Annotated in this window: 47 protein-coding genes, 2 tRNA genes and 4 pseudogenes; 27 read left to right on the top strand and 26 right to left on the bottom strand. The window is 69.7% G+C overall.

The features are described from left to right. The first annotated feature begins 192 nt into the window (after positions 1-192). On the top strand, positions 193-1,284 hold the full coding sequence (aroC, locus tag IQ220_RS14780) for a chorismate synthase (protein WP_193916155.1): 1,092 nt from the start codon (positions 193-195) through the stop codon (positions 1,282-1,284). A 6-nt stretch (positions 1,285-1,290) separates the two neighbouring features. On the opposite strand, the gene IQ220_RS14775 is transcribed toward aroC, so the two are convergent. The 4 genes from IQ220_RS14775 to psbO all read right to left on the bottom strand — a co-directional run bounded on the left by IQ220_RS14775 (position 1,291) and on the right by psbO (position 5,980). Next, entirely contained in the window at positions 1,291-1,917 is a 627-nt protein-coding gene (locus tag IQ220_RS14775; protein ID WP_228009287.1) for a bifunctional 4-hydroxy-2-oxoglutarate aldolase/2-dehydro-3-deoxy-phosphogluconate aldolase, read from the bottom strand. A 24-nt stretch (positions 1,918-1,941) separates the two neighbouring features. After that, positions 1,942-3,786, bottom strand: coding sequence for an ATP-dependent zinc metalloprotease FtsH3 (gene ftsH3 / locus IQ220_RS14770; RefSeq protein WP_186697345.1), 1,845 nt, complete (start codon positions 3,784-3,786; stop codon positions 1,942-1,944). A 71-nt stretch (positions 3,787-3,857) separates the two neighbouring features. Then, entirely contained in the window at positions 3,858-5,018 is a 1,161-nt protein-coding gene (sat, locus tag IQ220_RS14765; RefSeq protein WP_193916140.1) for a sulfate adenylyltransferase, read from the bottom strand. 140 nt (positions 5,019-5,158) lie between these two features. Beyond that, the gene (gene psbO, locus IQ220_RS14760; protein ID WP_186697347.1) at positions 5,159-5,980 is read right to left on the bottom strand and encodes a photosystem II manganese-stabilizing polypeptide; all 822 of its coding nucleotides are present in this window, start codon (positions 5,978-5,980) and stop codon (positions 5,159-5,161) included. Between the two features lie 102 nt (positions 5,981-6,082). Between psbO and IQ220_RS14755 the strand changes: the two genes are divergently transcribed. Beyond that, on the top strand, positions 6,083-6,454 hold the full coding sequence (locus IQ220_RS14755; protein ID WP_228009286.1) for a hypothetical protein: 372 nt from the start codon (positions 6,083-6,085) through the stop codon (positions 6,452-6,454). 20 nt (positions 6,455-6,474) lie between these two features. On the opposite strand, the gene coaBC is transcribed toward IQ220_RS14755, so the two are convergent. Together coaBC and IQ220_RS14745 are read right to left on the bottom strand one after the other, a co-directional pair. Continuing rightward, on the bottom strand, positions 6,475-7,752 hold the full coding sequence (gene coaBC, locus IQ220_RS14750; protein WP_193916137.1) for a bifunctional phosphopantothenoylcysteine decarboxylase/phosphopantothenate--cysteine ligase CoaBC: 1,278 nt from the start codon (positions 7,750-7,752) through the stop codon (positions 6,475-6,477). Then, on the bottom strand, positions 7,742-7,960 hold the full coding sequence (locus IQ220_RS14745; protein ID WP_186697349.1) for a DUF2555 domain-containing protein: 219 nt from the start codon (positions 7,958-7,960) through the stop codon (positions 7,742-7,744). Before IQ220_RS14745 ends, coaBC begins: the two co-directional genes overlap by 11 nt. Before the next feature lie 77 nt (positions 7,961-8,037). Here IQ220_RS14745 and IQ220_RS14740 point away from each other — a divergent pair. From IQ220_RS14740 to IQ220_RS14725, 3 genes are all read left to right on the top strand, one after another. Beyond that, positions 8,038-8,110, top strand: a tRNA-Ala gene (locus tag IQ220_RS14740). 298 nt (positions 8,111-8,408) lie between these two features. Next, positions 8,409-8,606 carry a hypothetical protein gene (locus tag IQ220_RS14730; protein ID WP_186697351.1) on the top strand — a complete coding sequence of 66 codons (198 nt, stop codon included), beginning with the start codon at positions 8,409-8,411 and terminating at the stop codon, positions 8,604-8,606. Between the two features lie 294 nt (positions 8,607-8,900). Next, the gene (locus IQ220_RS14725; protein WP_186697352.1) at positions 8,901-9,269 is read left to right on the top strand and encodes a DUF565 domain-containing protein; all 369 of its coding nucleotides are present in this window, start codon (positions 8,901-8,903) and stop codon (positions 9,267-9,269) included. Here the strand turns inward: IQ220_RS14725 and IQ220_RS14720 are convergent. Further along, positions 9,256-10,296, bottom strand: a complete 1,041-nt coding sequence (locus tag IQ220_RS14720; protein WP_186697353.1) for an aspartate carbamoyltransferase catalytic subunit — start codon at positions 10,294-10,296, stop codon at positions 9,256-9,258. The two genes, IQ220_RS14725 and IQ220_RS14720, sit on opposite strands and share 14 nt — an antisense overlap. 26 nt (positions 10,297-10,322) lie before the next feature. After that, a complete protein-coding gene (locus IQ220_RS14715) occupies positions 10,323-10,946 on the bottom strand; it encodes a DNA-3-methyladenine glycosylase (protein WP_193916134.1) in 624 nt (207 codons plus the stop codon). On the opposite strand from IQ220_RS14715, the gene IQ220_RS14710 reads away from it, so the two are divergent. Then, positions 10,945-11,082, top strand: coding sequence for a hypothetical protein (locus tag IQ220_RS14710; protein ID WP_186697355.1), 138 nt, complete (start codon positions 10,945-10,947; stop codon positions 11,080-11,082). The two genes, IQ220_RS14715 and IQ220_RS14710, sit on opposite strands and share 2 nt — an antisense overlap. Before the next feature lie 26 nt (positions 11,083-11,108). Here IQ220_RS14710 and IQ220_RS14705 read toward each other — a convergent pair whose 3' ends face one another. Then, positions 11,109-11,399, bottom strand: coding sequence for a DUF6679 family protein (locus IQ220_RS14705; RefSeq protein WP_186697356.1), 291 nt, complete (start codon positions 11,397-11,399; stop codon positions 11,109-11,111). Between the two features lie 99 nt (positions 11,400-11,498). On the opposite strand from IQ220_RS14705, the gene IQ220_RS14700 reads away from it, so the two are divergent. From IQ220_RS14700 to IQ220_RS14690, 3 genes are read left to right on the top strand one after another with little or no spacing between them, the layout of a single operon-like run. Then, complete coding sequence (locus IQ220_RS14700) at positions 11,499-12,302, top strand: creatininase family protein (RefSeq protein WP_370566511.1); 804 nt, start codon at positions 11,499-11,501, stop codon at positions 12,300-12,302. Positions 12,303-12,340: 38 nt separating this feature from the next. Continuing rightward, positions 12,341-12,634 carry an Asp-tRNA(Asn)/Glu-tRNA(Gln) amidotransferase subunit GatC gene (gene gatC, locus IQ220_RS14695; RefSeq protein WP_193815336.1) on the top strand — a complete coding sequence of 98 codons (294 nt, stop codon included), beginning with the start codon at positions 12,341-12,343 and terminating at the stop codon, positions 12,632-12,634. 27 nt (positions 12,635-12,661) lie between these two features. Beyond that, positions 12,662-13,651: a hypothetical protein gene (locus IQ220_RS14690; RefSeq protein ID WP_193916131.1), complete on the top strand. Its 990-nt coding sequence runs from the start codon at positions 12,662-12,664 to the stop codon at positions 13,649-13,651. 40 nt (positions 13,652-13,691) lie between these two features. On the opposite strand, the gene crtR is transcribed toward IQ220_RS14690, so the two are convergent. Together crtR and IQ220_RS14680 are read right to left on the bottom strand one after the other, a co-directional pair. Further along, positions 13,692-14,714 carry a beta-carotene hydroxylase gene (crtR, locus tag IQ220_RS14685; RefSeq protein WP_228009285.1) on the bottom strand — a complete coding sequence of 341 codons (1,023 nt, stop codon included), beginning with the start codon at positions 14,712-14,714 and terminating at the stop codon, positions 13,692-13,694. A gap of 56 nt (positions 14,715-14,770) precedes the next feature. After that, positions 14,771-14,853: transfer RNA gene (locus tag IQ220_RS14680), tRNA-Leu, on the bottom strand. Positions 14,854-14,949: 96 nt separating this feature from the next. On the opposite strand from IQ220_RS14680, the gene IQ220_RS14675 reads away from it, so the two are divergent. Continuing rightward, positions 14,950-15,840: a Ycf66 family protein gene (locus tag IQ220_RS14675; protein WP_193916128.1), complete on the top strand. Its 891-nt coding sequence runs from the start codon at positions 14,950-14,952 to the stop codon at positions 15,838-15,840. A gap of 90 nt (positions 15,841-15,930) precedes the next feature. Next, positions 15,931-18,851, top strand: a pseudogene (ileS, locus tag IQ220_RS14670) (isoleucine--tRNA ligase). A 22-nt stretch (positions 18,852-18,873) separates the two neighbouring features. On the opposite strand, the gene IQ220_RS14665 reads toward ileS, so the two are convergent. Both IQ220_RS14665 and IQ220_RS14660 read right to left on the bottom strand, forming a co-directional pair. Beyond that, entirely contained in the window at positions 18,874-19,167 is a 294-nt protein-coding gene (locus tag IQ220_RS14665) for a hypothetical protein (protein ID WP_186697361.1), read from the bottom strand. Further along, the gene (locus tag IQ220_RS14660) at positions 19,157-19,774 is read right to left on the bottom strand and encodes a DUF3177 family protein (protein ID WP_186697362.1); all 618 of its coding nucleotides are present in this window, start codon (positions 19,772-19,774) and stop codon (positions 19,157-19,159) included. Before IQ220_RS14660 ends, IQ220_RS14665 begins: the two co-directional genes overlap by 11 nt. Before the next feature lie 58 nt (positions 19,775-19,832). On the opposite strand from IQ220_RS14660, the pseudogene IQ220_RS14655 reads away from it, so the two are divergent. From IQ220_RS14655 to IQ220_RS14640, 4 genes and pseudogenes are all read left to right on the top strand, one after another. Beyond that, positions 19,833-21,135, top strand: a pseudogene (locus IQ220_RS14655) (FIST N-terminal domain-containing protein). A 2-nt stretch (positions 21,136-21,137) separates the two neighbouring features. Next, entirely contained in the window at positions 21,138-21,830 is a 693-nt protein-coding gene (trmB, locus tag IQ220_RS14650; RefSeq protein WP_193916161.1) for a tRNA (guanosine(46)-N7)-methyltransferase TrmB, read from the top strand. A gap of 26 nt (positions 21,831-21,856) precedes the next feature. Next, positions 21,857-23,175, top strand: a pseudogene (locus tag IQ220_RS14645) (IctB family putative bicarbonate transporter). A gap of 19 nt (positions 23,176-23,194) precedes the next feature. Next, positions 23,195-24,211, top strand: a complete 1,017-nt coding sequence (locus IQ220_RS14640; protein ID WP_228009282.1) for a BadF/BadG/BcrA/BcrD ATPase family protein — start codon at positions 23,195-23,197, stop codon at positions 24,209-24,211. A gap of 34 nt (positions 24,212-24,245) precedes the next feature. Here the strand turns inward: IQ220_RS14640 and IQ220_RS14635 are convergent, their stop codons facing one another. Then, the gene (locus IQ220_RS14635) at positions 24,246-24,920 is read right to left on the bottom strand and encodes a pentapeptide repeat-containing protein (protein ID WP_193916122.1); all 675 of its coding nucleotides are present in this window, start codon (positions 24,918-24,920) and stop codon (positions 24,246-24,248) included. Then, a complete protein-coding gene (locus tag IQ220_RS16635; RefSeq protein WP_370566510.1) occupies positions 24,920-25,420 on the bottom strand; it encodes an ArsR/SmtB family transcription factor in 501 nt (166 codons plus the stop codon). Before IQ220_RS16635 ends, IQ220_RS14635 begins: the two co-directional genes overlap by 1 nt. A gap of 9 nt (positions 25,421-25,429) precedes the next feature. Here IQ220_RS16635 and acsF point away from each other — a divergent pair, with 9 nt between their 5' ends. The 4 genes from acsF (at position 25,430) to IQ220_RS15950 (ending at position 28,669) form a co-directional block, all read left to right on the top strand. Continuing rightward, positions 25,430-26,461 carry a magnesium-protoporphyrin IX monomethyl ester (oxidative) cyclase gene (gene acsF / locus IQ220_RS14625; RefSeq protein ID WP_193916119.1) on the top strand — a complete coding sequence of 344 codons (1,032 nt, stop codon included), beginning with the start codon at positions 25,430-25,432 and terminating at the stop codon, positions 26,459-26,461. A 111-nt stretch (positions 26,462-26,572) separates the two neighbouring features. After that, entirely contained in the window at positions 26,573-27,277 is a 705-nt protein-coding gene (locus IQ220_RS14620; protein WP_193916116.1) for a biliverdin-producing heme oxygenase, read from the top strand. Between the two features lie 34 nt (positions 27,278-27,311). After that, positions 27,312-28,442, top strand: coding sequence for an oxygen-independent coproporphyrinogen III oxidase (hemN, locus tag IQ220_RS14615; protein WP_228009281.1), 1,131 nt, complete (start codon positions 27,312-27,314; stop codon positions 28,440-28,442). Then, on the top strand, positions 28,355-28,669 hold the full coding sequence (locus IQ220_RS15950; protein ID WP_228009280.1) for a hypothetical protein: 315 nt from the start codon (positions 28,355-28,357) through the stop codon (positions 28,667-28,669). The genes hemN and IQ220_RS15950 overlap by 88 nt, the downstream gene beginning before the upstream one ends. Before the next feature lie 33 nt (positions 28,670-28,702). On the opposite strand, the gene glmM is transcribed toward IQ220_RS15950, so the two are convergent. Further along, entirely contained in the window at positions 28,703-30,091 is a 1,389-nt protein-coding gene (glmM, locus tag IQ220_RS14610; RefSeq protein ID WP_193916114.1) for a phosphoglucosamine mutase, read from the bottom strand. Between the two features lie 56 nt (positions 30,092-30,147). Then, positions 30,148-30,402: a hypothetical protein gene (locus IQ220_RS14605; RefSeq protein ID WP_370566509.1), complete on the bottom strand. Its 255-nt coding sequence runs from the start codon at positions 30,400-30,402 to the stop codon at positions 30,148-30,150. A 14-nt stretch (positions 30,403-30,416) separates the two neighbouring features. Here IQ220_RS14605 and IQ220_RS16170 point away from each other — a divergent pair, with 14 nt between their 5' ends. Together IQ220_RS16170 and IQ220_RS16165 are read left to right on the top strand one after the other, a co-directional pair. Then, positions 30,417-32,186, top strand: coding sequence for a lytic transglycosylase domain-containing protein (locus tag IQ220_RS16170; RefSeq protein ID WP_255511000.1), 1,770 nt, complete (start codon positions 30,417-30,419; stop codon positions 32,184-32,186). After that, positions 32,183-32,476: a transglycosylase SLT domain-containing protein gene (locus tag IQ220_RS16165; RefSeq protein WP_370566512.1), complete on the top strand. Its 294-nt coding sequence runs from the start codon at positions 32,183-32,185 to the stop codon at positions 32,474-32,476. Before IQ220_RS16170 ends, IQ220_RS16165 begins: the two co-directional genes overlap by 4 nt. A gap of 7 nt (positions 32,477-32,483) precedes the next feature. Here the strand turns inward: IQ220_RS16165 and IQ220_RS14595 are convergent, their stop codons facing one another. Together IQ220_RS14595 and IQ220_RS14590 are read right to left on the bottom strand one after the other, a co-directional pair. Further along, positions 32,484-32,924: a hypothetical protein gene (locus tag IQ220_RS14595; protein WP_228007524.1), complete on the bottom strand. Its 441-nt coding sequence runs from the start codon at positions 32,922-32,924 to the stop codon at positions 32,484-32,486. A 65-nt stretch (positions 32,925-32,989) separates the two neighbouring features. Then, entirely contained in the window at positions 32,990-33,403 is a 414-nt protein-coding gene (locus tag IQ220_RS14590) for an NIL domain-containing protein (RefSeq protein WP_186700803.1), read from the bottom strand. A 70-nt stretch (positions 33,404-33,473) separates the two neighbouring features. Between IQ220_RS14590 and IQ220_RS14585 the strand changes: the two genes are divergently transcribed. Together IQ220_RS14585 and thyX are read left to right on the top strand one after the other, a co-directional pair. After that, positions 33,474-34,046: a thioredoxin domain-containing protein gene (locus IQ220_RS14585; protein ID WP_186697374.1), complete on the top strand. Its 573-nt coding sequence runs from the start codon at positions 33,474-33,476 to the stop codon at positions 34,044-34,046. Positions 34,047-34,084: 38 nt separating this feature from the next. Then, positions 34,085-34,810, top strand: a complete 726-nt coding sequence (gene thyX / locus IQ220_RS14580) for an FAD-dependent thymidylate synthase (RefSeq protein WP_193916158.1) — start codon at positions 34,085-34,087, stop codon at positions 34,808-34,810. Between the two features lie 33 nt (positions 34,811-34,843). On the opposite strand, the pseudogene dcd reads toward thyX, so the two are convergent. Together dcd and IQ220_RS14570 are read right to left on the bottom strand one after the other, a co-directional pair. Continuing rightward, positions 34,844-35,422 (bottom strand): annotated as a pseudogene (gene dcd / locus IQ220_RS14575) (dCTP deaminase); the annotation flags it as partial. 11 nt (positions 35,423-35,433) lie between these two features. Further along, entirely contained in the window at positions 35,434-36,081 is a 648-nt protein-coding gene (locus tag IQ220_RS14570; protein WP_193916111.1) for a cob(I)yrinic acid a,c-diamide adenosyltransferase, read from the bottom strand. A gap of 189 nt (positions 36,082-36,270) precedes the next feature. On the opposite strand from IQ220_RS14570, the gene ntcA reads away from it, so the two are divergent. From ntcA to IQ220_RS14555, 3 genes are read left to right on the top strand one after another with little or no spacing between them, the layout of a single operon-like run. Continuing rightward, the gene (ntcA, locus tag IQ220_RS14565; RefSeq protein WP_193916108.1) at positions 36,271-37,011 is read left to right on the top strand and encodes a global nitrogen regulator NtcA; all 741 of its coding nucleotides are present in this window, start codon (positions 36,271-36,273) and stop codon (positions 37,009-37,011) included. 56 nt (positions 37,012-37,067) lie between these two features. Continuing rightward, positions 37,068-38,306, top strand: coding sequence for a DUF3084 domain-containing protein (locus IQ220_RS14560; RefSeq protein ID WP_186697378.1), 1,239 nt, complete (start codon positions 37,068-37,070; stop codon positions 38,304-38,306). Beyond that, positions 38,303-38,749 (top strand): resolvase, encoded by a 447-nt coding sequence (locus tag IQ220_RS14555; RefSeq protein WP_225875679.1) that lies wholly within the window; start codon positions 38,303-38,305, stop codon positions 38,747-38,749. Before IQ220_RS14560 ends, IQ220_RS14555 begins: the two co-directional genes overlap by 4 nt. On the opposite strand, the gene IQ220_RS14550 is transcribed toward IQ220_RS14555, so the two are convergent. Genes IQ220_RS14550 through psbH form a run of 4 tightly spaced genes read right to left on the bottom strand, consistent with a single transcriptional unit; the run spans position 38,746 to position 40,256 of the window. Further along, entirely contained in the window at positions 38,746-39,003 is a 258-nt protein-coding gene (locus IQ220_RS14550) for a DUF3146 family protein (RefSeq protein ID WP_186697379.1), read from the bottom strand. The genes IQ220_RS14555 and IQ220_RS14550 overlap by 4 nt on opposite strands. 4 nt (positions 39,004-39,007) lie before the next feature. Further along, a complete protein-coding gene (pth, locus tag IQ220_RS14545) occupies positions 39,008-39,643 on the bottom strand; it encodes an aminoacyl-tRNA hydrolase (RefSeq protein ID WP_186697380.1) in 636 nt (211 codons plus the stop codon). 52 nt (positions 39,644-39,695) lie between these two features. Then, positions 39,696-40,031: a TatA/E family twin arginine-targeting protein translocase gene (locus IQ220_RS14540; protein WP_193916104.1), complete on the bottom strand. Its 336-nt coding sequence runs from the start codon at positions 40,029-40,031 to the stop codon at positions 39,696-39,698. A gap of 24 nt (positions 40,032-40,055) precedes the next feature. After that, the gene (psbH, locus tag IQ220_RS14535; RefSeq protein WP_186697382.1) at positions 40,056-40,256 is read right to left on the bottom strand and encodes a photosystem II reaction center phosphoprotein PsbH; all 201 of its coding nucleotides are present in this window, start codon (positions 40,254-40,256) and stop codon (positions 40,056-40,058) included. Positions 40,257-40,393: 137 nt separating this feature from the next. Between psbH and psbN the strand changes: the two genes are divergently transcribed. Further along, positions 40,394-40,543: a photosystem II reaction center protein PsbN gene (psbN, locus tag IQ220_RS14530; protein ID WP_186697383.1), complete on the top strand. Its 150-nt coding sequence runs from the start codon at positions 40,394-40,396 to the stop codon at positions 40,541-40,543. 21 nt (positions 40,544-40,564) lie between these two features. On the opposite strand, the gene IQ220_RS14525 is transcribed toward psbN, so the two are convergent. Continuing rightward, positions 40,565-41,666, bottom strand: a 1,102-nt coding sequence (locus IQ220_RS14525; RefSeq protein ID WP_304524007.1) for a glycoside hydrolase family 38 C-terminal domain-containing protein, incomplete at its 5' end; no start/stop codon positions are given.

Here is a 41,666-nt window from a genome sequence, read left to right as displayed (position 1 = left end):
CTGAAGCCACCCCCGTGGCTCTGACCGCCCCGGCGATCGGCTGAGGCTTCAGCCCTCTTCAGCTCCAGACCTGACGGAATCCCCCCAGCCCCCCTCTCAGCAGGGGGGCTTTTTGATGGTTTCACCTCTCAACCACCGTGCCAAGCGGCCGCCAAGGCCCAGCCCCTACGCTCGCAGCACTGTGTGGCAGCCATGGGCAGCAGCTTCGGCCAGCTCTTTCGCATCAGCAGCTTCGGCGAATCCCACGGCGGTGGCGTGGGGGTGATCGTGGATGGCTGCCCGCCGCGGCTGGCGCTCGCCGTGGAGGACATCCAGCGGGATCTCGATCGGCGCAAACCGGGCCAGAGCAAGATCACCACCCCCCGCAAGGAAGACGACCGCGTCGAGATTCTCAGCGGCCTGCTGGACGGCCAGACCCTCGGCACGCCCATCGCCATGGTGGTGCGCAACAAGGACCAGCGCCCCGGGGATTACAAGGAGATGGCGGTGGCCTTCCGCCCCTCGCACGCCGACGCCACCTACCAGGCCAAGTACGGCATCCAGGCCCGCAGCGGCGGCGGCCGCGCCTCAGCCCGGGAAACCATCGCTCGCGTGGCGGCCGGCGCCATCGCCAAACAACTGCTGGCCAGGGCTTGCGGCACTGAAGTGCTGGCCTGGGTGAAGCGGATCCACACCATTGAGGCGCATGAGATCGACCCGGCCAGCGTGAGCCTCGAGGATGTGGAGGCGACCATCGTGCGCTGCCCCGACCCCGAAGCCGCCGAGCAGATGGTGGAGCGGATCGAGGCGATCGGCCGGGAGGGCGATTCCTGCGGTGGTGTGATCGAGTGCGTGGTGCGGCGGCCGCCGGTGGGGCTGGGCATGCCCGTGTTCGACAAGCTGGAGGCGGATCTGGCCAAGGCGGTGATGTCGCTGCCGGCCACCAAGGGCTTCGAAATCGGCTCCGGCTTCGCCGGCACCCTGCTGATGGGCAGCGAGCACAACGACGCCTTCCTGCCCACGGACGACGGCAGCCTGCACACCGCCACCAACAATTCAGGCGGCATCCAGGGTGGCATCAGCAACGGCGAAATGATCGTGATCCGGGTGGCCTTCAAGCCCACCGCCACGATCCGCAAGCAGCAACAGACCATCGATGCCAGCGGTGCCGCCACCACCCTGGCCGCCAAGGGGCGCCACGACCCCTGCGTGCTGCCGAGGGCCGTACCGATGGTGGAGGCGATGGTGGCCCTGGTGCTGGCCGACCATCTGCTGCGCCAGCAGGGGCAGTGCAGCCTGTGGTGAAGGGGCTCAGCGGGAGCGCAGCTCGCTGATCAGGGCCTTCAGCTCGGCCATGGCGCCGCTCCGGTCGAGGCTGCCACCCAGGGCCACGGCATCGACGCCAGCCTGCAGCCAGGGCCGCACGTCGTGGGGGGCCAGACCGCCGGCCGCGATGCAGAACGGCAGGGCTCCCAGGGGCCGGCGCAGGCGGCTCCAGTAGTGGGAGCCCAAGCTGGCAGCCGGGAACAGCTTCACGGCCGGGCAGCCCAGCTGCCTGGCCTGCATCACCTCGGTGGGCGTGAACACACCCGGCACGAGGGCCAGGTCCAGGCGGCAGGCCTCGTGCCAGAGCTCCGGAATCAGCACGGGTGACACCCCGTAGCCCAGACCCGCAGCAGCCGTGGCCCGAATCGCCTCCGGGCTGCAGAGCGACGCCGCCCCCAGCCGCAAGCGCGGATGGGCCTGCTGGAGCGCCCGGCACTGGATGGCCCAGTCGGGATGGGGCTGCCAGCTGATCTCCACGTGGACCAACCCCATGGCATCCAGGGCTGCCAGGGCCGGCTCGAGCTGGCGGGGCTGCTCAGCACGAAGCACCACCAGCAGGGGCTGGCGGCGCAGCGCATCGAGAAACGGTGGGAAGGAGGCGATCGCGATCAACCGGCCTGGTCAACCAAAGGGGGCTCAGACGTACTCAGCCACCCGCACATCGCTCTGCAGCAGCAGCTCCTGGAGCTGCTCAGCATCCACGGTTTCCTTCTCCACCAGAAGTTCAGCCAGCTGATCGAGCACGGCCCGGTTGTTGCTGAGCACCTCGGTGGCCCGGCGGTAGGCGTCTTCCACCAGCTGGCTCACCTCCTCATCGATGGTGGCCGCGGTGTCTTCGGAGAAGTCGCGCTCGGCGGCGATGTCGCGGCCGAGGAACATGCCGCCCTGGCTACGGCCCAGGGCCACCGGACCGATGCGCTCACTCATGCCGAAGCGGGTGACCATCTGGCGCGCCACCCGGGCCACCTGCTGCAGGTCGTTGGAGGCGCCGGTGGTGACTTCATCGTCGCCGTAGACCAGTTCCTCGGCCACGCGACCGCCCAGGGCCACGGCCATCTGGTTCTGCAGATAGGCCCTGGAATAGAGCCCCGATTCCATGCGCTCCTCACTGGGGGTGAAGAAGGTGAGGCCACCGGCCTGACCGCGAGGAATGATCGAGATCTTCTGCACGGGGTCGTAATCGGGCATCAGGGCCCCCACCAGGGCATGGCCTGACTCGTGATACGCCACCAGCCGCTTGCGCTTCTCGCTCATCACCCGGTCTTTCTTCTCCGGACCGGCCATCACCCGCTCGATCGCATCGTTGACCTCATCCATCGCCACCTCGGTGAGCTGGCGTCGGGCCGCGAGAATGGCGGCCTCATTCAGCAGGTTGGCCAGATCGGCACCGGTGAAGCCAGGGGTACGGCGGGCCACTTTGTCGAGGTCCACATCCTTCGCCAGGGTCTTGCCGCGGGCGTGCACCTCCAGGATCTGGAGGCGACCGCTGTAATCGGGCCGGTCCACCACCACCTGGCGGTCGAAGCGCCCTGGGCGCAGCAGCGCGGCATCCAGCACGTCGGGGCGGTTGGTGGCCGCCACGATGATGATCCCGGTGTTGCCCTCGAAGCCATCCATCTCGGTGAGCAGCTGGTTGAGGGTCTGCTCCCGCTCGTCGTTGCCGCCGCCGAGGCCAGCGCCCCGCTGACGGCCCACAGCGTCGATCTCATCGATGAAGACGATGCAGGGAGCGCTCTTCTTGGCCTGCTCAAACAGATCCCGCACCCGGCTGGCACCGACGCCCACAAACATCTCCACGAATTCCGAACCGGAGATCGAGAAGAAGGGCACCCCGGCCTCGCCGGCCACGGCCTTGGCCAGGAGCGTCTTGCCGGTGCCGGGGGGGCCCACCAGCAACACGCCCTTGGGGATCTTGGCGCCGACGGCGGTGAAGCGATCAGGATTCTTGAGGAAGTCCACCACTTCGGTGAGCTCCAGCTTGGCGCCCTCGATGCCGGCCACATCGCCGAAGGTCACCTGGGTCTGGGGCTCCATCTGCACCCGTGCCTTGCTCTTGCCGAAGCTCATGGCCGGGTTGCCTCCACCCCCCTGGGCGCGCCGCAGCAGGAAGAACAGCCCCCCCAGCAGCAGCAGCGGGAAGATGAGGCTGCCGGCGGCCTGCTGCCAGGCGGCCGGCTCGCGGCTCGGCTGCACCGCGATGTCCACGTTGTGGTCCGTGAGCAGCTTCAGCAGGTCCTTGTCGGGGGCCAGGTTGACCACGGCGCGGCGGCCATCGTTCTCCACCACCTGGGCGGTGCCGCGGTCGGGGGCGATCAGCACCCGGGACACTTCGTTGTCCTGAACGGCTTCGACGAAGTCGCTGTAGCGCAAGGTGCGCGGCGCGTTGGCCGGGTCGGGTCGGTCGAGGAAGGCGGTGCCCACGGCAATCACCACGACCACCAGGAGCACGTACAGCCCCGCGTTGCGCCAGCGTTTGTTCAAGGCCTCGCCTCAGCTGAGAGATTTAGTAACGGAATGTTAACCGGCGGTGAGCCGCCTGTTGCGCCGGCGCCTCAGGCCGCAGCCCGCAGCACCTCCACCACACTACGGAAGGCGAACCATTCCGGGATCTCCTCGCCGCCCCTCAGCATCTGACGGAACTGGGTGCCGCTCAGCTTGCGGATGTGCAGCCCCCGGGCCTCGGCGTGCTCCGCTGTCACATAGCCCTCCTCCTCGGTGTACACGAGGTTGAGGGAGGGCACCGTCTCCATGCCCAGTTCGGAGGCGTTGTCACGGGCGAAGTCCTGGGCCTGGTAGGGGCCGTAGAAATCGCTGCCGCTGAGGCTCGACTTACAGCCGGCCATGTCCCGGCCGATGATGAAGTGGGTGCAGCCGTAATTCTTGCGGATGATCATGTGCTGCAGGGCCTCGCGGGGGCCCGCCATGTGCATCGAGTAGGGCAGGTAGGCCCAGCGGATGCGGGGGTTGTTCACCTCAGCGGCGAGGCGCTCATAGGTCTGGAAGCGCACGGCACCGGCGATGTCGTCGTCCTGGGTGGGGCCGCAGGTGGGGTGCACGAGCACCGCCGCCTGCTCGCTCACATTGCTGGCCTCCAGGGCCCGGGTGAACAGTTCGTAGTGGGCGCGGTGGATGGGGTTGCGGCACTGGAAGGCCACCACGCTCTGACCCTCCGGCAGGGTGGCACGCACCTCGGCCGGGGTCTTGCAGGGGAACACCCGCTGGGGCAACGCCAGCCCCTGCAGCCGGCCACCGAGGTAGAAGCGGCCGCGCTCGCCGCTGATCATGCGCACGGCAGGGTGCTCGATCGAGGTGGTGCCGTAACAGCCCTGGGCTTCGCGGGCCTTGTCGGGTTCCCACTTGCTCCCCACCGTGAGCACGGCCAGGTCCTGGCCCTTGTAGGTGAGCAGCAGCCGCTCGCCGACGGCCACGCTCTGCTCATCGGTGTCGAAAACGATCGGCAGACCGAACAGCAGGCCGCTGGTGGTGCGATGACCGGCCACCACCGCGTCGTAGTCCTCCTGGTGCATGAAGCCCCGCAGGGGCGAGAAGCCGCCCACCACCAGCAGCTCCACGTCGCAGGCGTTGCGATCGCTGCACTCGAGCACCCGATCCACCCCGGCCCGCACGGCCTCCTGCTCCCCCCCGGGCACCATCAGATCCACCAGGGTGCCTCCGTGGGGCGCGATCAGGCCAGCCAGGGTGGAGGAGGTCATCGGAACGACGGCGTTGATGGGCACAGATTCTCCCAGATGGGCCCAGGCCCGGGGTTGTGGCCGCCGGTCTGCACAAAAAAAGGGGCCCGCAGGCCCCCAGTCGCGTGGATTGGAGCGAGCCCGGGCGCGGGCAGGCCGGATCAGGCCTGCTCCAGACGGCCGTAGACCTCACCGGTGATCTTCACGTCAAGGGGATCCTTGGAGCCCATGTCGGTGTCGGAGGGCTGCAGGGCGGTGAACACACCGGCGAACTCACCGGTGCTGGCATCCACCCGGGTGATCGCCAGCTCCATCGAGCCGGCGCCGTCCACGTAGCTCTTGATGTTCTCGCGCTCCAGGCCATCACCGTCGGCGCCGAGGCCCACCAGGCCCTGGGTGTAGTCCACGCCGGTGGTGAGCCCGCGCGACTTGGGATCCAGGAAGTTGGAGGTGCGGTAGCTGGGCACCCGGTAGGTGCCGGTGAAGTCCGTGCTGGTGCTGATGGCGGCGCCGTCGGCCGTGGCCTTGAGCTGCTTGCTGGAGAACACGAAGGGCACCTCCTCACCGCCGGGCAGCAACACGGTGACGATCTGGAAATCGAGACCGCCCTGCTCCTTGAAGTTGAGGGAGTCACCGCTGACGGTCAGGTCGCCATAGACCTGATCCAGGCTGGTGGTGAAGCGGGTGAGGATCTTGCCGGCGACGAACTGGGCCTCCTGGCGCTTGTTGGCGGGTTCGCCCTTCACGAACACCTCGGCGGGGTGCATGCAGATCTCCCTGAGCTGGTAGGCGGTGCCGGAATCCAGGGGGATCGAACCGCGGGCCGATTCGGGCAGGGAGGGGCAGTCGTTGGCCAGGCCGGTGTTGTGGATGTCTTCGTAGGTGAGATTGGCGCGATCCACGGCCTTGGCCCCACCGCTGCAAGCGGTCACCAGGGTCAGACACAGCGCCAGCGCGAGGGCCAGCAGAGGACGAAAACGCATGGGGAGAACGCCGCAGAGAGTGGGCAGTAACTGGGCCGGGGCGGATCCTACCGGTGCAAAACCCTGATTCCCCGTACGATGTCGCGGCTCTCAACAACCTGTATGCGAGAGCCGAAGGTTCCGATCACCACACCACAGACCACGACCCCGCCAGCCCAGCAGCCATCCACGCTCACGGACGGGCGCCAGCAGCGGCTCGACAGCCTGCTCAGCCAGACCGCCAGCCTGGCCGAGGAGCTCCGAGGCGATCCGCAGCAGCTGCTCGACCTGCTGCGCCAGCTTGAGATGCTGCATCGCAGCATTCAGGACGGGGCCTTCCGGAGCAGCCTCCCCGCCGACCGCAACCAGCTGTTCAACCTGCTGCGCCGCATGGAACAGAGCGGCGGTTGGCCCTACATCCCCCGGCTGCAGCTGCGCACATTCATCGATCTGCTGCAGGTCGACGCCGCAGAAGAAGAGTCCCTGGCCGCCTGAACTGCCCCGTTGGGCCCGGCTCAGGCGGCCAGGGCCGAGAGCAGGTGGTGGGCCACGGCCAGCTTGCGGGCCGTTGGCAACACGCCCACCTGATCGCCTGGGCCAAGCAACCAGCCACTGGTGCTGTGCCCGCCGAAGCCCGCCTGGGGCTGATCGATGGGGTTGGCGAACAGAAGATCGCAGCCCTTGCGCGCGAACTTGACCCGGGCCTGGGGGAGCACATCGCCCGTCTGGGCCGCGAAGCCGAGAATGCGCTGCCCCCGCGGCCTGCCGTGCACCAGTTCGGCCAGCAGATCCGGCACCGGCTCCCAACCGCTGGCGAGGGCCTGCTCCAGGGCCTGCTTGTCCAGCTTGGTGTCCAGGGGCTGGCTGCGGCGATGGTCGGCCACGGCCGCCACCATCGCCACGGCCTGAACCCCCGGCTGACGGGCCAGCAAGGCCTGGCGCATCTCAGCCGCCGTGAGCACCGCCTCAGCGTTGAGCCCCTCGAGCCAGCCGGCCGGCAGCGCCAGCGGACCATGCACCAGCTCCACCCGTGCCCCCCGCAGCCGGGCCGCCTGGGCCAGCAGCACGCCCATGCGGCCCGTGCTCGGATTGGTGAGGCAGCGAGCCGGATCCAGGGGCTCGCGGGTGGGGCCGGCACTCACCAGCAGGCCACGGCCCTGCCAGTCGCGCTTCGGACCCCAGAGGGCGAGGGATTCCAGCGCCAGAAGCAGCAGCTCGGGGTCGGCCATGCGGCCCTGGCCCTGGCGGTCGCAGGCCAGCAGTCCGGACTCAGGCCCCAGGGGCAGCACGGTGGGGAAGCTCTGCAGGGCCTGCCAGTTGGCCCGTACCCCGGGCGAGGCCCACATGGAGGTGTTCATGGCGGCGGCCGCCAGCACCGGCGCCTCGCAGGCCAGCAGGGTGCTGGCCAGCAGGGTGTCGCCAAGGCCATGCACCCAGCGGGCCAGGGTGGTGGCGCTGAGGGGAGCCAGCAGCACCAGCTCCGCCCACTCCGCCAGCTCCACATGCAGGGGACGGGGCGCCCGGTGGCTCCACTGGTCGGCCTCCAGGCAGCAGGGCTGGCGGCTGAGACAGGCCAGGGATGCTGCGCTCACCAGGCGCTCGGCGCTGGGCGTGAGCACACAGCGCACCTCGGCCCCCCGCTGCACCAGGGCGCTCACCAGCAGCGGCAGCTTCACCGCCGCGATGCTGCCGCTGATGCCCACCAGGATGCGCCGCCCGCAGAGGGGATCGGCAGGCGGCGTTGAGGAGGGGGCGAGGTGGGGCTGGAGCAGGCCCTGCCCCTCAGTCCTCATCAAAGGGCTCCTGGTCCACCAGGTGCACGTAGGGGCGCGCCAGCTCGGGCCGGTGGATCGCCAGGGCCCGCATCAGGTGCCAGTCCGAGAGGCCGTCGAAGGGGGTGGGGTAATCGTCTTCGTCCAGGCGCTGGGCCAGCACGGCGGTCATGGCCTCGTCAAAGGCGGCAAGCCGCTCCGGAGTGATCGACTCAGACAAGGAGGCCATGGCGAGGGGGAGATGGCGATGGGGAGATGGCGGAGCGGCTGGCAGGCGGAAGGGCTGGGGCGATAATGGCCCCCTGAGGGGAATTAGCTCAGCTGGTAGAGCGCTGCGATCGCACCGCAGAGGTCAGGGGTTCGAGTCCCCTATTCTCCATTCTGAGGCCGGTGCAGCGATCCGGCTTGACCGCAGGCCGTACTGACGATGCCAGCTCCCACGACCTGGACCGCTGAGGCCGAGGCCGCCCTGAAGGAAGTGCCCTTTTTGTGCGGCCTGCCGTGCGCAGGCGCGTTGAGGCCATGGCCGCTGAAGCTGGCCTTGAGCAGGTGGATGGGGCCTTCTACGCCGAGGCCCGGGCCCGGTTCGGCCAGAAGTGATCCCGGCGCTGATCCGGGCCCTGATCGATACGCAACCGGCGATGTTGTAAAAGAGACGTGACAGTTTCTGCCCATCCATGTCGCAGTCGAAGCGCGAACAGGTGGTGAGCCACCTGCGCTACATCCGCCAGGAGCTCCGCGAGATGCATCAGGGCGTGATGGAGGATGGTCTCCTGCCGGAAGCCGGTGAAGTGCGCGGAGTGATGGCCCAGATGGAGGCGCTGCTGGAGTTGCTGGAGGGCAAGTCATCCCGCAAGAAGGAAAGCGACAGCTGAGTCCCGCTCTGCGCCGCCCCAACCCTGGCGTCAAGGGTGTCAATGGACGCTCCGTCAAACGACCCAGGCCCCTTGATCAGGCCAGCATCAATCGCTTTGCTGACGGGGTCCCCATCACCCCGCCCGGGCCCCAGGCCACGGGCTTTTTTATTGGAATCCCCTATCAGTAGCGTCAAGGGGCTGTCAAGGCTCCAGAGATGGTGTAGACCATGGAAGGCAGGACCGGGCCGGGTGATGGGGATCGCCAGCTCAACCGTCCTGCCTCCCCCTTGCTGCTGAGTCTCCGACCCATCCGTGGCCAACCTCCAGCAGCGGCCCGCTCAGCAGCCCCGCTTCCAGCAGACCCGCTTCCAGCTGAGCATCGCCCAGGCCAGCGGTCGCCTGCAGCGCTGGGCCACCAATCCATGGCGCCGGCTGTCGTTGCAGCTGATCGTGCTGCTGATGAGCTTTTCGATCGGCGGCGTGGTGGCTTCGATCAGCGGTCAGCTCTCCCAGATCGACCCCGTTGGCGCGGTGATCTGCGTGTTGGTGATCGAGCTGGCGATCCGGGCCCGGGGGCCCCTGCTCCGCCAGGCCGATCAGCGCCTCGGACTCCAGCTGCTGGACATGGGGCGCGTCGGCCTGCTCTACGGACTGCTGCTCGACGGCTTCAAGCTGTTGTGAGACCAGGCGCGGCCATGGCCTCCGTGGCCAGCAGATAGAGCAGCGCCATCCGCACAGGGATGCCGTTGCGCACCTGTTCCTCCACCGCACACACGGCGGGGTCATCCAGCAGAGCCGAGGCCATCTCCACGCCGCGGTTCACCGGCCCCGGATGGAGCACGGGCACGGCACGGCCGCAGCGCCTGAGACGCTCGTGGCTGAGGCCATAGGCCCGGTGGTAGGAGTCCAGGCTGGTGAGCAGGTGGCTGCGCATGCGCTCCTTCTGCAGTCGCAGGGTCATCACGGCGTCGGCGCCGTCGAGGGCGGCGTCGAGGTCGCGCAGCACCGTGACGCCGCCCCGCTCCTGCACCGGATCGCTGGCCTGGCCGGGCGGTGGAGCCGCCACGAAGGCCGCAAAGCTCTCCGGCAGCAGGGTGGCCGGCCCGCACAGCACCACCTCGGCGCCACAGGCGGTGAGGGCCCAGAGGTTGGAGCGGGCCACCCGGGAATGGAGCACATCCCCCACGATCACGATGCGCCGGCCCCGCAGGCTCTCGGGCGTGGGGGCGAGGGGATTGAAGTGGCGCGCCAGGGTGAAGAGGTCGAGCAGGGCCTGGCTGGGGTGGCTGTGCAGGCCATCGCCGGCATTGAGCACCGCGACCCGCTCACCGGCTTGATCGAGGTCTTCCGCCAGCCGCTGCGGGATGCCAGCGCAGTGATGCCGCACCACCAGCACGTCGGCCCCCATGGCCACGTAGGTGCGGGCCGTGTCCAGCAGGCTCTCCCCCTTGGCCAGGGAGCTCGATGACGGCGAGAAGCTCTGCACATCGGCCGAGAGGCGTCTTGCCGCCAGCTCGAAGCTGCTGCGGGTGCGGGTGCTGGGCTCGAAGAACAGGCTGGTCATCAGACGCCCCTGCAGCGCCGGCAGCTTGCGGGCGCCGCTGACCGGCATGGCGCGGAAGCGTTGGGCCAACTCCAGAACCATGGCCAGATCGTCCAGCGAGAAGGCCGCCAGATCAATGACATGGCGATGAGCCCAGCTGCCCAATCCCGGGAGGCGCAAACACCCTCAACCTAGAGGCCTGCCCCCGGGCGCACCAGGCGGTCGCCGCGGGCCCGGCGGCTGACACAGGGGCTGGAGCGCAGGTACCAGCGCCAGGGCAGCTCCTGGGCCTGACTGATGCCGACGCGCGTGGTCTGGGTGAGCTTGCCATCCATCCCAGGCGGCAGCAGGCGCGGTGCCAGCCAGAGGCCCGAGTCAGGCCGCGCCGGCAAGCCGTCATGGCGGCGATCGATGCCGAAGCGCCTGGCCAGCAGTCCTGGGCCGGCCGCCACCCGGGCCGGCTCATCGGGGATCTGCACCGCCCGCAGCAGCACTCCGCTGGCCTCATCGAGGCAGCCGGTCACCAGATTCACGCAGTGATGGATGCCGTAGGTGAGATACACGTAAAACCGGCCGGGCTCCCCGAACAGCGTCTCGTTCTGGGGCGAGCGGCGGCGGGACCCATGGCAGGCCGGCTCCTGCTGGGCATAGGCCTCCGTTTCCACGATCAGGCCGCGCAGCTGCTCGCCCGTCTGCAGCCGCCGGATCAGCCAGCAGCCCACCAATTCCGGGGCCACCTGCTCGGCGGGCCTGCCAAAGAAGGTGGCAGGGAGCACACTGGTGGCAAGCTCAGCCCACTCTTCCCGCTTCGCCATGGACTCCTCCGGTTTCACGCTGGCCACCGTGCTGCTGCTCACCAGTGGCCTGTTCTGCCTCTCCACCCTGTTCTTCGGCACCAAGGGCGGCTACTACGACACCGATGCCTACGACGGCAACGGCACCGCCCACTGATCAGCCGAACGGCTCAGCCGCTGCGATCAGCTGCTGAGCCGTTCGGCCTCCGGGCAGTCTTCAGCGGTGGGCAGGTCATCCATGCCACTGCGGCTCACATACGACAGGCGTGTGCTCACGGCTCCGATCGAGTCCAGACGCACGCTCTCCTCCCAGCTGTGGGTCTCGTCGTCCTCCTCGGCGTCGTAGTGGAGGGTGACCAGATCGCCTTCGATTTCGGTGATCAGGGCCTCCTCGATCCAGCGCTGCTGATCGCGCAGGAACACCCACACGGGCCGTTGTTCAGCACAGAACTGGGAGAGCTTGCGGTGCAGCATGGGCTTGGCGGCGCAGCGCTTCTCAACTCTAGGCAGAGGAGGCCGGAGTCCCGCTGTTCACCATGACCCCGCCAGGATGAAGCCAGCTCTGTTCTGCCTGTGACCTCGCCCGCCGCCGCCGCCTCCAAGGCCGGCTCCACCAGTGTTGAGGCGATCCGCCTGCAACTGCGCAGTTGGCCGGAGGTGGAGACCTACCTGGAGCGCTGCCGCGGCGTGATCGTGCCGCTGGGCTCCACCGAGCAGCACGGCCCCACGGGCGCGATCGGCACCGATGCCCTCACAGCTGAAGCGGTGGCCCTGGAGGTGGGCCGCCGCACGGGCGTGCTGGTGACGCCCGCTCAGGCCTTCGGCATGGCGGAACACCATCTGGGCTTCGCCGGCACGGTGAGCCTCCAGCCCAGCACCCTGATCGCCGTGCTGCACGACATCGTGCTCTCGCTGGCGGGCCATGGCTTCGAGCGGATCTTCGTGGTCAATGGCCACGGCGGCAACATCGCCACCGGCAAGGCCGCCTTCGCCCAGGCCTACGCCACGGCGGCAGGCCGGGGGCTGCCGGGGGCGGAGCGGCTGCGCTGCCGCATGGCCAACTGGTTCATGGCGGCCCCGGTGTTCCAGAAGGCACGGGAGCTGTATGGCGATCGGGAGGGCCATCACGCCACCCCCAGTGAGATCGCCCTGACCCTGCACCTCGAGCCCAGCCTGGAGAGCAAGCAGCGCCCCCTGCCGGAGGCGGCTCCCGCCGGGCCGATCCACGGCCCCGCCGACTTCCGGCGCCGCCACCCCGACGGCCGCATGGGCTCCGACCCATTCCTGGCCAGCCCAGAGCATGGACAGGAGTTCCTGGAACTGGCCGCCACCGCCCTCAGCGCCGATCTGGAGCGCTTCCTGGCAACCGACAGCTAGTTTCAGAGCTCAGCACCCCTGCCGGATCGGAGCGCCGCATGAGCCAGATCACCACCGATGACGTGCGCAAGGTGGCCCAGCTGGCCCGGCTGGCCCTGCCGGAAGAGAAGATCACCACCTACACCGCCCAGCTCGAGCGCATCCTCGAGTACGTGGCCCACCTGGAAGCTGTGGACACCGAAGGGGTTCCTGCCACCACCCGGGCCGTGGAAGTGGTGAATGTCACCCGTGAGGATGCGGTGTCGCCCACGCCTGTGCGGGAGGAGCTGCTGGATCTGGCGCCGCAGCGGGAGGGCGATTTCTTCCGGGTGCCCCAGATCCTGGCGGGCTGATCGAGAGGGGAGGCGACCCTTGGAGCCATGATCAGCACCATACCGGCGGAGGAGCTCGCCATCGCCACGGACTTTGTCGTGGCTCACCGGGCAGCCTTCCCCCCTGAGAAGGTGATCGAGACCTATCGCTGCCACGGCCTCGGGCTTGTGCAGGAGCCAGACTCCCCCGAGCTTGTGGCCATGATCAGGGCCGCTCTTGACGCTCAGATTCCCTATTCCGTGGTGAGAATCGGCGATGGGGAAGCCAATCTGCTCACCTACCTGCGCTATTCAGGCACTCCCCAGCTGGATCGCCTGATCGCCAGAGCCATCATCGAGGGCCAGGCTGATCGCTTCAACGCCAATGATCTCTGGCTCCTCTGTCTCAGGGAGTTGATGCAGCTCTCCATTGCCAGCGCCGACGTTGTGGGTGTGAGAGGTTTCTGGTGGGGCCGCTCTGCACCACAAGCGCAGCGAAGCTCAAGCCAGATCGAGCGCGTCGTTGTTGCACGGCAGATCAACGCCGATCCTCGCGGCACGTTGGGCGTCAGCAGGGCCGCCGACGCGATGCTGAAGCTGGCAGCCAGCTCTGACCTGAAGGGGAAGACGATCGCCTCAGCCCACCTCTATCTCGCCATCCTGGAGGGGCTGGACGTACTGATCTCCGCAGCCCAGAGGGTGCTGTTGATCACCAACCGTATTGAGCTGGTCGTACGACTACAGCAGCGCTGGCCGGAGAAGCATCTTGAGCTGATCGAAGTGGGGCGTTCCGCTTCCACACCATCGGGCAAAAGACCTCTCAAGAGCCCGAAGTTTCTTGACCAGGTTCATAGCCAGTTACCCCAGGAGCTTGGCGGTGCGCTCTGCCTGGTCGGCGCCGGACCATGGTCTGAGATCTACTGCACGTTCATCAAACAGAACGGCGGTGTCGGCATCGACCTGGGCAGCGGGTTCGACCTGATGGACCGCGTGATCAGCCGCCCCATCCACCGGGCCCTAGGGCTGGATCAAGACAATCGCTTTGCGATCCATCCTTAGCGGCTGATAAGACACCTTCAGTTATCCCAAGGGACCAGAGTCAACGCACGGGCGAAACAGCTGTGCGGTGCAGCACCTCAAGCACGCGACGCCGGGCATGGCGGGTGGGCATCAGGGCGGCGAGGGGGCGCAGCTTGCTGCGGCGCTTGCGGTGGCTGCGCACCCCCAGCAGGATGTCGTAGAGGAAGTTGAGAGCGTCTGCACGGGTTTCAAACAAGCCCAGGCGCTGCGGGGATCCCTTCGCATCCAGGATGTGCTTGGTGGCGTGGTATGCGGGCTCGTATTCAAACCAGGGGATGGAGGGCCAGAGATGATGGATCAGGTGATAGTTCTGGCCCATGATCAGCCAGTTCATCAGCCTGCCGGGGTACACCCGGGCGTTGTGCCAGCGGTTACGCGACTGGAAGGGCCTGTGGGGCAGGTAGTCAAAGAACAGCCCCAGGGTGACACCCACCATCAGCGCCGGCGCGAACCAGCAGTTGAAGATGAACGGCATGAATCCAAATTTGGCGCCCGCCAATACAATCGAGAAGAAGACGGCACGAGCAATTCCCCACTCCAGCAATTCATAGCGTCGCCACAGGCGGCGGCGAAAGAAGAACAACTCGTGGTAGAAGAATCGCGGCGCAATCAGCCACAGAGGCCCGAAGGTGCTCACGATGTGATCGGGATCGTGCTTCGGGTCGTTCACATGGGCGTGGTGCTGCAGATGCACCCGGGTGAACACCGGGAAGCTGAAGCCCAGCAGCAGGGCCGCCCCATGGCCCATCACGGCATTCCAGAAGCGGCTGGGGTGGGCCGCGTTATGGCAGGCGTCGTGGATCACGGTGCCCTCTAGGTGCAGGGCCAGAAAGCCGGTGATCAGCAGCACGCCAAGGGGCCACTGCCCCACGAACCAGCCCCAGATCGTCAGCCCCGCCAGGGCAAAGCCACCCAGGAAGAGTCCCACCGTGGGATTCCAGGCGGCCGGAGCATCGAGGTACTGCCGGGGAACGGAGCTGGACGGTGACCGACCGAGCGTGCCCACAGCCAGGTGGCGCTCTGCGGCGGGAGCCTGGGTCATGGGCTGGGACGGGCCGCGAAGCAATTCAGATGGCCTGCAACTTAAGAAAAGGTTGATGCCCACCGGGGGACTTGAACCCCCACGACCAAAGCCACTGGAACCTAAACCCAGCGCGTCTACCAAATTCCGCCAGGTGGGCTGGTAGAGGAACTGTAAGCAGGGCCGCGATCCCGGATCCCAACCGCAGGCCCCCGCCAAGGGGTCGGCTCAGAATGGGGACTCTTGCCCCGAAGCCATGCTTGCGACCCTGGGGGGAGCCCTGGCCCTGATGCTCGGGCTCACCGTGCTGCTGCTACCCGTGCTGGCCTCAGAGCTGAGCCGTCCCAGGGACTCGCTCTGGGGCGGCGTGGTGCTCCTGCTGGGCCTGGTGCTGGTGACCAGCGCCGAGCGGCTGAGGGGAGCGCCCATGCTGGCCGTGCTCTGCGGTGGACTGCTGGTGGGCCGGCTGGGCCTGGAGGTGGGACAAGCCCGCTGGCGCCAGCTGACGCCTGAGGAGCAGCAGCGCTTGTGGTCAACGGAACGCTGGCAGAAGAGCCTGGCGGAACTGGGCGCCAGCCTGGCCCGGCTGCTGGAGCTGGCCGGCGGCCTGGGGGCTGGAGTGCTGGGGTGGATGCGCCAGATGCGGCAGCCTCGCCAGACCACCAAGCGTTGGGTACGGCTTGAGACCGGCCCCAGCCAGCCTGACCAGGCCGCTGAGCCCCCTCAGGAGCAGCCAGAGGGCGTGGATCAGGTGAGCGAGGTTCCTGCGGCGAACCTGGCGGCTGAGAGGCCTGAGCGGGCTGACGCGGCAGCCGTCGAAGGCGCCACTGAAGCGGTCGGGGGCACGCAGCAAGCCGAGGCGGCGCCGAGCGAAGAGGAGGCCGAGAAGGCAGAAACGAGCGGGCCTGGGGCTGCCTGCACGCCAGAGGTGGTTCAAGACGCTGAAGATTCGGCGCCAGCCGCCGCCGCCGAGGCCTCAGATCCCCCGGCCGACGTGGTGGTGGTCGACGGCCTCGATGGTGTCGAGGACTTGCTGCAGGAGCTGGAAGGCCCCCCGGACGCGGCCCCAGCCGAATCCCCAGAAGACCCTCAGACCAGCCCGCGCCCCCCCGCAGACCCTCCGCTCGCTCCAGGCGAAACGGGATAATCCCCCTTTGTTGCCCGAGGCGCCGTGACCGCCAGCTCCGCGCCTGCCTCCTACAAGGACACGCTCAACCTGCTGCAGACGGCGTTTGCGATGCGGGCCAACGCCAAGCAGCGCGAGCCGGAGATCCAGGCCTTCTGGGCCGAAACCCAGCTCTACGAGCGCCTCAGCCGCAACAACCCCGGTGAGACCTTCACCCTCCACGACGGCCCCCCCTACGCCAACGGGGCCCTGCATGTGGGCCACGCCCTCAACAAGATCCTCAAGGACATCATCAACAAGACAGCCCTGCTGCAGGGCCGTCGGGCGCGCTTCATCCCCGGCTGGGACTGCCATGGCTGCCGATCGAGCTGAAGGTGCTGCAGGCGCTCAGCAGCGCCGAGCGGGCCGCCCTGACGCCGCTGAGCCTGCGGCAGAAGGCCCACGCCTATGCCCTCGAACAGGTGGAGGGTCAGAAGCGCGGCTTCCAGCGCTGGGGCATCTGGGCCGACTGGCAGCAGCCCTACCTCACCCTGCAGAAGAGCTATGAGGCGGCCCAGATCCGGGTGTTCGGCCAGATGGTGCTGGCCGGCCACATCTACCGGGGCCTGAAGCCGGTGCACTGGAGCCCCAGCTCCCGCACCGCCCTGGCCGAAGCCGAACTGGACTACCCCGAGGGCCACACCTCGCCAAGCGCCTATGTGGCCTTTCCGGTGGTGGAACTGCCGCCCTCCCTGGCGGCACACCTGAGCGAGGCGGGGCTTGCCGCCGGGGCCGCCACCGCCCCCGGCGGCCTGGCGGTGGCGATCTGGACCACCACCCCCTGGACCCTGCCGGCCAACCTGGCGGTGTCCGTGAATGGCCGGCTCGACTACACGGTGTGCGCGGTGAGCCAGCCGGCCGGGGAGGCGAGCGGGCCTGCTGCGGGGGCCAGCCATCTGGTGGTGGCCAGCGCCCTGCGGGAGCAGCTGGAGACCAGCCTCGGCCTGGGCCTGGCGCCCCTGCTGCAGCTCAAGGGGGCCGAGCTGGAGGGTGTGCGCTACCGCCATCCCCTGCTGGAGCGCACCAGCCCCGTGCTGCTCGGCGGCGACTACATCACCACCGAGGCCGGCACCGGCCTGGTGCACACGGCCCCCGGCCATGGCGTGGACGACTTCAACACCGGCCGCAAATACGGCCTGCCGGTGCTCTGTCCGGTGGACGAGGCCGGCACCCTCACGGCCGAGGCGGGGCCGTTCGCGGGCACCAACGTGCTCAAGGACGCCAACCCCGCCATCCTGGCGGCCCTGGAGCAGAGCGGCCTGCTGCTCAAGCAGGAGCGCTACGCGCACCGCTACCCCTACGACTGGCGCACCAAGAAACCCACCATCTTCCGGGCCACTGAACAGTGGTTCGCCTCCGTGGAGGGGTTCCGCAGCCAGGCCCTTGAGGCGATCGCCGCAGTGGAGTGGCTGCCCGCCAGCGGCCGCAACCGGATCGAGGCGATGGTGGGTGAGCGGGGCGACTGGTGCATCTCGCGCCAGCGCACCTGGGGGGTGCCGATTCCGGTGTTCTTCCACCGCCAGCGGGGCGACGTGCTGCTCAACGCCGACACCCTTGCCCACATCGAGGCCCTGATCGCCGAGCACGGCGCCGACGCATGGTGGCAGCGCGATGAAGCCGAGCTGCTGCCACCCGCCTATGCCGCCGAAGCGGCCGAGTGGCGCAAGGGCACCGACACCATGGACGTGTGGTTCGATTCCGGCTCCTCCTGGGCCGGCGTGCTGGGCGGCCTGGACGGCAGCCAGGCGAGGGCCCCGGAGCTCACCTATCCCGCCGATCTCTACCTGGAAGGCAGCGACCAGCACCGGGGCTGGTTCCAGAGCAGCCTGCTCACCTCCGTGGCGGTGAACGGCACAGCCCCCTACCGGCGGGTGCTCACCCACGGCTTCACCCTCGATGAGAAGGGCCGCAAGATGAGCAAATCCCTGGGCAACGTGGTGGATCCCACCGTGCTGGTGGAGGGCGGCAGGAATGAAAAGCAGGAGCCGGCCTATGGCGCCGATGTGCTGCGCCTGTGGGTGAGCTCGGTGGATTACTCCGCCGACGTGCCGCTGGGCCCAGGCATCGTCAAGCAACTCGCCGACGTGTACCGCAAAGTGCGCAACACGGCCCGCTATCTGCTGGGCAACCTGCACGATTTCGACCCGCGGCCCGCCACGGCCGGAGGTGACGCGGTGGCCTACGACGCGCTGCCCCTGCTGGATCGCTGGATGCTGCAGCGCACGGCCTCACTGATCGATGCGGTGACCGCCGATTTCGAGCGCTTCGAGTTCTATCGCTTCTTCCAGGCCCTGCAGAACTTCTGCGTGGTGGATCTCTCGAACGTGTACCTCGACATCGCCAAGGACCGGCTCTACGTGAGCGCGGCAGGCTCGTTCCGGCGCCGCAGTTGCCAGACGGTGCTGAGCCTGGTGGTGGAGCGGCTGGCCGGCCTGATCGCCCCGGTGCTGTGCCACATGGCTGAAGACATCTGGCAGAACCTGCCCTATGCCGTGGCGGAGGCCTCGGTGTTCGAGCGGGGCTGGCCCACGGCGCCGGCCAGCTGGCGCCAGCCGGCCCTGGAGGAGCCCATGGACCAGATCCTGGCCCTGCGTGCCCTGGTCAACCGCCAGCTGGAGAGCTGCCGCAAGCAGGGCGGCAAGGGGCCCGAGTCCAAGGGAGGCGCTGACGGCCTGGGGGCCTCGCTGGAGGCTCAGGTGCACCTGGAACTCGGCAGCGACGCCGCCCCCCTGCGCCAGGCCCTGGCCTGGCTGGAGGCGAGCCCCTGCCCCGAGGTGGACAACCTGGCCGACTGGCTGCTGGTGTCCTCCCTGCAGCGCGGCGGCAGCCCCTTCGACACCGTTCTGGCCGCGGACCAGGAGCAGGGCATCAGCGTGGCGATTGCCCGCGCCGAAGGCCAGAAGTGCGAGCGCTGCTGGCACTACACCCAGGACATCGGCCAGTACAGCGCCCACCCAAGCCTCTGCGGCCGCTGTGTGACCGCCCTGAGCTGAGCGGGCCCAGGGCCGGCGCGTCTCAGAGCCAGGCCTGGGGCTCCAGAAAGGTGCTGGCGGGCAGCGGCCCGGCCAGCACCACTTCTGAGCCTGGGGTCAGAGGACCCTGGAGCAGCTCAGCCGACTCCAGGCTGGCGGCGGCCGGCAGCACGGGCTGGTCGGGATCGAAGGCCGTGGGGTGGGTGGTGCTGCAGGAGAAACCCCGGAAGATCAGCAGCTCCAGCGGGTCGGCCTCCAGGCTGCCCCGCAGGCGCAGCACCCGATCCGGCCGGGCGCGGCTGAGCTCTTCCAGGCGGGCCAGCAGCTCAGAAGTCACCGGCCACCCTCCCCTGGCGCGGCAGGCGCACCAGCAGCCACTGCAGCAGGCCCACGGCGTAGCCCACCAGAGCCAGATAGCCCACGAAAGCGGCCACGGCAGGCGTCCACTGCCCCCCGAACACGAAGCCGAACACGGCGGCCCCATGGCGATGCAGCTCCTGGGGGGCCTGCAGCCAGGCCAGGCAGCGGGCGTCTCCCAGCCGCTCGGGGGCCATGCAGCCCAGGGCCGTGGCACTGAACAGGGCACTGAGCGGCGCCCAGAAGGTGATCGACCAGCGCCAGATGCGCAGGGTCAGGGGCAGGGGCCGCCAGGGGGGCAGGTCGGCGAGCTCCTCATTCAGATCCACCCACAGCCAGAGGCTCACCACCAGCAGCAAAGGGCCGATCAGCGCCAGCAGCAGCCCGGCGGGGCGGCGGTCGGTGAGCAGCAGCACCGCGATCAGCAGCAGGCTCGAAACCTTCCAATAGATCCCCAGCAGCCGCAGCAGCGCCCGCTCCCGCCGCAGGGCGGCCCAGAGCAGCAGCACCAGCGGCAGTCCCACGGTGAACAACACCGCCAAACGGACGTCCAGCCACACCAGGGAGCGGTACAGCGAATCCGGCACAGGCATGGTTCGGTAAGGCGCCATTATCCGCATGTGCTGCTGGCGATAGGGTCCGCCCATGGCTGCGTTCTCACTGCCCCGTTGGTTGATCCCGCGTCAGGGGCCCGGCCCCAACGCCCCGTGGTGCCGCACAGCCCTGTCCAGAGAGGCCTCCCTGGACGGCAGTCTTCAGGAGATCAGCCAGCAGCTGCGCGGGGTCGGCGCTGCCGACCTGGCCCTGGTGTTCGTGTCCTCCAGCTACGCCAGCGATCTGCCCCGCCTGCTGCCCCTGCTGCAACAGCGCTTCAGGGCCAGCCACTGGCTCGGCTGCCTCGGCGGCGGCGTGGTGGGCACCCCGGCCGACGGACTCAGCTGCGAGCTGGAGCAGGAGCCCGGCATCAGCCTGATGCTGCTGGGGCTGCCGGGGGCGACGCTGCAGCCCTTCGCGATCCAGGGCGACGCCCTGCCCGATCTCGACGGGCCAGCCGAGCCCTGGCTGGCCTTGCTGGGTGATCCCGATCCCCGGGCCGCCCACTCGATGCTGCTGCTGATCGACCCGGCTTTCCCCGCCATCAACGACCTGATCAGTGGCCTCGACTACGCCTGTCCCGCTGCCGTGAAGGTGGGTGGGATCGCCGGCCAGCACAGCGCCCGCCACGGCTCGCTCCTGCTCGGTGATCAGGTGCTCAGCGGCGTGGTGGGCTGTCTGATCGGCGGCGCCTGGGGGATCGATCCAGTGGTGGCCCAGGTTGCCGGCCGATCGGCCCGGTCTTCGAGGTGGAGCAGGCCGAGCGCAACGTGGTGCTGGAGGTGAGCCAGAACAGCCGCCGCAACAGCCCGGTGGCCGCCCTGCAGGACATCCTGATCGGCCTCTCAGCCCAGGAACGGGACCTGGTGAAGCACTCCCTCTTCCTCGGCGTGGGCCGCAACAGCTTCAGCCTCGAGAGCAGTGAGACCAACGAGCCCACGGCCTTCCTGGTGCGCAATCTGATCGGGGTGGATCCCCGCAACGGCGCCGTGGCGGTGGCGGAGCGGATGCGGGTGGGCCAGCAGGTGCAGTTCCAGCTCAGGGATGCCACCGCCTCACGCCAGGAACTGCGCCAGCTGCTGGCCAGCCAGCGAGACCGCCAGGCTCAGCCGCTGGCCACCCTGCTGTTCGCCTGCCTGGGCAGGGGCCAGGGGCTCTATGGCGAGGCCGATGGCGATGTGACGCTGTGCCGCGAGCCTTCGGCACCCTGCCGGTGGCCGGAGCCTTCTGCAACGGCGAGATCGGCCCGATCGCCGGCGGCACCCATCTGCACGGCTACACCGCCAGCTGGGGGTTCCTGGTGCCCCGTGCCGACAGCGCAGCGCCCAGCGCCCGCGTGGAGGCGGGCGGCTGATGGTGCGTCAGCACGTCAACCCCCTCAGCAGCTACCACCAGGCTCCCCGGCCGCTGCCACCGCCAGCTGAGCTGTTTGAGCAGCCCAGCTGGCCGATCCATCTCGACATCGGCTGTGCCCGTGGCCGCTTTCTGCTGGCCATGGCCGAGGCCGAACCCCAGCGCAACTACCTGGGCCTGGAGATCCGCCTGCCGCTGGTGGAGGCCGCCGAGGCCGAGCGCGAGGCCCTTCAGCTGGCTCAGGCGCGGATCCTCTACGCCAACGCCAACGTGAGCCTGGGGCCCTGGCTGGCCCAGCTGCAGCCGGGGCAACTGGAGCGCGTCTCGATCCAGTTCCCCGACCCCTGGTTCAAGCACCGGCACCACAAGCGACGGGTGCTGCAACCCGCCCTGCTGAACGCCCTGGCTGGTGCGCTGCTGCCGGGCCGGGAGCTGTTCATCCAGAGCGATGTGGAGGCGGTCGTGCTGCCGATGGTGGCGCTGATTGAGGCGAGCGGCTGCTTCACACGTCCCGCTGCCGACCCGCGGCCCTGGCGCCCCACCAACCCGCTGCCGGTGCCCACCGAACGGGAACGCTTCGTGCTGGACCGGGGCCTGCCGGTCTACCGGGTGCTCTACCGGCGCAATGACCAGCCAGTGCCGCCGCTGCTGGAGCGCCAACCGGGCGAGATGGCCACGGCAGCCCCCCACCCATAATCCGGCCAGACACCTCGATCGCCGCCGTGGCTGATTCCATCCGGCCCGCCTCTCCCCCGCTGCTGCTGCGCTGGCAGGGGCTGCTGGGGCAGGGCGGTGGCCCGCTGGCCCAGCGCCTGGTGCCGATCGCCGGTCTCACGCTCTGCGCCCTGCTGGCGGGGCTCCCCTTCCTCACAAGGGCGGGGATGTCGCTGCTGATCCTGGCCTGTGGCCTGCTGTGGCTGCTGCTGGCCCTGCGCCGGCCGCCGGAGGGGATCGGCGCCCTGCATGGCTGGATCCTGGCCATCCTGGCGGTAGCCCTGCTGGCCACGGGGTTCTCACCGGTGCCGGTGGAGGCCACCAAGGGGCTGCTCAAGCTGGTGAGCTATCTGGCGTCTACGCCCTGATGCAGGAGCTGCTGGTGCAGGCGCCTGCCTGGTGGGACCGCCTGGTGGCAGCCCTGCTGGGCGGCCAGCTGCTGGCCTCGGTGATCGGGCTGCGCCAGCTCTACGCCGACACCAGCGCCCTGGCTCGCTGGGCCGATCCCAACTCCGTGAGTGAAGGCACGGTGCGCATCTACAGCACCCTGGGCAACCCCAACCTGCTGGGCGGCTACCTGCTGCCGATCCTGCCCCTGGCCGTGGCGGCCCTGCTGCGCTGGCAGGGCTGGCCCTCCAGGCTGTTCGCCCTCAGCGCCCTGGGCCTGGGCACGGCAGCCCTGGTGCTCACCTACAGCCGCGGCGCCTGGATGGCCCTGGTGGTGCAGGCGGCGGTGGTGCTGCTGCTGTTGGCCCTGGGGCTCACCCGCAGCTGGCCGCTGCTGTGGCGGCGGCTGGTTCCGCTGTTGCTGCTGCTGCTGGCCACGGCCCTGCTGGTGGTGCTGGTGACCCAGGTGGAGCCCCTGCGGGTGCGGGTGATGAGCCTGGTGGCGGGTCGCGAGGACAGCTCCAACAACTTCCGCATCAACGTGTGGCTGGCCGCCCTGGACATGATTCAGGCCCGGCCCTGGCTGGGGATCGGCCCTGGCAACGAGGCCTTCAACCGCATCTACCCGCTGTTCCAGCAGCCCAAGTTCAACGCCCTGAGCGCCTACTCGATCCCCCTGGAGCTGGCCGTGGAAGCGGGCATTCCAGGCCTGCTGGCGGGAGTGGGCCTGGTGCTCACGAGCCTGCGGGAGGGGCTGCGCAGCTGGAACGCGGCCGGCAACGACGCCCTGCCCGCCCTCGCCGCCCTGGCCGTGATCGCAGGCCTGGCGGTGCAGGGACTCACCGACACGATCTTCTTCCGGCCGGAGGTGCAGCTCAGCGCCTGGTTCAGCGTGGCCACCCTGGCTGCCGCCAGCCAGCGGCGCCGCCTGCAGGGCTGAAGCGATGGCAGAGGCGGCGATGGCACCCCCAGCCCTGATCGCCGGCTTCGACGCCGGCCAGACCCACACCACCTGTCGGCTGGCCCAGCGCAACCCCGGCGGCAGCTGGACCTGTCTCGCCCAGGGCGAGGGCCCCGGCGTTCGCCACCTCGCTGCGCCTGGCGGTCCCGAGGCCTTCTGCCAGGCCCTGCGCACCAGTCTGGCTCTGGCCCTGGCGGCCTCCGGCCTCAGCGACGGGGCCCCAGTGCCCGCAGGAGCGCGCCAGCAGCACCTGCCGGGCCACCATCCCCTGCTGGCGGCGGTGGGCATCGGCGCCAGCGGCATCGAAGTGGGCAGCGGCATCCAGGCCGAGGGCACCCGGCTGGCCGCCGAGGCCCTGCAGCTGCCCCACGGTCGCCTGCTGGTGACCGGCGATGAGCGCGCCGCCCTGCGCGGCGCCATGGGGACCGCCCCGGAGGGGCTGGTGCTGATCAGCGGCACCGGCACGATCGCCGTGGGCCGCAACCGTGAGGGCCGCGAGCACCGCTGTGCCGGCTGGGGCTGGCTGCTGGATGGGATGGGCTCGGCCATGGACATCGGCCGCGATGGGCTGGGCGTGTCCCTGGAGATGGCCGATGGCCGCCGGCCCGGCAGCGATCTGAGGCGGCGGCTGTGGGACGAGCTGGGCCTTGATCCGGATCAGCCCCACAGTCCCCAGGCCATCAAGGCCCTGGTGGTGACGCCGGAATTCGGCCCGGCGGGGTTCGCGCGGCTGGCCCCGGTGGTGGTGGCCTGCGCCGAAGACGGCGATGCCGCCGCCCGGGCCATCGTGCGCCGCCATGCCGGGGCCCTGGCGGCGATGGCGGCCACCATCACCCGGGAGCTGAACCTGGAGCAGCCCAGGATCTGGCCCATGGGTGGAGCCCTGGAGCACCTCAGAGGCCTGCGCCGGCAGCTGGAGCAGGCCCTGGAAAGCCAACTGCCCCAGGCCAGTCTCGCCACGCCCGCTGGCGACGCCTGCGCCGGAGCCCTGGCCCTCGCGGCTGAACAGCTCTGAGCGCGACGGCGCACGTCCAGCAGCCGGCAGCGGCCTAGGCCGTGAGATGGCACGGCAGCAGGGCACCATCGAGCTGAGCGCCATCCAGCTGGGCCCCCGCCAGGTCTGTGTCCCGCAGGTCACAGCCACGCAGGTCCGCCTGGCGCAGGTCGGCGCCGGCCAGGCTGGCGCCATAAAGGCTGCAGCCCCGCAGGTTGGCGGCATGCAGGTTGGCCCCCTGCAGCAGTCCAAAGCAGAGGTCGGCGCCGTGGAAATCGGCCTGGCCCAGGTCGGTGAGCTGGTCGAGACCGGAGCGGAAATCGGCCTCCACCAGCCGGGCCTGGGCCCAGCAGCTGCCGGCGGCCACCACCCCGCGCAGGCAGCAGCGGTGCAACTGGGCCGCCGAGAAATCGGCGGCCTGGAGCCGGGAGCCGGAGAGGTCGGCCTCCTGCCAGAAGGACTGGGCCGCCCTGAGACCGGAGAGGTCGGCGCCCCAGATCAGGGCCCGCTGGAAGCAGCAGCCCTCCACACGCGCCTGGCGGAGGCTGGCGCGGCCGAAGCGGGCCTCCTTGAAGCAACCACGGCTCAGGTTGCAATGGGAGAGGTCGAGGTCGTGGGCATCCAGCTCAGCCAGCTGCAGGCCGCCGAGCTCGCGCACGCCGGCCACCAGGGCCGCGCGCAGCTCGCCCAGCGTGCTCGGCAGGGACCTGGCGCCGGGGCTCGGTGCCATCAGAGGATGGCGGCCAGGGCGTTGAGCTGCTGACGCCGGGATTCCAGCAGCAGGCGCTGGGCCTCGGCCATCAGCTGGAACACGGCCGCATCGATCACGGCGTAATACACCAGGGCGCCCTCGGGGCGGCGTTGCACCACGCCGGCGATGGTGAGCAGCTTCAGGTGCTTCGACACCAACGCCTGGCTGAGGCCGGTGGCCTCCACCACGGCGGTGACGTTGAGCGGGCCGGCCCGCAAGGCCTCGAGCACCGCCAGGCGGTTGGGCTCGGAAAACACTTTGAAGTAGTCGGCCAGGTGTTCCATCGGTGGGCGAGCGGGGCGGGTGTGAGGGGTGGGCGTGAGAGGCGGGCGGCGCAGGGCGAGCGTGTTGGAGCAGGAACCAAGAGCTGAATTGTAATGCCATTCAGCGTCATGCAGATGACGCAGCATCACGATGACGTTATAAGTTGAGGCGGGTGTGCAGGCCTTGCCTGGCCGCTCCTCCTCCTCCCTGCTCATGTCTCGGCCATGACCACAGCCCCCGCCACGGCGGCAGCCGGCTCCGCTCCGCACCTGCGCGAAGACCTGCTGACGCCGCGCTTCTACACCACGGAAATCGGCAAGGCCGCCCGCACCGACCTGGACCCTCAGCGGGCGTCGTTCGAGGCGATGCTCCAGGAGATGGAAACGGACTACAACCGCGACCACTTCGATCGTCGGGCTGGCCTGGGCCGGCTCTCCAGCCTCAGCGAGACAGAACAAACGGCCTACGAGAGCTATCTGGTGCGCTCCTGCGTGTCGGAGTTCTCCGGCTTCCTGCTGTTCAAGGAGCTCTCCCGCCAGTTACAGCGTGCCCAGCGCCCGGAGCTCAGCCGCCTGTTCAGCCTGATGGCCCGCGATGAGGCCCGCCACGCCGGCTTTCTCAACCGGGCCCTGGTGGCGGAGGGGATCGAGATCGACCTGCCGGCCATGGGCGGCAAGCGCCCGATCACCTGGTTCCCCCTCAACTGGGTGCTCTATTCGGTGTACCTCTCCGAGAAGATCGGCTATTGGCGTTACATCCTGATCGATCGGCACCTCAAGCTCCATCCGGAGAATTCGTTCGCGCCGCTGTTTGATTTCTTCGAGCCCTGGTGTCAGGACGAAAACCGCCATGGCGACATCTTCAACATGCTGATCCGCTGCTGGCCCGGGCTCAACAGCGGCTGGCACGGGCGCCTGCTGAGCCGCTTCTTCCTCTGGAGCGTGTTTCTCACCCACAGCCTCACCGTGTGTGAGCGCGGCGACTTCTACCAGCTGCTGGGCCTCGATCCCAACCAGTTCGACGCCGAGGTGATGCGGCAGACCAACCGCACCGCCCGCCGGGCCTTTCCGGTGGTGTTTGATCTGGAGGAGAGCGCGTTCCTGGCCCTGCGTGATCGCCTGGTGACCACCTTTCGGGAGCTGCGCCAGGCCAGGAACAGGCCTCTGCGCCGCCTGGTGCTGCAGGGACGCTTCGCCACGCTGCTGCTGCGCCAGTTCTGCCAGCCGATGGTGGCTACGGGCTCGGCCCCGGCGTGAGGCCGCACGGCCAATCCCCCCGGCACGTGACGCAAGACAACAGGCACCCGTGCCGTTGTTGCGCCAGGGCTTTACAACGCTATCGTTATGTCGTTGATTGCCGGTTTCACCATGTCCACCTCCCATCCCGCCTCCATTTCCGACCACGCCAGCGCTGAGGCCGCCCGGCGGCGGCGGCAGCTCGGCCCCCGGGTCCGCAAGCTGCACGCCCGCATCGGCAAGGCCCACCACCGCGCCGAGGGGATGCACTTCTCCCGGGCCCTGCTGGCCGGGGAAGCCCATCCCCTGCAGCTGGCCGCCCTGCTGCGGGCCCTGGCTCCCGCCTACGCCCTGCTGGAGCAGAACGCGCCGGCCCTCGCCGCAGCCCTGGGTGCCACCGAGCTGCCCTGGCCGGACCTGGCCCGCTCCACCGCCCTGGCCCACGACCTGGCCCTGCTGAACCACCTGCCGGCCACCCCCCCCTCAGCGGCGGCCGCCATCTGGCTGGAGCAGTTGCGCTCGCTGGCAGCCCAGGCTCCCCACCGACTGATGGCCCACGTCTATGTGCGCTACGGCGGCGACCTCTCCGGCGGCCAGCAACTGGCCGAGCAGGCCAGGGCGATCCTCAGGCGCCATGGGCTCAGCGATGTGAGTTTCTGGGCCTTTGGGCGCGACATCCCCTCCCTCAAGCAGGCCCTGCACGACGGCATCGAAGCCCTCACGCTGACCCCGCAGCAGGAGGAGGAGCTGCTGGAGGAGGCGGAGCTGGCCTTCCACGCCACCCAGCGGCTGCTGGCGGAGCTGGGCGACCTGGCGCCCACTCCCCTGCCCGCCTGACCCCCATCCACCTCTCCCCCCCCCCCTCGTCCCGATGCCACCCGTCGCCTCCCCGCTCAGCCCGGTTGAGCTGCTGCTCAAGTACGACCAGCCCGTGCCGCGCTACACGAGCTACCCCACGGCAGCAGCCTTCAGCGGCGCCGTCGGGGAGGGCGAGCTCAAGGCCCAGTTGGCCCAGCCCAGCGGGGCACCGCTGTCGCTGTATGTGCACGTGCCCTTCTGCCGCCATGCCTGCTGGTACTGCGGCTGCAACCGGGTCACCACCCAGCTGGGCTCCAGGGTGGTGGAGCCCTACCTGGCCTCCCTGGCCCAGGAGCTGGAGCTGATCAGCGCCGTGCTGCCCCAGCGGCGGCGGCTGGCCCAGCTGCACTGGGGGGGCGGCACACCCAACTACCTCAACTCCCAGGAAACGGCCCAGCTGTGGGCCCTGATCGCGCAGCACTTCGATCTGGAGCCGGAGCTGGAGGCCTCCATCGAGGTGAACCCCGAATTCCTCAGCCGCGATGCCGTGCTGCAGCTGCGGCAGCTGGGCTTCAACCGCCTCAGCTTCGGCATCCAGGATGCCGACCCCCGCGTGCAGCAGGCCGTGAACCGGGTGGTGCCGGTGGAGCAGCTGCGCCGGGTGATGGGCTGGCTGCGGGAGGCCGCCTTCGCCAGCGTGAATGTGGATCTGATCTGTGGCCTGCCGCTGCAGACCCCCGAGCGCTTCCGCCACACCCTGGACCTCGTGCAGGAGCTGCATCCGGATCGCATCTCGCTGTTCTCCTTCGCCTATCTGCCCCAGCAGCTGCCGCTGCAGCGCAGGATTGCCGCGGCCGATCTGCCCACGGCCCGCGATCGGATCACCATGCTTGAAGACGCGCAGCAGCAGCTCGGCGGCAGCGGCTACGAGGCGATCGGCATGGACCACTACGCTCTGGCCGGCGACAGCCTGGCCCGGGCTGCGCGGCAGGGCCGCCTACATCGCAACTTCCAGGGCTACACCACCGGCGGCGAGCTGGAGCTGCTGGGGGTGGGACCCACGGCCATCAGCCAGTTCCCCCATCTGTTCTCCCAGAACCTGCGCGATCTCAAGCAGTGGCGGCGGCCCTGGAGCAGGGCCGGCTGCCGGTGGAGCGGGGTCTGGAGGTGCGGGAGCCGGAGGTGCTGGAGCGGCGCGAACTGATCCGCCAGGTGATGTGCTGCTTCGCGGTGGAGATGGATCTGCAGCGCTTCGGCGCCGAATGGCAGCGGCTGCAGGCCCTGGAGCGGGATGGTCTGGTGCAGCTGCAGCAGAGCGGCGGCCGCGGCCAGGCGCAGGTGACGACCCAGGGCCGCTGGTTGATCCGCACCATCGCCGCCGTATTCGATCCGCAGCAAAGCCGCCGGGCCAGCGGCTCACGGCTGCTCTGAGCCGGCCATCCAGCCGGCTGGTGGCAGCGGGGGCTAGGCCGGGTTGAGGTGCTGGGCGGCGAGGCCCGCCAGCCGCTCGGCCCAATGGGCCACCGCGGCCGGCTCGGAGGCCTCCACCATCACCCTGAGCAGGGGCTCAGTGCCACTGGCGCGCACCAGCACCCGGCCCTGGCCGGCCATGGCACTCTCGGCCTGCTCCACGGCCTGGCGCAGCGGTTCGCACAGCTGCCACTGCTGGCGGCGGCGGCGATCCGGCACGGTCACGTTGACCAGCCGCTGGGGATAGGGCTGAAAACTGGCGTCCAGCCAGTCGGCCAGGCTGCGGCCCTCGCCGTGCAGCAGGGTGGCCACCTGCAGGGCGGTGAGCAGGCCGTCGCCGCTCATGCCGTGGCGGGCCGAGAGGATGTGACCCGACTGCTCACCGCCCAGCCCTGCCCCGAGCTCCTCCATCGCCCGGTGCACGTGCTGATCGCCCACGGGGGTGCGCTCCAGCACGCCGCCCTTGGCCTGCCAAGCCCTCTCGAAGCCCAGGTTGGACATCACCGTGGCGACGATCCGCTGCTGCGGCAGCAGGCCGTTGCCCAGCAGGGCCGAGCCCCACAGGTAGAGAACCTGATCACCGTCCACGGTGCGGCCGCGGCCGTCAACGGCAAGCATGCGGTCGGCGTCGCCATCGAACCCGAAGCCCATGGAGGCGCCCTGGGCCAGCACCGCCTGGCGCAACGGCTCGAGGTGGGTGCTGCCGCAGTTCACGTTGATCCTGGAGCCATCGGGCTCGCCGTGCAGCACGGTGACCTCGGCGCCCAGGGCCCGAAACACGTCCTCGCCACAGGCGGTGGCCGAGCCATGGCAGAGATCGAGCACGATCCGGCAGCCATCCAGCCGGCGGCCCTCCACGCTGTCCAGCAGGCTCTGGCGGTAGTCGGCCATCAGGTCGGCCCGCTGCAGAACGGTGCCGCTGCCGCTGAAGCCGACGGGCGGGGCTTCGCCCGCCAGGCCAGCCTCGATGGCGCTCTGCTGGGCAGCGCTGATCTTGGCGCCTGAGGCCCCGAACAACTTGATGCCGTTGTCGTGGGGAGGGTTATGGCTGGCGGACACCATCACCCCGCCGGCGGCACCGGCCCGACGGATCTCCCCGGGCACCGCCGGTGTGGGGCAGAGGCCAAGCTGCCAGACACTGCGACCGGCGGCGGTGAGGCCAGCGGTGAGGGCCGCCGTGAGCATCGGCCCGCTGCGGCGGCTGTCCATGCCGATCACCACCGGCCCTTCAGGGGGAAGAACCTGGCCGGCCCAGTAGCCCAGCTGCAGGGCCAGAGCCGGTGTCACCAGGGTGCCGACATGGCCTCGGATGCCGTCCGTGCCGAATCCGGCCACCGCGTCGCCAAGGGGTTGACCCAGCGGATGGGGAGCCGTGTCGGCCATCGCAACGCATCGATTCGCCGCAGGCTACGTGCAGCCCAGGGGGAGGCCGATGCCGCTCAGCGCCAGCGCCGCGGCCACCAGATCCAGCGCTGCAGCTCCAGCACGGCCCAGAGCAGCAGCAGCCCCACCACCCAGCCAGGCAGCAGGCTGAGCGGCCAGAAGGGCCGCAGCAACAGCACGCCCCCAGCCAGGGCCCACACCCTCAGGGTCCGCAACCGCTGGCCCGCCCCCGGCAGGGTCGAGAGCAGGGGGGGCAGGGAAGGCAACCGCACCGGAGCGCCCGCGTCACTGCTCTCCAGAATGCCCTGCACTCGCCACCGCGCTCTTGCGATCCCTCGCTCTGCTGCTCTCGCTCACCTGTCTGGGCAGCGGCGCAGCCCTGGTGCTCGGGCGGCAGCTGTTGCAGCAGCGGGCCTGGCCCGATCCCCTCGCCCCGGCGGCGGCCCTGGAGGCCCAGCGGCGGTTTGAGCCCGATCCGGTGCGCCGCCGCGAGGCGGCGCTGCTGCTGGTGGCTGCCGAGGAGCAGCGCCAGGAGGTCAGCCTTGGCAGCGGGGCGGGCCGCACCGACGCCAAGCCAGCCGGAGATGGCCAGGCCGGCGACCCGCAACGGATCGCCAAGCTGCTGCGCAACCAGGGCTGGGGCCGCGATCCCCTCGCGGCCGTGGTGCTCAAGCGGGCCGCCCAGAGCGCCGACCGCACGGGCGACCAGGCCGGCAGCAGCCGTCTGTGGCAGCAGCTGCTGGCGCGCTTTTCCAGCCACCCCGCCAGCGCCGATGCCCTCTACAGGCTGGGCCGGGACCAGCCGGCCCTGCGCCAGCGCCTGCTCAGGAGCTTCCCGGCCCACCCCGCCGCCCTGGCCGCCGCCCTGGAGTCCGGGCCAGCGGGAGCCGTGCACCTGGCCCGCTGGGGAGCCCGCTGGCCCGGCGCTGACCCTGTGATCGCCTCAGCCTGCGACCCGGAGCGGAAGAACCCGTCGAGCCTCAGCGGCCAGGACCGGGACCTGCTGGCTCGCAGCCTGGTGAGCCTGGGCAACCTGGAGGCAGCCGAGCGCTGCCTGGACGGCCAGGCCGGCAGCCCGGCCACCCAGCTCGAGAGAGGACGCCTGCTGCTCCGCAGCCCTGAGAACCGTGACGAGGGCGAAGCCCTGCTGCTGGCCCTGGCCCAGCAGCACCCCGCCAGCCCCGCCGCCGGCCAGGCCGCGGAGCTGCTGGCGGAGAGCACCAGCAGCTCCAGCCTGGAGCGCCTCGGGGAGCTGCCCGCTCCCCTGCAGGAGAGCGCAGCCGTTGAGGCGCGCCGCGCCCTGGTGGTGGGACAGACCTCCTCGGCCGTGGCCGTGCTGCAGCGCTGGCCGCGGGATCCGGCGAGCTGGGAACTGCAGTGGCGGCTGGCCCGGGAGCGGCTGTTGCAGGAGGACTGGCGGGCGGCGGCGGTGCTGCTGGGCACCAGCGCCCTCGATACGGCGGCCCTGCCGGCACCCGTGGATGCCCGACGTCGCTTCTGGCTGGCCCTGAGCCAGTGGCAGCAGGGGCAGCGTCCTGAAGCCAGAGCAGGCTGGGCGGCCTTGCTGGCCCGCCATCCCGGCGGCTATTACGGCTGGCGAGCCTCCCTGCGCCTCGGCCGCGGCGACATCGACCTCGACCCCGCCACGGCGCCGCCCCTGCTCACCCCCCCATGGCGGCCCCTGGGCAGCGGCCTGGAGGATCTCGACCAGCTCTGGCGCCTGGGCCAGTCGCTGGAGGCCTGGGAGCAATGGCGCGACGCGCGCGCCGAACAGAGCCTGGAGGGCCCCGAGCGCCTGCTGCTGGAGGGCCGCCTGCGCCGTGGCGTCGGTGATCACTGGACAGGGCTGAGCCAGCTGGAGCAGGCCAACCTGCAGCTGCGCGCCGACCAGTGCCCCACCGTGAAACAGGTGGCCGAAAGCCTGGCGGAGAGTGCCTTCAGCGCCGAACTCAACCAGGCGGGGCGCCAGACCGGCGTGGCGCCGACCCTGCTGGCGGCGGTGGCCCGGCAGGAGTCGCGCTTCAGCACGGCGGTGCGCTCACCGGCCGGGGCCGTGGGCCTGCTGCAGCTGCTGCCTGAGACTGCGACGAGCTGACCTCTGGGCCCCTCGCCCCAGAGGCTCTGGAAGATCCGCAGCGCAACGCCGATCTCGGGGCGCTCTATCTGAGCCAGCTGATGGCCCGCTGGGAGGAGAATCCCCTGCTGGTGACGGCCAGCTACAACGCCGGCCCCAACGCCGTGGCGGACTGGCTGGGCCCCTGGCTGGACACCCTCCCGGAGCTGTGGGTGGAGGCCATCCCCTTCCCCGAAACCCGGATCTACGTGAAGAAGGTGCTGGGCAATCTCTGGGATGTCCAGAGCCGGAAGCTGCCCGTGTGTCCCTGAACGAGCCCTAACCCGCCAGCCAGCGCCCCAGTGTCGCCCCGAGCAACACCAGGGCGCCAAGGGCCAGAGCGAGGTTCTGGGGAGGCGGCACGACACGCACGCGGGCCAGATCGAGGCGGGCCAGCAGCACGGCTGAGGCCAGGATCAACATGTTGGCCAGGGCGTTGAGATGCAACAGGTAGAGGCCACCGGTGATGGCCAGCAGCAAGGTGACCACCAGGGTCATCACCCGGCTGGAGGCCATCAGGCTGGAGAGCTGGCGCAGCAGCAGATCCGGCATTGTGCACACCACCACCACCACCAGGGCGTGCAGGCAGTCGATCGACCAGAACAGGCTGGCGATGGCATCGGCATCGAGGGCACCGATCGGCGGCAGCGAGCCGGCGGCCAGTGGCCGGCTCCAGTGCAGCCCCTCATAGACCGCGATCGCCCCGAGCACCAACAGCATCGGCGCCCGGAACGGCAGCGCCAGCAGGCGCAGGACCGACAGCAGCGCCGCAGAGAGCGAGGCGATCACAGCGGGTCCAGCACCAGGGCGATGGCCTCCAGCGGACAGCTGGGAATGCACTGCTCACAGACCAGGCAGCGGGGGGCATCGAAGTGGAGGGTCCAGGCCGGAGCGCTGAAGCCGAGCGCGCCGCTGGGGCAGACACTGGAGCAGATGCCGCAGTCGATGCAGCGATCGCGGTTCACGGCGATCTGCCCGGGCGCCCGGTTGAGGCCGAGCCCCTGGCTCTCCAGCCACACCTCGGCCGCCTCGAGTTCGTCGATGTCACCGGAGAGCTCCACCACCATGGTGCCGCTCTGGTTGGGAGCGATCTGGGCGCGGAGGATCTTGGCCGCCACGTCGAAATCCACCGCAAGCCGGTAGGTGATCGGCTGGTGCACAGCCTCGCGGGGGAAATGGAGGGTGAGTCGCCGCTTCACGGAACCGGTGGCGGGGCAGGGCTGGCAGAGTGCACGGCAGGCGGCGCACATCTGCCCAACCCTATCCACGATGAGCAGCTCCTCACCAGCCCAGGGCCTCGGCCAGCGCGAACGCCTGGTGCTCGTGCTGGTTGGCGTGGTGCTGGCGGCGGCGGTGTTCTGGCTGCGGGGCGGCCTGAAACCCCAGGCGCCGCTGGATGCCCTGGCCCGCCGCTCTCCCGAGCTCTCCGTGGCCCTGGCCAACGGGCGCCCCACCCTGGTGGAGTTCTACGCCGACTGGTGTGAGGCCTGCCGCGCCATGGCCCCGGCGATGGACGGCCTGGAGCGGCACTACCGCGGCGAGCTCGATCTGGTGCTCCTGAATGTGGACAACCCCCGCTGGCAGCCGGAGCTGGAGCGCTACGCGGTGAACGGCATCCCCCAGCTGGAGCTGTTCAATGGGGCCGGCCAACCGGTGGGCCGTTCGATCGGGGCCCGCAGCGCCGAGGAACTCGAGGCCCTCGCCCAGGCCCTCACCCAGGGGACGAACCTGCCGGTCCTGGCCGGGGTGGGAGCCGTGAGCCCGTTGACGGCAGCCGAGGCCCAGCAGGCCGCCGGCGATGCAACGCCTGGCACGATGGCAGGCCCGCGCAGCCACGGCTGAGGTCTGCCATGCCTGCCCCCTCCCCCACCCCATCCGGCATGGACCCGCGCTTTCGCGTCGAGCTGCTGGCCGCCACCCCCAGCCCCCAGCTGTGTGTGTATGCCGCCATGCACCAGGACTACAGCGAGGGCTTCGTGGCGGCCGAGCGCGCCGCCTGGCCCGACGAGGCGACAGCGGGCGAGATCTGCGTCAAGCGCCTGCTGGCCGGCGAGCGGGGGCACTACGGGCCGCTGGAGCACGCCCAGATCGTGCTCAACGTGGGCTGGTTTCCCCACTCGGTGATGCAGCAGGCCCGCACCCACCGGGTGGGGGTGAGTTTTGATGTGCAGTCGATGCGCTACACGGGCGATCGCATCACCAAGGCCGCCAGCGGCGAGCTCAACCTGGAAGAGGTGTTCTACCTGCGCCCGCTCGGCAACTACAGCGACCGTCAGGGCAAAAAATATGCCTACAGCGCCGAACAGCGGGCCATCGACCTGGACCTCTGCCGCCGGGCTGCCGAGCGCTACGCCGAGCTTCTGGCGGCCGGCTTTGCCGAGGAGCATGCCCGCGGCATCCTGCCCTTCGACTACCGCCAGCACTTCGTGGTGAGTTTCACCCTGAGGGCGCTGCTGCACTTCCTTGATCTGCGGGCCAAACGCGATGCCCAGCAGGAGATCCGCGCCCTCTGCGATCTGATCTGGCCTCACCTGCAGTTGTGGGCCCCTCAGGTTGCCGAGTGGTATGAGCTCAGCCGCCTGCACAAGGCCAGACTGGCCCCCTGAGTGAGGCCCCAAGAGGGGTTCACACCCTGGCCAGGTCACGCGTTCAGGTTGGTGTTGATACTTTCCTGCCCGGTCGCCGTAGGTTGTCTCACAGGGATCACCCTCGAAGAAGAGCAGCTGACAGATGCCTTCATCGGCATAGATACGGCAGTCAGCCCCTGAGGAATTGCTGAACTCCAGGGTGAGGTGGCCCTCCCAGCTGGCCTCGGCGGGAGTGGTGTTGACGATGATGCCCAGGCGGGCGTAGGTGCTCTTGCCCAGGCAGATCACCGTGATGTTGGGCGGCACCCTGAGGTGCTCAAGAGCCACCCCGAGGCCATAGGAATGGGCGGGCAGGATGAAATACCGCCCATCCGCATCTTCGTGCAGGGATGCGGGCTCCAGGTTGGCAGGATTGAAGCGCTTGGGGTTCATCACCGTTCCGGGCACATGGCGGAAGATGAGGAATTCCTGGGGCGAGAGGCGCAGGTCGTAGCCGTAGGAGGAGCAGCCGAAGCTGAGCACCGGACTGCTGGCCTGAGCGGGGTCAAGGTGGCGGACCAGCGTGCCCTGGAAGGGCTCCAGCATGCCGCCGGACGCCTGCTGCTTGATCCAACGGTCGTTCTTGAGCATCGGAGGCCGGCCTAACAGCCGCGGCGGAGCTGGGTGACCTGGTCAGCCAGGGCCATCAGCTCAGGTGCCATGGAGGGTCCGGTCAGAATGACATCCAGGTGGGGGGGCCGCTGCTCCAGGGTGGTGAGCACCTCCTGGAGGGGCAGATAGCCCAGCTCCACGGCGAGGCCGAGTTCATCGAGCACCATCAGGTCGACGCTGCCGTGGAGCAGCTGCTGGCGACTGAAGGCCCAGACCTCCTGCACCGCCTCCAGGATCTCGCCGCCATGGGTTGGAGCCGGTTCGGCCAGGCAGGTGGCCACGGCCGGCCGCAGCCACTGGAGGCGGCCGCAGAGCCAGGGGCTGGCGGCAAGCCCCTGCTCCACCCCACCCTTGAGCAGCTGACTCACCAGCACCCGGCTGCCGAGGCCAGCGCTGCGCAGGGCCAGGCTGAGCACAGCCGCCACACTGCCCCGGAACGGGGCGGTGTGGACCTGGAGCATGCCCTCCGGCTGGGCCAGCCGGCGCCGCGGACGCACAGTCGCCGGAAGGGCCGCAGCAGGCAGAGCCACAGGAGCCACGGGCCGATGGGCCGTGTGCACAGCGGCCTCGGCAGGCGCGGAACCCACCACCTCGAGCCGGACTCCGGAACCGGGGCTGCTCGAGAGACTGGCGGCCATGGACCCTGCAGCGACGCAGGACTGAATGTAGCGGTCGCGTGGCGTAGCGCTCGGCACAACCACCACCTGTGGTGGGTCCACCCACACGCACGCCGGTGCGCCCGGACTCACCGGCCCCCAAAAGGTGCCTGTTGCTACATGAGGGCCCCCATCGCATCTATAGGGTCCGCCCATATGCCTGACCCAGCCATGGTTGGCGCCACACGCGGGTTCAGCCGTACGGCCAACACACCCAGCAGCGGTGCACCAGGGGTGGTGGGCGGCATGGGGGCCGCCGGCCAGGGCCACCAGACCCTGCTGGAGGTGATCCGGGCCTTGGGAGGCAGCAGCGTCGAGGCGATCGAGCGCAGCAAGACGATCTTCTTCCCGGGGGATCCGGCCGAGCGGGTCTATCTGCTGCGGCGCGGAGCCGTTCGCCTCTCGCGGGTGTACGAATCCGGAGAGGAGATCACCGTGGCGCTGCTGCGGGAAAACAGCCTGTTCGGGGTGCTCTCCCTGCTCACTGGCCAGCGCTCAGACCGCTTCTACCACGCGATCGCCTTCACCCGCGTGGAGCTTCTGAGCGCACCGGCCACCTCTGTGCGCAAGGCGATCGAACAGGACGCCAGCGTGGGCCTGCTGCTGCTGCAGGGGCTCTCCTCACGGATCCTGCAGACCGAAACCATGATCGAGACCCTCACGCACCGCGACATGAGTTCGCGGCTCGTGAGCTTTCTGCTGGTGCTCTGCCGCGACTTCGGCGTGCCGGGTTCGGAGGGCATCACCATCGACCTGCGTCTCTCCCACCAGGCCATCGCCGAGGCCATTGGCTCCACCCGGGTGACGATCACCCGCCTGTTGGGAGACCTGCGCAACGAAGGGCTGGTTCAGATCGACCGCAAGAAGATCACCGTGTTCGATCCGATCGCCCTGGCCAAGCGCTTCAGCTGACATCGGCCTGAAGCCCAGCGGCCAAGGCGGGATACTGGCTCCATACGAGGACACCTGTGTCGGGCTGGCTGCTGATCCTGGCGCTGCTGGTTCTCGGCGGCGTGCTCTCCACCCTGGGCGACCGCCTGGGCAGCCGGGTCGGCAAGGCCAGGCTGAGTCTGTTCAAGCTGCGGCCGCGGCGCACCGCCGTGCTGATCACGGTGCTGACAGGCAGCCTGATCAGTGCCATGTCCCTCGGGCTGATGCTGCTGGTGAGTGAGCGCCTGCGCACGGGACTGTTCGAGCTCGACCAGCTGGAGGAGCGGCTCAGTGGCACCCGCAGCCAGCTCGAGGCCAGTCGCCAGCGCCTCAGCACCAGCCAGGCGGAGGTGGCCAGGGCTCAGGCCGGCCAGCGCAAGGTGCAGCAGGAGCTGGCCCAGGCCGAGCGGCGCAGCGCCGCCCTGCGCAAGGAGTTGGCCCCCCTGCAGGCCCAGCGGGCCAGGCTGGAGCGCGACAAGGTGGCGCTCGAACAACAGAACCGGAGCCTGGAGGGTCAACGCGCTCGCCTCAGCGAGGTGGTGCGGGGCCGGGACGCTGAAATCCAGCGCACCGAGGCTGAACTGGCCGCAGTGCGGGAGCGGATCGCAGCAGGGGCCCAGGAGCTGCGTGAGCTCGAAAACAACCTGATCGCCCTGCGGCGCGGCGACGTGGTGATCACCACCGGCCAGTCCCTGGCCAGCGCCAAGGTGAAGCTGGAGAACCCCGGCCAGGCCCAGGAGGTGATCACGGCGTTGCTGCAGCAGGCCAACCTCAATGCCTTCCGGCGCGTGCTGCCGGGGGAGGCGGTCGATCGGCAGATCCTGCTGGTGCCCAGCAACGACATCAGCCGTCTGGAGGGGCTGCTGGCTCGACCCGGCACCTGGGTGGTGAGCATCCTCTCGGCCGCCAACGTGCTGCGCGGCGAGAGACAGGTGCTGGCCTTCCCCGACCTGCGTCCGAATCGGCGGGTGGTGGCCGCCGGTGAGGTGATGGCCCGCACCACGATCGAGGCCGGCCTGCGCAGCCCCGACCAGCTGGCCCGCCGGCTCAACCTGCTGCTGGCGGCTGCCTATGCCCAGGCCCAGCGCCAGGGCACGATGGAGGATGGACTGCAGTTCGATGCCGCCAGCTTCAACCAGCTCACCCAACGGCTGGCGGAGCGCCCAAGCGACGCGGTGGTGCAACTCGAGGCGGTGGCACTGCGCGACGCCGACACCCCCGACCCGATCTCCGTGGAACTGAGGATTTCGGGCAACAGAGGGGCCGGCCGCCCGTGAGGGGGGCGTCGCTGCTGGCGGGGCTCGATCCCGGGCGCAGCAAGTGCGGGCTGGTGCTGGCCGATTCCAGGGCGTCGGTGCTGGTGCAGGCCGCGATTCTGGCGCCGGCGGAGGCGTTGGCCCTGCTGCGGCACTGGCAATCCCAGCGAGGCCTCACCCAGGTGGTGCTCGGCAACGGCACCGGCAGTGGCCCCTGGCCCGCCCAGTTGCAGGGCTGCGGGCTCGATCCCCATCCCGTGGATGAGCGGGGCACCACCCTGGCGGCCCGCAGTCGCTTCTGGGAACTGGAGGGGGCCGGCAGCTGGCGCCGGCTGCTGCCCCCGGGACTGCGCCTGCCCCCCCGGGATCTGGACGACGTGGTGGCCCAGTTGCTGCTGGAGCGCTGGCTCGGGCGCCCGCTCAGCCGGGATGACGTGCCGCTGCTGCGCCACTGGCCCGCCTAGAAGCGGGCGCGCACGGTGAAGGCGTAATCGCCGCCGGGTTCGAGCTGGTAGTCGGCCTTGAGCAGGAAGCGCAGCAGGGCGTCCTGGATCAGCGCCCGGCCCAGGGAGGGCTCCACCTGCAGTTCACCCCGGTCGAAGGCCCAGCTGAAGGTCCAGTGGAAGCCACCGGCGCTCACCTCCCCCTCCAGCCGTCGATGGCTGAAGCTCTGGTGCAGCACCCGCAACTGGGCCGTGGTGAGGGGCAGAGAGGCCATCCGCTCAGGCTGGGGGGTGCTGGGGCTGAAAACTGTTCAAACGATTACCAGCCCGTTCCAGCCCCAGGCGCTGGATCAGGCCGATGCCCGCCTCCACCTCGCTGAGCACGTCCTCAAGGCAGGGCTGCTCTGCAGGAGAGAAGCGCCCGAGCACATGACCCAGAGTGCGGGCCCGACGCTCGGCTGGCGTGTCAGCCGGAGCACCGATGCCGATGCGCAGGCGCGGAAAGTCCTGACTGCCGAGGTGGCTGATGGTGCTGCGCAGGCCGTTGTGGCCACCGGCGCTGCCGCTGGCGCGCAGGCGCAACCGGCCCAGGGGCAGGTCCATGTCATCCACGAGCACGAGCAGCTGGGCGGGCTCCAGGGAGAACCAGCCGAGGGCGGCCCGAATGGAGCGGCCGCTCTCGTTCATGAAGGTCTGGGGCATCAGTAGTCGCAGGCGGCGATCCCCCTGGCCCAGATCCGCCAGCAGACCATGGAGTTTGCCCTGGTGGCGGAAGGTCACACCCGTTGCCGCGGCCAGACGTTCCAGGGCCATGAAACCCACGTTGTGACGGGTGCCTGCGTAGCGGGAGCCGGGGTTCCCCAGCCCCACCACCAGCTGCAGGGACGGGCTGCTGGTGGCTGGCTCGACGGGCAAGGATGGCGCTGGAGGAAGGCTGGCGACCCTAGCCTCAGGCCGGCGGCTGCGATCAGATCCCGCCTGGCCCTGGCGCATTGCCGGGTTCAGGGGTCTGGGGCTCAGGTGTGTTGTGCTGAGCAGAGTCTGACTCTGCGCTTGCTGCCGGTGCCGAGAGCTGGGCAGGAGAAGCCGGGGTTGCAGCAGATGGAGCCTCTGAAGCGCTGGCCTCGAAGCTGTTGATGGCGGTGCGGAACTCCTGCTCAAACCCGGAGGAGGCCGACTGAAAGCCCTTGAGCGTGCGGCCCAGGGTGCGGCCCAGCTCAGGCAGACGCTTGGGGCCGAACACCAGCAGACCGATGGCGGCGATGACCGCCATCTCGGGGAGGCCGATTCCGAAGATGTTCATCGCAGGGACCTGCTGGGGTCAGGCTCAGCCTGCACCATTCCAGTTCACGTTGATGCCTTCGAGCAGCAGCGACTGGTTGTACAGCTGCAGGATCACCAGCAGGAAGACCAGAAACAGGGCCATGAAGATGCCCATCACCGGGGTGGTGCCCCAACCGGGCACAACCTTGCCGTATTCGGAGTTCAGTGGACGCAGCAGATCTCCGAGAGGGGTGCGTTGAGCCATGGCTGCTTGGGCCTCTCGCCTGAGGTGTCGGGGTCGTTACTCTAGGGCTCTCGAAGGCCTTGCGCGCCAGGCTTTCGAGAGATGTGACGGATCGTTGGGGCCCTCCCTGCCGTTCGCCAGCCCCCCTGCCCTCCCCCATGGATCCCAGCACCAGCGGCTCCCCTGCCCTCTCCGTCGCCCTGGCCGTGCTGGCCGTGCTGCTCGGGCTCACCGGCTTCGGTGTCTACATGGCGTTTGGGCCGCCCTCCCGCCAGCTCACCGATCCCTTCGACGACCACGAGGACTGAGCCGTCCACTGGGGCTTGGGCTCAGTCGTTGCGGCTCAGGCGCCAGAACCCGAGCTGCCAGGGCTGAAGCTCGCGGTCCTGGCCCGCTGCAACGGTCTCCTCAAGTCCATTGACCCTCGCCAGCACGGTCCAGCCGCGACCCAGCTCGAGCCGGCGCCGGCAGGCCGACTGGTTGGCCACGGCGATCACGGCCTGGGCTGGCGTCCCCTTGCTGGTCTCACGGCTGGGCCACAGCCCCAGCAGGGCCAGCCCCTCGGCCAGGGGGGGCAAACCATCCAGGGGGGCCGCCCGCCGATCCCCCGCTGACGCAGCGCGCCCCAGCCAGAGGGGCTCGCGGAACACCTGGGCGTGGTCGGGGATGGCGGCCTGGGCCCAGGTGGGAGCCGCGGCCATCAGGGCCAGCCGCTGGCGGCGGCGGCCGTTGTCGGCGCCGGGGTCGGGCCAGGTGGGAGCCCGCAGCAGGGACACGCCAAGCCGCCCGGCATCACAGGACACCCCCTGGGGCCCGTCCAGCAGCACCGCCAGGCCGCCATCCCGGCCAGCGGAGGCCAGCCAGCTGATCGCGGCCACTTCCCAGCGGGCCTGCTCGCGGGCGGTCACGGCCACGGCCGGACGCTCCAGCACCCCACCGGACGTATCGGCCGCCCAGCGCTGGGCCGGCTCCGCCAGGGGCAGCTCCAGCCGCAGCAGCTCATGGCGCTGGTGCCAGTCGATGCTCAATGTCAGCTCGAGCCAGGGGGTGGCGGCGAGAAGCCGCCCCTCCAGCCGCACCCGGCTGCGGCCGAAACGGCCCCGCCACACGAAGCTGGCGCAGAGCGGCCCCCGCTCGCGCCACACGGGTGCTCCCTGCCATGGCCACGGAAGGGGATGGTCGGCGTGGTCGGGGGCCAGGTCCCAGGCATCCCAGAACTGACCGCGATCGGCGTAGCGGCACCAGCGCAGGGGCTCGGCCAGCAGGCTGCGGCCGGCCTGGTCCCAGAGCTGCTCGATGCCGTGCAACTTCCCGCCATCCCTGTCGGGCTTGTTGTACTCGCTACCTGGCCTGGTGTAGGCAGGGCGCTCACCCCGGTCTTTTTCAAATCCACCCGAACGGCGGCGATCACCACCACCTGAAGAGAAGTTT

The sequence above is a fragment of the Cyanobium sp. LEGE 06113 genome (assembly GCF_015207615.1).
This window is presented reverse-complemented; position numbering and strand designations above follow the sequence as displayed.

Coding starts and splice junctions, on each gene's coding strand:
- IQ220_RS14745 (WP_186697349.1), bottom strand. CDS start 7,960: ATGGCCTCCTTGTCTGAGTCGATCACTCCGGAGCGGCTTGCCGCCTTT.
- IQ220_RS14620 (WP_193916116.1), top strand. CDS start 26,573: ATGTCCACCTCCCATCCCGCCTCCATTTCCGACCACGCCAGCGCTGAG.
- psbO (WP_186697347.1), bottom strand. CDS start 5,980: ATGCGTTTTCGTCCTCTGCTGGCCCTCGCGCTGGCGCTGTGTCTGACC.
- IQ220_RS14690 (WP_193916131.1), top strand. CDS start 12,662: ATGATCAGCACCATACCGGCGGAGGAGCTCGCCATCGCCACGGACTTT.
- thyX (WP_193916158.1), top strand. CDS start 34,085: ATGGACCCGCGCTTTCGCGTCGAGCTGCTGGCCGCCACCCCCAGCCCC.
- glmM (WP_193916114.1), bottom strand. CDS start 30,091: ATGGCCGACACGGCTCCCCATCCGCTGGGTCAACCCCTTGGCGACGCG.
- psbN (WP_186697383.1), top strand. CDS start 40,394: ATGGATCCCAGCACCAGCGGCTCCCCTGCCCTCTCCGTCGCCCTGGCC.
- IQ220_RS14550 (WP_186697379.1), bottom strand. CDS start 39,003: ATGGCCTCTCTGCCCCTCACCACGGCCCAGTTGCGGGTGCTGCACCAG.
- sat (WP_193916140.1), bottom strand. CDS start 5,018: ATGACCTCCTCCACCCTGGCTGGCCTGATCGCGCCCCACGGAGGCACC.
- crtR (WP_228009285.1), bottom strand. CDS start 14,714: ATGACCCAGGCTCCCGCCGCAGAGCGCCACCTGGCTGTGGGCACGCTC.
- IQ220_RS14570 (WP_193916111.1), bottom strand. CDS start 36,081: ATGGCCGCCAGTCTCTCGAGCAGCCCCGGTTCCGGAGTCCGGCTCGAG.
- IQ220_RS16635 (WP_370566510.1), bottom strand. CDS start 25,420: ATGAGCAGGGAGGAGGAGGAGCGGCCAGGCAAGGCCTGCACACCCGCC.
- IQ220_RS14640 (WP_228009282.1), top strand. CDS start 23,195: ATGGCACCCCCAGCCCTGATCGCCGGCTTCGACGCCGGCCAGACCCAC.
- IQ220_RS14710 (WP_186697355.1), top strand. CDS start 10,945: ATGGACTCCTCCGGTTTCACGCTGGCCACCGTGCTGCTGCTCACCAGT.
- IQ220_RS14755 (WP_228009286.1), top strand. CDS start 6,083: ATGCGAGAGCCGAAGGTTCCGATCACCACACCACAGACCACGACCCCG.
- coaBC (WP_193916137.1), bottom strand. CDS start 7,752: ATGAGGACTGAGGGGCAGGGCCTGCTCCAGCCCCACCTCGCCCCCTCC.
- hemN (WP_228009281.1), top strand. CDS start 27,312: ATGCCACCCGTCGCCTCCCCGCTCAGCCCGGTTGAGCTGCTGCTCAAG.
- gatC (WP_193815336.1), top strand. CDS start 12,341: ATGAGCCAGATCACCACCGATGACGTGCGCAAGGTGGCCCAGCTGGCC.
- IQ220_RS14705 (WP_186697356.1), bottom strand. CDS start 11,399: ATGCTGCACCGCAAGCTCTCCCAGTTCTGTGCTGAACAACGGCCCGTG.
- ntcA (WP_193916108.1), top strand. CDS start 36,271: ATGGTTGGCGCCACACGCGGGTTCAGCCGTACGGCCAACACACCCAGC.
- IQ220_RS14635 (WP_193916122.1), bottom strand. CDS start 24,920: ATGGCACCGAGCCCCGGCGCCAGGTCCCTGCCGAGCACGCTGGGCGAG.
- IQ220_RS14585 (WP_186697374.1), top strand. CDS start 33,474: ATGAGCAGCTCCTCACCAGCCCAGGGCCTCGGCCAGCGCGAACGCCTG.
- IQ220_RS14595 (WP_228007524.1), bottom strand. CDS start 32,924: ATGCTGTTGGTGCTCGGGGCGATCGCGGTCTATGAGGGGCTGCACTGG.
- IQ220_RS14730 (WP_186697351.1), top strand. CDS start 8,409: ATGTCGCAGTCGAAGCGCGAACAGGTGGTGAGCCACCTGCGCTACATC.
- IQ220_RS14675 (WP_193916128.1), top strand. CDS start 14,950: ATGCTTGCGACCCTGGGGGGAGCCCTGGCCCTGATGCTCGGGCTCACC.
- IQ220_RS14715 (WP_193916134.1), bottom strand. CDS start 10,946: ATGGCGAAGCGGGAAGAGTGGGCTGAGCTTGCCACCAGTGTGCTCCCT.
- aroC (WP_193916155.1), top strand. CDS start 193: ATGGGCAGCAGCTTCGGCCAGCTCTTTCGCATCAGCAGCTTCGGCGAA.
- acsF (WP_193916119.1), top strand. CDS start 25,430: ATGACCACAGCCCCCGCCACGGCGGCAGCCGGCTCCGCTCCGCACCTG.
- psbH (WP_186697382.1), bottom strand. CDS start 40,256: ATGGCTCAACGCACCCCTCTCGGAGATCTGCTGCGTCCACTGAACTCC.
- IQ220_RS14540 (WP_193916104.1), bottom strand. CDS start 40,031: ATGAACATCTTCGGAATCGGCCTCCCCGAGATGGCGGTCATCGCCGCC.